Genomic DNA, 57,671 nt, shown 5'->3' with positions numbered 1-57,671 from the left:
TCTAGCAGGGCTAAACGGATTTCCCGCAGCATTTCTGCAGTATTGTTTTCAGTGAGGCGGGCTTGGCCCCGCATTGTTTTAACAACGCGTGATAGGCGGTCGGTGAGGTTTTCTAGCATTTATCGATTAGACTTTCCAGATGGATATTTTAGGTTACTCAAGTTACGGATGGCTCCCTTCTGCACTTTATTTAGTGCTTTTGCTGGTTTTGAGCTTCAAAGCCAAGAGCGGCGTGGAGTCTGGACTCTCTAGCGCTCTGGTACAGGCTGCTATTTTTGTGATTTTGGTGATTCATGGGGTGCAATTGCATGACTCAGTTTTCACTCCCCAAGGCTTTGTATTTGGTTTTGCACAAGATTTATCCTTGATTGCTTGGGTTGGCCTAGCCTTTTATTGGTTTCAATCTTGGTTTTTACCTATCTCAAGCTTACGTTGGATGTCCTTAATGTTTGCGCTCATTTGTGCATTTCTGCCGACTGTTTTTCCAGGAACCTTACTTTCACCTAAAGCGGTTTCAGATCCTTGGTTTAAGGGGCACTTCGTGGTGGCTACTGTTTCAGTGGGCTTACTGAGTCTGGCGGCGATGCATGCCATGCTCATGAGCGTTCAGGATCGCGCGTTGCATCGTCAGTTGGCAATCATTCCGAATAGCCGCCTTGCTCATTGGTTGGAGGATCTACCTCCGCTCATGACGATGGAGAGTCTTTTGTTCAATTTGCTTTATGTTGGTTTTGCACTTTTGAGTTTGACGGTCTTCTCAGGCCTACTCTTTTCGCAAACGCTGTTTGGCAAACCTTTAATGTTTGATCACAAAACCATTTTTGCTTTGGTCTCCTGGTTTTTGTTTGCCGGTCTTTTGATAGCGCGTTGGCGAGTGGGGCTGCGTGGCAGAGCTGCTATTCGATGGGTATTAAGTGCTTATACCGCTTTGTTGCTTGCATATGTCGGCAGTCGTTTTGTAGTTGAAGTCATTCTGCAGAGAGCTTAACCATTGTTTAAGTGGCTTTTATTATTTGCAGGGGCTGGCCTTTTTTATCTTTGGATTAAGGGTAAGAAGCAAGCACAGTTCAACGCAGAAAACTCCCCTAAACCCAATAGAAATAAGCCTGAGAAGGTGACTGTACCGGAGGTGATGGTGCAGTGTCAGTGCTGTAAGGTGCACTTACCTAAGTCAGAAGCATTCACTTGTGAAGACCGTTTTTATTGCTCAAAAGCACATCTTCATGCCCTAGATTCGGATGGTTGGGTTGGCGATGCGCAATGGAGAATTTCACCTAACCAAGACCTTAGACCAGAAAATGTTATTCTTGATCTAGTTGTGATTCATCACATTAGTCTTCCGCCAGGTGAATTCAGAAATCAATCGTCTAGTCAGCATATTGTTGATTTTTTCCAAAATAAGCTGGACCCTAACAAGCATCCTTATTTTGCTGAGATTGCCGATCAAAAGGTATCCAGCCATTTTTTGATTGCCCGCTCTGGAGATTTAATTCAGTTTGTCTCTACGCAGTACAAGGCTTGGCACGCTGGTGTTTCATCATTTTTTGGCAGGGAAAGGTGCAATGACTTTTCGATTGGTATTGAGATGGAGGGGGATGGCGATTCGCCATTTGAAGTTGCTCAGTATCAAGTCTTGGTAAATCTCATTGCGAAATTGGCAGTCACATATCCTCATTTGCAATTTGCGGGACACAGCGACATTGCGCCTGATCGCAAAACCGATCCTGGAATTTATTTTGACTGGAAAAAGTTCCAAAAAGAGACAAGCATTCCTCTTGAACGACTGCCTTTTGGTCTAAGCCCTCGATAGTCTTCCTTTTGTATGTGAGCGTACGCTTACTTTTTTAGCCTTTGTCTAAAACGGGCCAAAAAATTCGCACCAAAATGACCCCAAAATAAGTGGAAAACTTAGTAAAAGTACTAATAAATATTTGTCATAAATGGCTTACCAATTATCAAATATTTCCCTATACTTAGTGCCTAATGCACTTCAAGACACTAGATGTAGTGTTTGAATCCAGCAATACCCCATTGTTTTTTAACGATATTTTGTCCAAATAACTATATATATACGCAGGAGCAACATGACATACGCTAATCCACAGACAGCAGGCCAACCAGCTGGAGCGAATAACCCAGGAATGAGTCCTGCAGGGGCGGTAAACCAAGCTCCTTCTGCCAGCTTTGTGGCTGGTGGTGTTGGTGGCACGCAGGCAACCCAATTGTCTGATTACAAAATTATTCGCCGTAATGGCTCAGTTGTAGCATTTGAGCCATCCAAAATTGCGATTGCAGTAACGAAGGCATTTTTAGCGGTCAATGGTGGACAAGGTGCTGCATCAGCACGTGTTCGCGAACAAGTAGAGCAGTTGACCCACTCTGTTGTGCGCGCGTTGTTGCGTAGTCGCCCAAATGGCGGAACTTTCCATATCGAAGATATTCAAGACCAAGTTGAATTGGCTTTGATGCGTAGTGGTGAGCACAACGTTGCTCGTGCTTACGTTCTCTATCGTGAAAAGCGCAATCAAGAGCGTGCTGCTCAGCAAGAAGTTTCCCAGGAAGCGCAAACTGCGAATCAAGCTGGCGAGTCTGGCATCAAGGTAACTGACAACGGTGTTGAGAAGTGGCTTGATATGGCCGCTTTGCGTACTGTGATTGAGGCGGCCTGCGAAGGTTTGGGTACTCATATTGACGCTACTCCAATCATTACTGAGACTATCAAGAACTTGTACGACGGCGTACCAATGGCGCAGGTGTATGACTCCGCTATTTTGGCTTCCCGTACTTTGATTGAAAAAGATCCGGCATACAGCCAAGTAACAGCACGCATCTTGATGCACGTGATTCGTAAAGAAATCTTTGGCAAGGAAGTATTGCAAGGCGATACACAAGCTGAATACAGCACTTACTTTGCGAAGTACATCAATGAAGGTATCTCTGCTGAGTTGCTGGACCCACGCATGCGTGAGTTTGACTTGCCACGCTTGGCTGCAGCCTTGAATGCCAGCCGTGACTTGCAATTTAACTATCTCGGCTTGCAAACTTTGTATGACCGCTATTTCTTGCATATTGAAGAGCGTCGTATTGAAATGCCACAGGCTTTCTTTATGCGCGTCGCAATGGGTTTGTCTTTGAATGAGATGGATCGCGAACGTCGTGCAATCGAGTTCTATGAAATCCTCTCTACATTTGATTTCATGTCCAGCACACCAACGTTGTTCAACTCAGCAACTACTCGTCCACAGCTTTCTAGCTGCTACTTGACGACTGTAGATGATGATTTGGATGGAATTTACGAAGCATTGAAAGAAAATGCTTTGTTGTCTAAGTTTGCTGGTGGTTTGGGCAATGACTGGACTAACGTTCGTGCGTTGGGAAGCCATATCAAGGGAACTAACGGTAAATCACAGGGTGTTGTGCCATTCTTGAAGGTAGTGAACGACACTGCTGTTGCTGTGAACCAAGGTGGTAAGCGTAAGGGCGCAGTTTGTGCCTACCTGGAAACATGGCACTTAGATATCGAAGAGTTCTTGGAGTTGCGTAAGAACACTGGTGACGACCGTCGTCGCACCCACGATATGAATACCTCAAACTGGATTCCTGATTTGTTCATGAAGCGTGTAATGGAAGGTGGCGATTGGACTTTGTTCTCGCCATCCAACACTCCAGATTTGCATGACAAATTCGGTAGAGCATTTGAAGAGGCTTATGTTGCCTATGAGCAAAAAGCGGATCGTGGTGAATTGAAGCCATTCCGCCGTATTCCAGCGCAACAGTTATGGCGCAAGATGCTCGGTATGTTGTTTGAAACTGGTCACCCATGGATTACTTTCAAAGATCCTTGCAATATTCGTAGCCCACAGCAGCATGTCGGTGTAGTTCACTCATCTAACCTCTGTACTGAGATCACCCTCAATACAAACGAGACTGAGATTGCGGTTTGTAACTTGGGCTCTGTGAACTTAACTGCTCACATGACTACAGATGCCAATGGCAAGATGATTTTGGATCACGAGAAGCTCCAAAGAACTGTTCGTACTGCAATGCGTATGTTGGATAACGTGATTGATATCAACTACTATGCAGTAGCTAAAGCGCGTAACTCCAACTTGAAGCACCGTCCAGTGGGTATGGGCATCATGGGCTTCCAGGATTGCTTGCATATGCAGCGTATTCCTTATGCTAGCGATGAGGCTGTGAAGTTTGCTGACTCTTCAATGGAAGCAGTTTGCTACTACGCATACCAAGCATCCAATGAATTGGCTGAAGAGCGCGGCGTTTACAGCACCTACAAAGGTTCCTTATGGGATCGCGGCATTCTCCCGCAGGATTCAGTAGCCATGTTGGCGGCCGAGCGCGGTGGTTATGTAGAGGTGGATAACTCCTCTACTATGGATTGGAGTGGTTTACGTGCACGTATCAAGCAACACGGTATGCGCAACTCCAATTGCGTGGCAATTGCGCCAACAGCTACGATTTCAAATATTATTGGTGTTTCAGCTTGCATCGAGCCTACATTCCAGAACTTGTTTGTGAAATCCAACCTTTCAGGCGAATTCACAGTGGTAAACGAGTACTTGGTGCGCGATTTGAAAGATCGTGGTCTTTGGGATGAAGTGATGATTGCTGACTTGAAGTACTTTGACGGCACCTTATCCAAAATCGACCGCATTCCACAAGATTTGCGTGATTTGTATGCAACTGCTTTCGAAGTGGAGCCAAGTTGGTTGGTTGAAGCTGCTTCACGTCGTCAGAAATGGATCGACCAAGCTCAATCACTCAACATCTACATGGGTGGCGCTTCCGGTAAGAAATTGGATGACACCTATAAGTTGGCTTGGTTGCGTGGCTTGAAAACCACTTATTACCTCCGCACAATGGCTGCAACTCACGTTGAAAAATCAACCGTTGCTAGTGGTCAGTTGAACTCTGTTTCTAGCGGTGGTGGCGTAAATGGTACGGATGCAGCAGCTGCACAAGAAGCTGATGGCCCAGTTTGCACAATGCGCCCAGGCGATGCTGGTTTCGAAGAATGTGAAGCATGTCAATAAGCGATTTGCTTATTGGTCGGAATAGAAGAATTAGGAGAAAGTTATGTTGAATTGGGAAGAAGAAGTCGCTCCAGCACTAGCGAAAGCTAGTCTTGCACCGCAGCCGGTTGCAGCGGAGCCACAACGCCTACAGGTAGATCAGATTGCTCAGGTAGCCCCTCAAGTTGTTTCTGCTGCCCCAGTGCAAGCTGCTGCGGCTGGTGGCGCTGCCTTGCGTGTCAATGCCGCTGATAAGCGCGTCATTAATGCCAAGACTGACGTTAATCAGTTGGTTCCATTTAAATATAAATGGGCTTGGGAAAAGTATTTAGCTGGCTGTGCAAACCACTGGATGCCACAAGAGATCAATATGAACCGCGATATCGCGCTTTGGAAAGATCCAAATGGCCTGACAGAAGATGAGCGTCGCATTATTAAGCGCAACCTCGGTTTCTTCACAACAGCCGATTCTTTGGCGGCAAACAACATTGTTTTGGGTACTTATCGCCACATTACTGCCCCAGAATGCCGCCAATACCTATTGCGCCAGGCTTTCGAGGAGGCAATTCATACCCACGCTTACCAATATATTGTGGAATCTTTGGGCTTAGATCAGGCTGAAATCTTCAATGCGTATAACGAAATTGAATCGATTCGCGCCAAAGATCAGTTCTTAATTCCGTTTATTGACGTATTAACTGACCCAAATTTTCAGACTGGCACATTAGAAAACGATCAAAAGTTGCTTCGTTCGCTCATCGTTTTTGCTTGCGTGATGGAAGGTTTGTTCTTTTATGTTGGTTTTACGCAAATACTTGCAATGGGTCGTCAAAACAAAATGACGGGTGCTGCTGAGCAGTATCAATACATCCTTCGTGATGAGTCTATGCACTGCAATTTTGGTATCGATTTGATTAACCAAATCAAGCTGGAGAACCCGCAGTTATGGACTTCCGCGTTCAAAGACGAGATCAAATCCATCTTCGAAAAAGCGGTCGAATTAGAGTACCGTTATGCCGAAGATACGATGCCTCGCGGAGTACTTGGATTGAACGCTCCGATGTTCAAAGGGTATCTAAGATACATCTGTAATCGCAGATGTTTGCAAATAGGACTTGACGCGATGTTCCCAAATGAAGAGAATCCATTTCCATGGATGTCAGAAATGATTGATCTTAAGAAAGAAAGAAACTTTTTTGAGACACGCGTTATTGAGTATCAAACTGGCGGTGCGCTAAGTTGGGAGTAGTAAGCAGTAAGTAAGCGCATAGCCGGCTAAATTGGAGATTAGACGGTTGGATAGTTTAAGAAGTCAGCAAAAACAGACTCAAATCCGAAAACCCTTGCTCAAGGGTGCCTGGGCTATTCTCTCCATTTTTTCCAGCACATTTAAGAAGCCGTTGTCCTTTGGGACCACGGCTTTTTTTCCAGGATTCATTAGCGTGCAGCACCTAGCATCAAGCCGCGCGCCGATGAATGGCTCGCTCGTCAGCTCCAAAAGGTTGCAAAACCAGGCGGAATTAGATGGTCGGGTCTTCTTAATGTAGTTTGTACTAATCCTCACGTGAAGGAGTATTAATATGGCAATCGCCAAGAAAAAACCTGCTGCAAAGAAACCAGCTGCTAAGAAAAAAGTAGCTGCTAAGAAGCCTGCTGCTAAAAAAGTAGCTAAAAAGAAGCCTGCTGCTAAAAAAGCTGCTGCTAAAAAGCCAGCTGCTAAAAAAGTAGCTAAGAAGCGTCCTGCTGCTAAAAAAGCTGCTGCTAAAAAGCCAGCTGCTAAAAAAGTAGCTAAAAAAGTTGCAAAGAAGCGCGTAGCAAAAAAAAAGTAAGTAAGCCTGCTGCGAAGAAAGCGGGCTCCGCTGTAAAAAAGCCCGCGGCTAAGAAAGCTGCACCAGCGACTAGTGCGTTGAATCCTGCCGCCGCTTGGCCCTTCCCAACTGGCACACGTCCTTAATCGGACGGGTGTTACTAGAAGGGGTCTCTCACGAGACCCCTTTTTTTATTTCCAGATTGAGAAATTAGTAAACCTAGGCGCCCTAGGCTGTTTTTACTTAGAAACTAAAGCCGAATGCTGCTTTAAATTGCTCTGCGATCTGATCTTTGCTGAGTTGGTGATTTTGTGGCCCTTGATGGGTAATCTTGATTGAGCCCATGAGACTAGCGAGGCGGCCAGTGGTGTCCCAGTCCATGCCATTTTCTAGACCAAACAGCAATCCACCTCGGAAGGCATCCCCGCAACCTGTTGGGTCGACTACTTTTCCAGCCGGCACCGATGGAATAGCGATCACCTTGCCATCAACATAAATATCAGCCCCCTCAGCGCCTTTAGTAACGATCAGCGCCTTAACTCGCTCAGCCACTTTGGCCAAGCTCAAGCCCGTTCTTTGAGAAAGCATTTCTCCCTCGTAGTCATTTACTGCCAAGTAGCTGGCGATATCGACCAATTCCAGAAGCTCGGGGCCATTAAACATTGGTAAACCTTGGCCTGGATCAAAGATAAAGGGAATATTGGCATCGGCTAGTTGATGGCAGTGCTCCCACATTCCTTGGCGACCATCGGGTGCAACGATTCCTAATTTCGCTGGACCCTTAGCGTTCTTGCTACGCTCAGCCACAACTGCCGAGACTTGGTTCAGATGGGATTCACCCATGGCGCCTGGATGAAAGGCGGTGATTTGGTTGTTTGCTTGATCGGTAGTGATCATGGCTTGTGCGGTAAACGCTTGATCGATCTGGCGAATATGGCTTGCATCAATTTTGAGTTGCTCAAGGCGACTCATGTAGGGCGTGGCATCACCACCCACTGTAGCCATGATGATTGGATCGCCGCCCAAAAGATTGAGGTTGTAGGCAATATTGCCAGCGCAACCGCCAAATTCACGGCGCATAGTTGGTACCAAGAAGGCTACATTCAGAATATGAATCTGCTCAGGCAGGATTTGATCGGCAAATTTACCTTCAAAGTTCATGATGGTGTCGTAGGCAATGGAGCCACATATCAAGCTAGCCATAAATTACTTTCTTTAGAAAAATTGGGTGTAAATGTAGTGTTTATGAATTAATTTAGGGGTAGAGTACTCGCACACGATAGCCCGCAGCATTCAGTGGAAGAGAAATAAGCAGCTCAAGCTGCAGCATTTCGCCAGAAGGGATCCCCTTTTTTAAAAAATCAGGATGAGATTCTTGCCAAGCTTTCGGTAGCCACTCTTGTGGAGTGAATTGCAGTGATTTGATTTCAGATTCTTCTGCATCAGTTAAAGAAATTTCTAAATTCGGCGCTAAAACGGCAATAGCTAGACGATTCTGTATCTCCACTTGCAGCAGAGATTGATTTGCAGGGTTTTTAAGGCCTTCTCGCGCGTTTTCTGGCGCAAGTGCGGCTGAAGTTATTTTCCATGCAGAAAAATCGCTCACAGTGCGATCTAGACATCCTAGTGCACGACAAAGTTTTGCATCGATATGTTGTAAAACATGAAACGCACTAACGGAAATGGAATTTGATGTCCCATCAATGCGTGGTGCTAATGCGGGAAGCAATGAATTTCTGGAGAGATGCTCTCCAAAAATAAGGAGTAGCAAAAATAAAGCAGCTAAAAGGACTAACTTAAGACTTTTTTTTTGAGCAGGTGCAGCAAAAGTAGATTCAGAATTGCTTTGCTTGTCCTTGTTTAAGGTGCCGTGCAAGCAAACCCAGCCCTCACTCTCTTTCCAAACAGAGAGCTTGAGCCATTGGCTATAAGTAGTAATCACTTCTTCTGCTTGGCGGGCAAGTACACCAGATAAAACAATGCGTCCGCCTACCTTCATCTTGTTGACTAAGGCTGGCGCAAGAACTTGTAGTGGATTTGCCAAAATATTGGCCATCACAATGTCGTATTTGGTTTCGGCGGCCAGTTCGAGTGCGCCTTCGTTTGGCAAGACAAAGCGAATGATGGTGTTATTGATTTCTGCATTACTACGAGCAGCAACCATCGCTTGCGGATCAATATCGGTACCGATCACTGGTTTACAGCCCAGCTTTGCGGCGGCAATTGCCAATATGCCTGAGCCACAACCGTAATCCAAGAGACTTTGATTTTGCAAATGACTTTGTTGTTCAAGCCAAAGAAGGCATAAATGCGTGGTTGGGTGGCTGCCAGTACCAAATGCGAGACCTGGATCAACCGCAAGGCAGATCGCATTGGGATCAGTTGGTGCATCGTGCCAAGATGGCACTACCCAAATCCGTTCACCAATCTGAATGGGTGCAAATTGACTTTGGGTTAAACGAACCCAGTCTTGTTCTTCGACTGTTTTTTCTTGAGGAGGTGCTAGATGAAAGCCCGCCTCTTTAAGGGATGCAAGTAGTTCGGGAATAAATTCTGCACTGCCTGAAGCATCAATCTCTGGATTAAAGAGAGCGGTTACTGCTGATCTATCCCACGCTTGCACTTCTGGAGAGAGGCCTGGCTCACCGTAAAGTGGGTTTTCGTCATAGCCACCAGCAGCATCATCTTCAACAGTGACGGACAGGGCGCCCAAATCCAAAAGCGCGTCACCCAAAGGCTCGGCGGTTTCAGCGGCTACCGTGAATACCAGTTCACGATAAGACATGAAGCGCTTTCATCATTAGGATTTGCCGCGACTCGCAGCTTGCTCTTCTAAGCGATGCTCTAAGTAGTGAATGCTGGTGCCGCCTTCAATGAAGTTCGGATCTAGCATGAGCTCACGGTGGAGTGGAATGTTGGTTGTAATGCCGTCAATTACCATCTCAGAGAGCGCAATCTGCATGCGGCGAATGGCTTGCTCACGAGTATTACCGTAAGAAATCAATTTACCAATCATGGAGTCATAGTTTGATGGCACTACATAGCCGCTGTAAGCATGCGAATCAACCCGAATGCCAGGGCCTCCAGGCATGTGGAATGAACCAATTTTGCCTGGGCTCGGGGTGAACTTGAATGGATCTTCAGCATTCAGGCGGCACTCAATGGCATGACCACGGAAAACAATGTCTTTTTGGCGATAGCTGAGTTTCAGGCCAGCCGCAATACGAATTTGTTCCTGAACGATATCTACACCAGTAATCATTTCAGTCACTGGATGCTCCACCTGAACACGAGTATTCATCTCAATGAAGAAGAATTCACCATCTTCGTAGAGAAACTCAAAGGTACCTGCGCCACGGTAGCCAATCTTGCGACAGGCTTCTGCGCAACGTTCACCAATTTTGGCGATCAAGCGACGATCAATGCCTGGTGCCGGCGCTTCTTCAATCACTTTTTGGTGGCGACGCTGCATAGAGCAATCGCGCTCACCCAACCAAATCGCATTGCCATGAGTGTCGGCAAGAATCTGAATCTCAACGTGGCGAGGTTTTTCTAAAAACTTCTCCATATAGACTTCTGGGTTGCCAAAGGCACGACCTGCTTCTTCTCGGGTCATATTGACAGCGTTGATCAGCGCAGCTTCAGTGTGAACTACTCGCATGCCACGACCACCACCACCGCCAGCAGCTTTAATGATTACTGGATAGCCCACTTTTTTTGCGGTTGCAATAATTTCTTTTGGATTATCAGGAAGTGCGCCCTCTGATCCAGGTACGCAAGGAACACCAGCTTTAATCATGGCGCGTTTTGCAGAAACCTTGTCACCCATCAGGCGAATAGACGCAGCTGTAGGTCCAATAAAGGCAAAGCCAGATTTCTCAACCCGCTCTGCAAAGTCTGCGTTCTCAGAAAGGAAGCCATAACCAGGATGAATTGCTTCTGCGTCGGTAACTTCCGCTGCAGAAATAATCGCTGGCATATTCAGATAGCTAAGCGGAGATGGCGCCGGCCCAATACAAACCGCTTCATCGGCAAGCTTTACATACTTCGCTTCTTTATCTGCTGTGGAGTACACCACCACAGTTTTAATTCCCAACTCGCGGCATGCGCGTTGGATGCGGAGAGCAATTTCTCCCCGATTGGCAATCAGAATCTTATCGAACATGTCGGCTCTGAGTTAAGTAACAGTGAATTGGAATTGAACTAAAGGTAGTCAATTAAGCAATGATGAAAAGCGGCTGGTCAAATTCAACACCTTGACCGTTTTCACAAAGAATTTCTTTGATCACACCAGCGTGCTCGGATTCGATTTCATTGAGCAACTTCATTGCCTCAATAATGCAAAGTGTTTGACCTACTTTTACCGTGTCGCCAATGTTGACGAAGTTCGGAGACTCTGGATTTGGGGCGCGGTAGAAAGTGCCAACCATTGGTGAGCGTGCAATAGAGCCAGTTTCAGCCGCGGATGCTTCAGCGATAGGAGCTGTTGCAACAGGCGCGCTAGCTGCTGGTGCGGCTTGCATCGCAGGTGCTGGATTAGCGTAAACCATTTGGGCGGCTGGTGCGGGAGAAACTGCGTTAACAATGCGAACGCGATCTTCGCCTTCATTTACCTCTAATTCTGAAATTCCTGATTCAGAAACTAGGTCGATCAAGGTTTTTAGTTTTCTCAGATCCATACGAGTGCTTCCTCTCTTGTCATTCTTTAAATAGTTTTATTTCTGCAAGCGAGCAATAGCTGCTTGCAGGGCTAATTCATAGCCAATCGCGCCAAGACCACAAATCACCCCAGTCGCAATATCGGACAAATAGGAATGTTTACGGAATTCTTCGCGCTGATGAATATTGGATAAATGGACTTCGGTAAAAGGGATAGCTACCCCAGCCAAGACGTCGCGTAATGCAACGCTTGTGTGGGTAAAGGCGCCTGGGTTGATGATGATGAAATCAACCCCATCTTGTTTAGCCTTTTGAATGCGGTCAATTAACTCACCTTCATGGTTGCTTTGAAAGGTATCGAGATCAACGGACTGCGCTTTTGCCAGCTCGCCGAGCCTTTGGTGGATATCTTCTAGGGTAGTTTTTCCGTAAACATCGGGTTCACGGGTGCCTAATAGATTTAGGTTTGGGCCTTGAATTACGAGAATTGAAGCTTTTTTCGACATAGATCCCTGTTTTTAGAGGCAGTTAAGCTTAAATTGCTAAATAACTTCATGCTCGATTGCTTATGAAGGGGAGTATACCTTTTTAAAGCTAGGAAAAGACCAAAAACTCGCTGCAAAAATAGGAATTTTCATCGCTTTAAGGAGCGGATATCAAAATAAATGCTTAATTTTTAGGCAGAAATTAATGGTTCGATAAATCCATGTATAGCTTAAAACTACCTATAAAGCGGATTTAATTTCACTTCTGATGTCATCTTCGCTTATTTTTCCTAATTTGCTATAGCTTGCTTTACCCTTGGCATTGATGATGATGGTGAAAGGAAGGGCGCCTTGGGAATTTCCCAGCTGCTTAGAAAGATTGCTTCCTTCAAGACCCCCAATCACAATCGGATAGCTCACTGGGGTTTTTGAGAGAAATTCACGAATATTAGAGGGCGAATCGATACCAATACCGACAAATAAGACATTTTTCTGCAAGAACTCTTGCTGGAGCTTATCTAAAGCAGGCATTTCTTCGACACATGGTGGGCACCAGGAGGCCCAAAAGTTCACCACCAACACTTTTCCTTGCCAATCTTGGGGATTAACTGTTTTTCCATCTGGCGTTTGCCAAGAATTGGCAAAAAATGCTTTCACAGCGGGATCGCTGGCCAAGCCAGTTTTATAAATCCACTGGGAGGTGAGTACACCCCCAAGGAGTGCCAAAAGACTAATTGCGACGATGATGATCAATTGTCTACGGTTCATTGCAACTCCTTCGCTAAAATTCGCTAATGCATATACATATCTTGGGCATTTGCGGTACTTTCATGGGCGGCATTGCCGCAATCGCGAGGCAGGCTGGGCATCGCGTTACTGGTTGCGATGCCAACGTCTATCCCCCAATGAGTACGCAGCTTGAAGCTCAAGGCATCGAACTAATTGAAGGATTCTCACCCGAGCAATTATCTCAGTTTGAGACCATGCCTGATTTATTCGTGATTGGCAATGTGGTTTCTCGTGGTAATCCATTGATGGAAGCAATTCTCAATCAAGGGCTACCCTATATCTCAGGCCCGCAATGGTTGGGCGAACAAGTTTTGTATGGGCGACATGTTTTAGCTGTAGCGGGTACGCATGGCAAGACAACTACTTCAGCTATGTTGACTTGGATTTTGGAATTCAACGGTTACAAACCGGGTTATCTCATTGGTGGTGTGCCTCTGAATTTCACAGTGTCTGCACGTTTAGGCGAAAGTAAATATTTTGTTATTGAAGCTGATGAATATGACACTGCTTTCTTTGATAAGCGTAGTAAGTTTGTTCACTATCGACCACGTACGGCCCTATTGAATAACTTAGAGTTTGATCACGCCGATATTTTTGCTGATCTTGCGGCAATCGAAACACAATTTCATCATTTAGTGCGCACTGTTCCTGGCGATGGTTTACTGGTTGTAAATGGTGAGGAGCCTGCATTGGCGAGCGTGATCACGCATGGCGCTTGGGCGCCTGTAGAGCGGTTCGGGCAAGAACTCACAAATGAATGGTCTTTAATTGCTCAAGAGGCTGATGGTTTCATCGTGCGCAAGGCAGGTAAAGAGGTAGCCACTGTGAAGTGGGCGCCTGATTCTGGTGTGATGGGTAGACACAATCAACTCAATGCACTTGCAGCGATTGCTTGCGCAAATCATATTGGTATCCCTCCAGCAGATGGTGCACGCGCATTGGCGGAATTTAAGAATGTAAAGCGTCGCTTGGAAACGATTGGTGTTGCAAATGACATCACGATCTATGATGATTTTGCCCACCATCCAACCGCGATCACGACTACAGTTGATGGTCTTCGTCGCCGTGTTGGTAAAGCACGTATCTTGGCGGTACTTGAGCCACGTTCAAATACGATGAAGCTCGGTGTGATGAAAGCTCAACTGCCTGGAAGTCTAGAGGCTGCTGACAAAGTGTTTGCCTATGGCGCTAATGCCGGCAAGGAATCATTGGGCTGGGATTTGGCAGATGTCTTATCTCCACTCAATATGCAAGAACAGGGTAAAGCGCATGCCTTTGATGATCTTGAGGCATTAGTGAAGGCGGTTGCCCATGAGGCTCAGCCTGGCGATCACATTTTGGTAATGAGCAACGGCGGGTTTGGTGGCGTACACCAGAAAATATTAAAAGCCATTTCGGCGCAGTAAAAAAAGAATTGATAACAAAAGCAAAAATAGAAAGCAAATCATGGGCAATAGACTAAAAGACAAAGTAGCCATCATTACCGGCGCGGCAAAGGGTATTGGTTTTGCTACTGCTCAGCGTTTTGCAGAAGAAGGCGCAAAAGTTATCATTACGGATATTGGCCTGGAGGCCGTTAATAGCGCGGCTGAAAAAACGCCTAATGCCGAAGGCTATGTCATGAATGTCACCGATCGCGCTAGCATTCAGTCAGTTGTAGACCAGGTAATGCAAAAGCATGGGCGGATTGATATCTTGATCAATAACGCAGGCATTACTCAAGATGCACGCTTAATTAAGATGACCGAAGCACAGTTCGATACCGTGATTGATGTCAATCTGAAGGGTGTATTTAATTGCACTCAGTTAATCGTGCCGCACATGCTGGAAGCTGGCTCTGGCGCAGTGGTCAATGCATCAAGCGTTGTGGGTCTCTACGGTAATTTTGGCCAAACCAATTACTCAGCTACTAAATTTGGTGTGATTGGTTTTACAAAAACATGGGCGCGTGAATTAGGGCCTAAAGGCATTCGAGTCAATGCGGTGTGCCCTGGTTTTATCGCCACTGAAATGGTTATGGCTATGCCAGCAAATATTGTGCAAGACATTGAAAAACGCAGTTGGCTTGGTCGTCTGGGTACCCCCGCTGAAATGGCAAATGTGTATTTATTCTTAGCAAGCGATGAGGCAAGCTATGTTAATGGAGTGGCATTAGAGGCCAGCGGCGGGATCTCGCTCTAAGCATGAATCTTTTATACGAAGAAGGTGGCGATATTAAGATCGCCACAGTCCAGTCTGCTTCAGGCGCTGGCGATGCAGAGTCTTGGCAAGCAACTAGTCTTTCTGGAAAAAAGATCAAACTCAAAGCCAAGGAAGTGTGGCTGCGTTTTGAAAAGCCTGAAGCTCAAATGGCTATGGATGAAGCCAGCACACTCACTGCCGATATTGATTTGCAGTTCCTTTGGGACTGTGCGCCTGATGAAGAGTTTGGCTTGGTTGATGTAGCGCATGAGTACTTTGGCTCACAAGCGAGCATTCCACAACAAGTTGCGCTGGCTATTGCCTTGCAAGGGGCGCCAGTATTTTTCCGTCGCAAGGGGCGCGGACGGTTTCAGAGGGCTCCACTAGAGCAGTTACAGGCTGGTTTGGCTGCATTAGATCGCAAACAAAAAGAGCTCGAACAGCAATCCATTTGGCAGCAAGAGTTGGTTGCTGGTACTTTCCCTGAGGCACTGAAGTCTTCAGCCAAGCAATTACTTTTCTCGCCCGATAAAAATACCTCTGCCTATAAGGCATTGATCGCAGCCTGCACTGAAACCGGGGAGTCTCCGGCGCAGCTGATGATTCGTTGTGGTGCAATCGACTCTCCTTTGGCGTATCACCAGGGCTTGTTCCTGAAGGCGCATTTTCCGAATGGAGCGGATCACAACCTTGCTATCGGAGTTGATCAAGCAGCATATGCAGCTGCTATTGCTGAGCTGCCGCTTGCTCAGGTACAAGCATTCTCCATTGATGATTCGGGCACTACAGAGATTGATGATGCTCTATCCGTTACGGTAATCGAGGGCGGGCATCGAGTAGGTATTCACATCGCTGCTCCTGGATTGGCCATTACAAAAGATGATCCACTAGATCTAGTCGCTCGCAATCGCATGTCCACGGTGTACTTTCCGGGTGACAAAATTACAATGCTGCCCGATTCAGTAATTGAGCAATTTTCATTAGATGAGGGTATGCCTAGACCAGCCTTATCAATCTATGTGGATATTGATGCTGAGGGCATTGCCAATCGAGCGAGCTTGCAGATGCGTGCTGAGATGGTGCCGATGGCTGCCAATTTGCGCCTGGAAAATATTGAGCATCTCGTGAGTGAAGAGAGTCTGCTGGATGAGGGTTCTAACTACCCCTATCGCAAAGAGCTGGCGACTCTATGGCAAGCTGCTAAACATCTGCATGCAGGGCGTCAAGAGAAGCGTCTAGCAAATGGTTTGCGTGCTGAGCAGTTAGGTGTCATAGATCCAAATGCCCTGGCAAGAGACTTTCATTTTCAGATTCAAGATGTTGATGGGGTTCAGCGCGTAGAAATCGTGCCACGTCAACGCGGTTCTATTTTGGATACGATTGTTGCGGAGTGGATGATTTTCTGTAATAGCGCCTCAGGACAGCTTCTAGCAGATCATGGTCTTCCTGGATTATTCAGAACTCAAAAGGGTTGGGGTCCATTGCGTACTCGGATGCAAACAACCCCTGGACCTCATGAGGGTCTTGGCTTGGACTATTACGCCTGGTGTACATCTCCTTTACGTCGATATTCTGATTTGGTGAATCAGTGGCAATTAATTGCGCTAGCAAAGCATGGTGTTACTGCCAAGATGGTTGCCCCATTCCCGCCGAGAGACGCTACCTTGATGGGTATGGCTGCTGACTTTGAATCTTGCTATCAAGCTTATGGCGAGTTCCAAGATCGCTTGGAAAAGTATTGGTGTTTACGTTGGATCACTCAAGACGGTGATTCGAAAACAGTGCATGTGCGCCATTTAAAAGAGGGTATGTCCAGAGTGGAGTTAGTACCTCTACATCTACCTATCCCTGAATTGGCAACCCATCCGCGCATGACCCGTGCGGAAGTGGTGATCGCAGATGTAGATTTTCTGCAGCTAAGTGCTGGCGTTCGTGTGTTGGAGATCGAGGCAAAAATTGAATCCCCCGAAAAGCCTTCGGCCGATCAGGTTGCCGAGCAGACTCCAGAGCAAGTAGTTTCGGATAACCCTGAAGAAGATGCTGGCCCAGATTAAATCGTTAGAGTTTCCATGTCCTGAGAGGCTTGGTAAGGCTTTGCATTATCTGCGAGGCGCTTGGAATCGTCACCCTTTTCGATTTGCCTTGTGCGCTTCAATACTGATCCACATTGTTTTCTTATCTTTCCGTTGGGGTGTTGGAGAGATTCAGAACCGCAGACTAAATACGCCATTGAGCGTGGTTTTAGTAAACGCCAGCAATAAAACGCCACCTCAAAAAGCAAATAAGTTGGCGCAGGCTGATTTGCAGGGTGGCGGTAAAACAGAAACTCAAGATGCCACAGCAATGCACCGTGCCAGATTGGGTGCTGAGGCTAGGCTTGAGGTTTTAGAAAAACAGCAAAAACAAATGCTCGCTAAGCTAGATGAGCAGCGCAGTCGTTCAGGTGGTCGCAAGAGTGGCGACGAGCAAAAAATTACTCCCCAATTAAATTCTTTAGAGGCTGAGTTAGCTAAACGCTTACAAGCTGATGGTAAAGAGCCTAGACGTAAGGTATTGACTGGAGCTAATACCAAGGCAGTCACGTTTGCGCATTATTACGATGCGATGCGTCAGAAGATTGAGGCTTACGGTAGTGCTTTTTTCCCAAGGGCGAATGGACGCCCTTTGTACGGTAGTCTAGTGATTGTTGTCAGCGTTGATAACCAAGGCAGAATCACTACAAATGCTCAAGGCAAGGATGGGCTCTCGATTGGCCGTAGTTCTGGCAATCCCGAGCTAGACCGCCAAGCGCTGGCAATTGTGAGAGCCTCTGCGCCATTTGGTCCTTTTCCTTCAGAAATGCGTAATCAAATCGATGTCTTAGATTGGATCTCTACTTTTGAGTTCACGCGCGATGGCGTGGATCGCCTAGAGCTACGCCATTAATATTATTTAAAAAGTTTACTAACTCAATTTGCAAATTCGCTTATTCTGTAGTCATCATGAGCTCTACTGATACCGCCTCCCTACACACCGATCCAAGCCTTTTTGCTGGCGTGGATGTCTATGCGGTTGCGGGTAATCCGATTTCTCACAGCAAGTCTCCCTCAATTCATCAACGGTTTGCAGAGCAAGCAAAGCAACGGATGCACTATGGCCGTCTTCAGCCTGAAATAGGTTCATTTGCTCAAGCAGCTAAAGCATTTTTTACTGCAGGCGGCAAAGGCATGAATGTAACGGTACCTTTCAAGTTAGATGCTCAAAATTTGGCTGATGTATTAACACCGCGTGCTCAATTGGCGGGTGCCGTTAACACTTTGTGGAAGACGGAAGGCAAAATTTTTGGTGACAATACCGACGGTGCTGGTCTAGTGCGCGATTTACTGGCTCAAGGTATTGCACTGCATAGTGCTCGTATTTTATTGATCGGTGCTGGTGGGGCTGCACGGGGTGTAATAGGTCCTTTGCTTGAGCAATCTCCTAAGTCCCTCATCATTGCCAATCGTTCCAGCGCAAAAGCGGATGAGTTGGTTAAGCTATTTGCAGATTTAGCCGGCTCTAAGGAGGTAGCGCTGGAGTCGCGTACTTTGGCTGATTTGGAGGATGTTGCAAAAACTCAGCATCCATTTGATTTGGTCATTAACGCTACTGCTGCTGGTTTAACCGACGAGTCTCCATTGACGCCCGAAGCGGTAGCTAATATTTTTGTGCCCAGCTCTTTCGCTTATGACATGGTCTACGGTAAAACTACTGCCTTCATGCAGCAGGCCTTACAACGAGGTGCTCGCGTAAGTGATGGCCTTGGAATGTTGGTTGAGCAAGCGGCTGATGCATTCTTGCTATGGCGGGGTGCGCAATTAGCGAGTGCAATTTACCCCCGCGCAGTCTTAGCAGAGTTACGCAGTTAATTTGCCCTGATGCGCTGGCTTCTATATCCAGTGAAGTGTTTGCTCGCAGGGTTTATTGCCATGCAAATCTTTTTTGCTCTGCAAATTGCTTTATGGATGAGCTTAGATCCCAGTAGCACTGCGTTTCAGAGGGCTGAGCGTTGGCGCTTATGTACTTGGCATTGGACCTGTCCAGTGCAATCTCATTGGGTGCCTTATGACAAGATCTCGAACAATCTCAAGCGCGCTGTTTTAGTCAGTGAAGACGATATCTTCTTTCAACACAAGGGTGTGCGAGTTGAGGATATGCAAAAAGCCTGGCAGAAAAATCAACAGCAGAATCAGCAAAAAACCCAAACAGGCAATAAATCCAAAATAGCGTTACGGGGTGGATCTACTATTACCCAGCAATTAGCAAAAAATTTATTTCTTTGTTCAGAGCAACATTATTTGCGCAAGGGCCAGGAGCTCATCATTACCGGGCTTTTGGAATTAATACTTTCTAAGCAGAGATTGTTTGAGATTTATCTCAATTCGGTAGAGTGGGGTGAAGGCATTTTTGGAGTTGGTGCCGCCTCTCAGCATTATTTTGCTACAAGTCCAGCAGCCCTAGATCGGGACCAAGCTGCTGCTCTAGCTTCAGCGCTGCCAGCGCCAAAGTGTTTTGACAAGCAGCAGTATTGCCGTCGAGGAAGTATTAATTATTCCGCTCGCCAAGAATTTGTCTTAGAAAATATGGATAGAGTTGCCTTGGCGCCTTATCCAAAGAGCGGTGCGGGTAAATAATTTCTTGTTTTATTTAACTATTTGTTTGCAGCTGCTCGAAGTGCATCCCGAGTACTCATGGCAACGACTCTAGCCGCTTCAGCAAAATCAGCGCCTGAGCTGGCATACAGAATCGCTCGGGAAGAATTGATGATCATCCCTGCTCCTGGTTTGCCGGTTATTTTTCCCGCGCTGACAGTGGCATCAATATCACCACCTTGAGCACCTATCCCTGGAATCAATAAGGGCATATCACCAACAATGGCGCGTACCTTGGCAATTTCTTCTGGGAAAGTAGCGCCGACTACCAGGCTGATCTGATCAGAACTATTCCACTGTTGTGCAGCCAGCTTAGCCACATGCAGATAAAGAGGCTCGCCATTGGGTGCCACATTCAGGAACTGCAAATCTGACCCGCCAGGGTTGGATGTGCGGCAGAGGACAATAACTCCTTTGCCTGCGTGCTTTAGGTAGGGCTCGATCGTGTCAAAGCCCATGTATGGGTTCACGGTTACAGCATCAGCGCCGTATCGATCAAAGGCCTCCAGAGCGTAATGGTCAGCAGTGCTGCCGATATCTCCACGTTTGGAATCCAGGATGACTGGGATGTGGGGGTATTTATCTTTGAGGTGCTTGATTAGTTTTTCTAGTTGAGCCTCTGCTCTTTGGGAGGCAAAGTAAGCAAATTGAGGTTTGAAGGCGCAGACCAAATCCGCGGTCGCATCTGCGATTTCTCGGCAGAACTCATAGATGCCCTCGGCATTCCCTTGTATGGGGAGGGGCAAGCGCTTTGGATCCGGGTCAAAACCAACACACAGCATGCTGCCTTGGGAAGCCCATGCGGATTGGAGTTGCTGGTTAAAGGTATTTAAGCGAGAGTTCATTGGATTTGGCTTATTTTAGTGAAACTGTCATGTTCGATAGGATAAACTAGCGCACATTCCTTAGGAGTTCACCATGATCAACTTGTTCGTCCTGCAAAATGGCCGCCTCTCCCAAGAGCAAGTCGAAGATCGCAATGAATTATTGCAATATGCCAATCCTATCTGGATTGACGTGGTTGATCCAGAAGAAGAGGAATTAATTTGGATTAAAGAGGCATTTGGCGTACTTTTGCCTGAGTTGGATGACTTGGGTGACTTAGAAGCGTCTGCGCGTTATTTTGAAGCAGATGATGGCCACCTCCACATCCGTACTGATTTCTTATTGGATGAAGAAGAAACCTCTCGCAACGTTAGAGTAGCGTTTGTTCTGACCAAGCAAGTGCTGTTCTCAATTCATGACGAAGATTTGCCAGTGTTCCGTTTAGTTCGCTTGCGTGCCCGTTTGCGTCCTGGTTCAGTGAGCAATGCAAAAGATGTGTTGCTAGATTTGTATTCAACCGATGCTGAGTATTCTGCTGATGCCTTGGAAGAGGTTTATGAAAACCTGGAGCAAGCTGGTAAACGAGTCTTGCAAGATGATATTAATGATGCGGATGCCGAGCAAGTCCTCGAAACCATTGCCAAAGAGGAAGATACCAACGGACGCATTCGTCGTAACGTGATGGATACCCGCAGAGCCTTGTCCTTCCTTATGCGCAGCAAGTTACTTTCTGATGAGCAGCAGGAGGAAGCGCGTCAAATTTTGCGCGATATCGACTCTCTGGAAAACCATACTGCTTTCTTATTCGATAAGATTAACTTCTTGATGGATGCTACCGTAGGTTTTATTAACTTGAACCAATCCAAGATCATCAAGATCTTCTCGGTGGTATCGGTAGCCTTAATGCCACCAACCTTGCTTGCCAGTATTTGGGGTATGAACTACAAGCACATGCCTGAGTTAGATGCGACTTGGGGTTATCCAATGGCGATTGTTGCAATGGTAATTTCAGCAATCATTCCACTCTGGTATTTCCACAGCAAAGGCTGGATGAAGTAATTAGCAGTCTGTATTTGCGCTTAACTTCTGAGTAGTGCGATTAACTCAGTCAGTGCAAATTCGGTTGCTTGCTGCCTTACTGCTTGACGATCACCGTCAAAATGCATGGTTTTAGTGAGGGTTTGATTTTCAGTCGCCCAGCCAAAACAGACTGTGCCTACGGGCTTCTCAGCGGTCCCGCCTGACGGGCCGGCAATCCCAGTGACAGAAATAGCTACATCACTTCCTGAATTGATCCGCGCACCTTCGGCCATGGCCTTAGCCACTGGCTCGCTGACAGCCCCATAGGACTCAATTAGCTGAGCTGGGACCGCCAGGCACTCCGTTTTTGCTTCATTGCTGTAAGTGATATAGCCACGTTCAAACCACTCGCTTGAGCCTGCAAGTTCAGTCAGGGTGGCAGATACAAGACCACCAGTACAAGATTCTGCGAGCGACACCATCCAATTTCTAGAAAGCAAAATCTCGGCTAATGTTTTGGTGAGATCAATTGAGTTCATTATCTAGTGAGAAACTGTATCAAGGCTACTGCGAGCAGTGTACAAAATGCAGCAGCAAGATCATCCACCACAATTCCAAACCCTCGCCAAATGATTTGCAAGAAGCTTGATCGCTGAGTGCTATTACTTGCTGTATTTTTAAAGTGACGATCAATCATGCCAATAGGTCCTGGTTTGATGGCATCAAAAAATCGGAATAGCGCAAAAGCAATAAACTGCATCCAAGCATTAGCTGGCATGATGAAGATAAGCACCAGCCAGAACGCGACGATCTCATCCCAAACAATACCGCCAAAATCTTTTTTACCAAGCTCTTCGCTGACATGGCCGCAGATCCAGCAGCCGAGCAAAATGCCGCCACCAATGATCCAGAGAAAGTCTGCCGTACTGAAAAAGTATTCACCTATTAGAAATGCAGCCCAGGCCCAGAGCGTGCCGGCAGTGCCTGGAGCTACAGGGCTTAATCCGCTACCAAAGCCAAAGGCAATAGTGCGACTGGCAGTTTGAAAAACCCATTTGAAGTTTGGTATCACTTCTGCGGAATGCTCAACATTGGTCATCGTGCGAAGTGGTCAAATGAGTTGAGGAAAGGAGCTGCTTGTGAATCACTCAGGAGAGCTCCTGATGCATCTAGTAAATATACTCTTGCCTGATCATCTTTTTTCGGAAGTATTTTTCCAATCAGTGTTAGTGGCAAGTGAAGTGACTTACCAATCTCCTGTATTTTTTTCTGCTGGCTTGATGGTGCAGTAAAGCAAAGCTCATAATCATCACCACCACATGCAGCAAATAAATTTTGAATAGAAGATTCTTGTTTTTTCAAGATGTTCGATTTTGGTAGTTGGCCCAGATGAATTTGCGCATCCACTTGCGATTGCTTCAAGATATGGCGTAAATCACCTAACAAGCCATCAGAGATATCTAAAGCTGCGCTCGCCACATTTCTTAATTGAATGCCTAATTCAATGCGCGGCTTTGGTTGATGCATATGGTTTTCGATTCGTTGTAAATCTTCGCTAGATAGATTTATTTCATGACGCAGTGCAGCAAGAGTAAGTCTGGCATCTCCAACCGAACCCGAGACCCAAACGTCATCACCCGTCTTTGCTCCAGATCTGCGAATAGCATTGCCGGCAGGGATGCTGCCAAAGGCGGTGATCGAGATGGTTAGGGGGCCTGCAGTGGTATCGCCGCCGATAAGGGGGCAGGAATACTCCTTAGCAATGGCAAAAAGCCCTTTAGAGAAAGCTTCTAGCCAGACTTCATCTACTTTTGGTAGGGCGATTGCCAAAGTAAACCCCAGCGGACTTGCCCCCATGGCTGCGAGGTCTGAAAGGTTAACTGCTAGGGCTTTGCGGGCCAATAGGGCGGCATCGGCGCCAGCAAAAAAGTGCCTGCCCTCCACCAACATATCGCTGGTAATGGCTATTTCTTCATTTTCTGGTGGTTTGATCAGGGCGCAGTCATCACCAATACCCAAGGTAACACTTTGATCTGCTTTAGAGCGCGTTGAATCCGCGCCCGTTTTGAAAAAACGTTCAATCAGGTCAAATTCACCGAGGGGGGTGGAGCGAGAAGACATGCCCCATTTTATGGCGGTTATGAGGTGAATGTCCGAGAGGAATAGAATTGAAGTCTTATAAGTCTTAACTAAATGAAGATAAGACAGAACTTAGCGAGTTAGTGGATGAGCAAAGAAAATAATAAAGAGCAACAAATTGCAGCCTTAAGAGAGGCAGCGCTTCAGTACCACGAGTTTCCGACTCCGGGAAAAATTGAAATTGCACCAACAAAGCAATTAACCAATCAACGAGACTTAGCCCTTGCATACACGCCTGGCGTTGCAGCTCCTTGCGAAGAGATTGTTAAAGATCCGGCAAATGCATTCAAGTACACCGCCCGTGGAAATTTAGTTGGCGTTATTACCAACGGTACTGCTGTTTTAGGTTTGGGAAATATTGGACCGCTGGCAAGTAAGCCGGTGATGGAAGGTAAAGCGGTTCTTTTTAAGAAGTTTGCTGGCATTGACGTTTTCGATATCGAAGTTAATGAAAGCGATCCCGATAAGTTAGTAGAAATTATTGCGGCACTAGAGCCAACGTTTGGCGGCATTAATTTAGAAGATATTAAAGCGCCTGATTGTTTTGTCGTTGAGCGTAAGTTGCAAGCACGCATGAAGATCCCAGTCTTTCATGATGACCAACACGGTACAGCGATTGTGGTTGCAGCCGCCATCATCAATGGTTTGAAGGTGGTTGGTAAAAAAGTAGAAGAAGTTAAGTTGGTTACCTCAGGGGCGGGTGCTGCTGCGCTAGCTTGCTTAGACCTATTGGTTGATTTAGGTATTCAGCGTAAAAATATTTGGGTTACTGACTTGGCTGGTGTTGCATACAAAGGCCGTAAAGAGTTGATGGACCCTGAAAAGGAGCCGTTCTGCCAAGATACGGATTTGCGCACGCTTGATCAAGCGATTGAAGGTGCAGATATTTTCTTAGGTCTTTCTGCTGGCGGTGTGCTTAAGCAAGACATGGTGAAGAAGATGGCGCCGAAGCCATTGGTTTATGCCTTGGCAAATCCAACCCCAGAAATCTTGCCTGAAGAAGTAAAAGCGGTTCGTCCAGATGCAGTGATGGCAACGGGCCGTACTGATTATCCGAACCAAGTGAATAACGTTTTGTGTTTCCCGTTCATCTTCCGCGGCGCATTGGATGTGGGTGCAACAACGATTACCCGTGGCATGGAAGTCGCAGCTGTAAAGGCAGTAGCGGAATTGGCTCAAGCAGAACAGAGCGAAGTGGTTGCTTCTGTTTACGGTCTCGATAACTTATCCTTTGGCCCGGAGTATTTAATTCCAAAACCATTTGATCCACGTCTCATTACAGTCATTGCTCCTGCGGTTGCTAAGGCGGCAATGGATGATGGCGTGGCTTCACGTCCGATTAAAGATTTCGATGCCTATCGCAATCAGTTGCAGCAATTCGTGTACCACTCAGGTACTTTGATGAAGCCACTCTTTAGCATTGCTAAACGTGTACCAGCAAATCAAAAACGTATTGTGTTCGCTGAGGGTGAAGATGAGCGTGTATTGCGTGCAGTGCAGATCATCATTGATGAGCATCTTGCTACCCCAATTCTGATTGGTCGCCCAGCAGTGATCGAGCATCGTATCGAGAAGTTTGGCCTGCGTATGAAGGCGGGAGATGACTTTGAGATTGTGAATCCAGAGAATGATTCACGCTTCCGTGATTTCTGGCAAACCTACCTTGCACTCACAGAGCGTAAGGGTGTAACTCAGTCGTTTGCTAAGTTGGAAGTGCGTCGCCGCAATAGCTTGATTGGAAGTCTGTTGATTCAAAAAGGCTTTGCCGATGGCATGATTTCTGGCACAGTCGGCAATATCGCTACGCACTTGAAATATATTGATGAAGTGATTGGGCATGAGCCTGGTGCAAATGTATATGGTGCGATGTCAGGTTTGATTCTTCCCGGTCGCCAAGTATTTTTAGTGGATACTCATATCAATCTTGATCCTACTGCTGAACAGTTAGCAGACCTCACTCTCATGGCTGCAAGTGAAATGAGAAAGCTAGGACTAGCTCCTAAAGTTGCATTACTTTCCCATTCCAATTTTGGTTCTAGCAACGCCCCTTCTGCAGTCAAGATGCGTGAAGTGTTGGCATTGCTCCAAAAGGCAGATCCAACTTTAGAGGTTGACGGAGAAATGCATGGCGATAGCGCTTTAGATGCAAGCATTCGTGAAGGTGCAGTATCTTCATCTTCACTGAAGGGCGATGCCAACCTATTGGTCCTGCCAAATATCGATGCTGCCAATATTTCTTATAACTTGCTAAAAACAGCAGCAGGCAATGGCATTGCAATCGGCCCCTTGTTGCTAGGCGTTGCTAAGCCAATTCACATTCTCACTCCAGCCGCAACTGTGCGCCGTATTGTGAATGTGACAACTTTGGCGGTTGTAGAGGCAGCGAGCAACGCCAGAGGCATTACGTAAGAATCGGTAACATATGTAAGTTAGCAATAACTTACATATGTTATTTCTATATAAATCAGTGCTTTACATAAAATGCACTGTATTTGGGCTTGATTTGATGGCGTGTTACGGGTAACCTAGCACCCATCATGAATAATCGCTCTGAAAACAGCAATACAGCCAGCTTCGATGAACATAGCCGTGCTGAAAGTTGGGATAGCAATGATCGACTGGAAACCGAATCATCCGCTGCCAACATTTATGCTGAAGGCGGTTTATCTCGTTTACAAACCTATGCAGCAAATCAAGTTTCGGGGAAAAAAGTGACAGCTTCTTGGCGTGCCGCTTTGGCCGTTCGCGATGCCGGACCGCCGGCAATGTTGCGCAGTGTGCGCCCTAATATCGTTCAATCCATTCGCGCTTTCCGCACTCCTGATTTGCAGGAAGCGGCAACTGAATTGGGTCAACACTTTATTTATGCCAATTGCGCCAATGCTATGACTAAAGGTGAAGTATTGGAGTCAATTGCGATTGCCTACAAATTTACTAAGCAGCAGGCAAAAAATTACGATCCTTTGTTAGATGCCTTGACGACTACCGTAGACAAGTCTGGCCCACAGCCTGGATTTGTAGTGGTGCTCGAAGGACTGCCTTGCACTCAGAAGTTTGACAAAGAAGCTCGTGAAACATTGTTGGATGTTTTCCGCGATGCCGTTGATTTCTGGGCCGAGCGCCGCACTCCATACCGCGTCTTCTATTCTTTTGCTTAATCGCTAAAGTCTTGTAAGCCCTATAAATCGCCTCTATTTGAGGCGATTTTGCATTTCAGGATTCCATATGCTGTGTACGGCTGTAATAGCCACTACACCCGCTGTTTCTGTTCTGAGTACCCGCTCCCCCAGTGAAACCAATTGATAGCCTGCTGCTTGCGCTTGTGCCTCCTCTTCAGGGGTATGACCTCCTTCGGGGCCGATCATTAAGACGATATCTTGGGGATCATTTTGTATTAGCACTGAATACAGGCTTTTGGTGGCATCTGGACTGAGTAATAACTTAAGTGCGGGTTTGGGGCTCGCCTTCAAATACGCTTCAAACGTTTGAATGGGTTCCAGGCTTGCAAAGACGGTGCGGTCGCATTGTTCGCATGCAGCTTGAATGATCCCTTCCCAGTGGGCTAGACGCTTTTGGGCGCGTTCCTGGTCGCTAGAGCGGGTGAGCTTGAGGATTGAGCGCTCACATTGCATTGGGGCAATATTTTGGGCGCCAGTCTCTACTGCTTTTTCAACAATCCAGTCCATTTTGTCGCCACCAGCTAAGCCTTGAGCCAAAGTAATGGCATATGGGGTCTCGCGGTGGGTATCTGTGCGGATATCCGTCAACTGAACTTGACCCGTTTTTCCGTTCAAAGAGAGTAGTTCCCCCTTGGCTACCTGGCCTTTTCCATCAAATGCAGGGAAAAATTCCCCTGCTTGGACACGTCTCACGCGCAAATGGTGGGCAACCTCTGGGGGGAGGGCGGTTGGCTTTTGGGATTCCCATGGTCCGGGAAGATAAAATTGAGGCATTACTGAAATATAGCCAATTAATTTTCCAGAGACCACTTTTACGATGTCAAATCTTCAAATTCGTATGGCAAATGCCATTCGCGCCTTATCCATGGATGCAGTACAGCAGGCAAATTCAGGTCACCCTGGCATGCCAATGGGTATGGCAGATATTGCTGTTGGTCTTTGGAATGAACATTTAAAACATAATCCAACAGATCCACATTGGATTGATCGTGATCGTTTCGTTTTATCCAATGGCCATGGATCAATGTTGCTGTACTCACTCTTGCATCTTTCTGGTTACGACTTGCCGATTGAGGAGTTGAAAAATTTCCGTCAATTGCATAGCAAAACTCCGGGACATCCTGAGTATGGAATTACTCCCGGCGTAGAAACAACTACGGGTCCATTGGGTCAAGGAATTTCGAATGCAGTAGGAATGGCGCTTGCTGAAAAATTATTGGCAGAAGAATTTAATCGTCCTGGCTTTAATATTGTTGATCACTTCACCTATGTTTTTTTAGGTGATGGTTGTTTGATGGAGGGCATTAGCCATGAAGTATGTTCTTTGGCTGGCACACTCAAACTCAATAAGTTAATTGCATTGTGGGATGACAATGGCATCTCGATTGATGGCAAAGTCGTTTCTTGGTTTAACGAAGATACGCCAAAGCGTTTTGAGGCTTATGGCTGGAACGTCATTCGCGCTGTTGATGGGCATGATGCAGAGGCTGTATCAGCTGCGATTGCAAAGGCTAAAAAGAGCGATAAGCCAACCCTGATTTGCTGCAAGACCGCGATTGGTCAAGGCTCGCCAAATATGGCTGGCAGCGATAAAGTGCATGGCTCGCCACTGGGCGCGACTGAAATTGCTGAAACTCGTGTTGCATTGAATTGGCCATACGCGCCATTTGAAATTCCAAAAGATATTTATGCGGCATGGGATTTTAAAAAGCGCGGTCAAGCTGCCGAATACGAGTGGAATAAAGAATTTCAGAAATACAAAAACAAATTTCCAGAACTTGCTGCTGAATTGCAACGTCGTATGGCGGGTGATTTATCTCAAGATTTTTCATCTACATTAAATGCGTACTTAAAAACTTGCCAAACTAAAGCAGAAACCATTGCGACTCGTAAAGCAAGCCAGAACGCGATCGAAGCTTTGGCACCTGCCTTGCCAGAATTCATGGGAGGCTCTGCCGACTTAACAGGATCCAACCTAACTAATTGGCCTTCATGCAAACCTGTGCGCGCTGATCAATGGGGTAATCACATCAACTATGGCGTGCGTGAATTTGGCATGAGCGCCATCATGAACGGTATTGCCTTGCATGGTGGATATATCCCATTTGGCGGCACATTCTTAACTTTCTCCGATTACAGTCGTAACGCTTTGCGTATGGCTGCATTGATGAAGTTGCGCAGTATTTTTGTCTTCACCCACGACTCAATTGGCCTGGGTGAAGATGGTCCAACCCATCAGTCTGTAGAGCATGTTGCTAGCTTGCGCCTTATTCCAAACCTCATGGTTTGGCGTCCTTGTGACACCACAGAGAGTGCTGTAGCCTGGGGCTCAGCCATTGAACGTAAGAATGGACCTAGCGCCCTAATCTTTAGTCGTCAGAATTGCCCATTTGTATCTCGTACCCCTGCACAAATTAAAGAAATCGCTCGTGGCGGTTACGTTTTGCGTGATCCTTCTGGCAAGATTGATGCAGTCATTATTGCGACTGGTTCTGAAATTGCGCTTGCATTACAAACTGTGCAGCAGTTGGAAAAAGAAGGTTTAGGTATTCGCGTGGTTTCGATACCTTCAACCACTGTTTTTGATCAACAGGATGCTGCCTACAAAGCAAAAGTATTGCCTGCGAATATTCCGCGCATTGCAGTTGAAGCGGGCGTGAGTGATTTCTGGTGGAAGTATGGCTGCGCAGCAGTTCATGGCGTAGATACCTTTGGCGAATCAGCGCCAGCACCAGTGTTGTATGAATATTTTGGATTAACGGCTGACCGGATTGCAAAGACAGTTAAACAATGCATTGCAAAGAAATAATAAAAATACGAAATAAATTCAATATTAGTAAGGGGAAATAAATGACAATTCGTGTCGCAATTAATGGTTATGGGCGTATTGGCCGCATGGTATTACGTGCTCTTTATGAAGATCAAGTAAACGGCAAGCCACGTCGTGATATCCAGATCGTCGCAATTAATGCGATGGGTGATATTGCTATTAACGCGCACCTTACAAAATATGACTCTGCGCATGGCCGCTTCCCAGCAGATGTGTCTGTTGATGGTGATTACATGGTGGTTAATGGCGATCGCATCAAAATGTTCTGCACTCGTAATCCTGCGGAAACTCCATGGGGTGAATTAGGCGTTGATTTGGTTTTGGAATGTACTGGTAAGTTCACTTCAAAAGAAAAGGCCATGATTCATATTGAGCAGGGCGCAAAGAAAGTATTGATTTCTGCTCCTGGTGAAAAAGATGTAGACGCAACTATTGTGTACGGCGTAAATCAAAATGTGCTGAAGCCAAACGATGTGGTTGTATCTAATGCCAGTTGCACAACAAACTGTTTGGCTCCATTAGTTAAACCGCTCTTAGAAAAGATCGGCATTGAATCTGGTTTGATGACTACTATTCATGCATTTACTAATGACCAAGTGTTAACAGATGTGTATCACAAGGATATGCGTCGTGCGCGTTCTGCTGTTACCAGCATGATCCCAACGAAGACAGGTGCTGCTAAGGCAGTTGGTTTAGTTTTGCCGGCATTGGCAGGTCGCTTTGATGGCTTCGCAATGCGTGTACCAGTCATTAATGTTTCTGTTGTCGACCTCACTTTTGCTGCTAGTCGCGCCACCAGCGTTGACGAAGTGAATGCCATTCTCAAGACTGCTAGCGAAGGGGAGCTCAAAGGTATTTTGGGCTTCAATACATTGCCCTTGGTATCCATTGACTTTAACCACGATCCACGCCCAAGTATTTATGATGCCTCCCAAACTCGCGTCTCTGCAGATGGCAAGTTGGTCAAAGTACTAGCTTGGTATGACAACGAATGGGGTTATTCAGTGCAGATGCTCAATGCTGCTGAAGCGTTAATGGCTGTCAAGTAAGAAAAAATAGATAAGAGTAGTTAAGAGTACTTAAAAGTTGTTAAAAAATACTTAAATCTTCTTTTTAGGCTTAATTTTGTAAAAAAGACCTCAATTTGGGGTCTTTTTTGCTTCTGCAGTGATGAAAACTGCTTATTTTGGCAATTTTATTTAGCTTGTTTGTTGCGGCAATTTTTCTTCAGGCAGTGGCCATACATGGCCAAAGAATGCTCTTGGAGCTTAAAACCCAGGTTTTTAGCAATATCGCGCTGCCTTTTTTCAATGGCTTCGTCTACAAATTCCTCTACATGGCCACAATCGATACAAACCAGATGGTCATGGTGCTGACCCTCATTCAATTCATAAATCGCCCTGCTATCACCTTTGCTAGATTCAAAATGGCTACGCAGTAGAAGGCCAGCCCGTTCAAATTGGGTAAGTACCCGGTAAACCGTTGCCAGACCGATCTCTTTGTCTTCTTTGGCTAGGGCCATGAAGACATCTTCGGCGCTAAAGTGGGTTCCGCCGTTTTGATGAAAAAAATCGAGGATTTTCATCCTTGGGCCGGTAGCTTTTAGGCCAATATCGCGTAAATCTTCAGGACTAGGGTTTTGGGTCATATTTATGGCATTGGGAGCTAAAATCAATGTCTTAATGATACGGCCAGCCATGCAAAATTGCCTTGAACTTTTTACCCGCTTTTTGAACCCGTTTTTGAAGGGTGTTTATTCCCCTGCTCGATTGGGGCTGGTGTCCCTGGCTCTATTGGGATTGATGGGAGTGGTTGGATGTACTTCTGCCGTTGATGAAACTCAACGCGCTTGGATGAATAAGGTTTTTAGACCTTATGTTCCAGATGTTGTGCAGGGCAACTTCATTTCTAGCGAGCAGTACGCTAAGTTGCAATTAGGTATGACTCGTGAGCAGGTGCGTCAAATTTTAGGCACTCCGTTATTGGCAAGTTACTTCCATGCGAATCGCTGGGATTATATTTTTGAATTCAAGCGTGCTGGTCAGGTCATGGGCAAAGATCGTCATGTCACAGTGTTCTTTGATGGCGACAAAGTAGTGAAGTTTGACGGTGATGCTTTGCCTACAGAAGTTGAGATGGTTGCCGAGATCGATAACTACTCTAAAACCAAACGTTCATTCTGGGATGTCATTACGGGATCCAATAAGCCACCTGTTACCCCGCCATTGCAGCAACCAGAACTGATGGTGCCAAGTAAAACGGATAATTTGGCAGCGGGTGCGGCCATACCACCAGCTACTACTGGTAGTTCATTCTGGGACTTTTTTAGTTTTTCTAAAAACGATCCAAATGTTCAGCCTGAGCCATTGGGGTCTGGCGCTCTTAATGTTCCGCAGGCTAGTGAAGCCAAGTAAAAATTACTTATGTGTTGATGCTGAAGTGAGTTCCTTCAGCAACTTTTAACCAGAAGCGAAGAAAAATGATGAAGATTGCAATTGCAGGCGCAACAGGCCGTATGGGTAAGATGTTGATTGAGACCGTTCTCAATACAACTGATGCGCAGTTGGTTGGTGCGCTTGAGCATAATGCTTGCCCACAGTTGGGTGAAGATGCTGGCGCCTTCTTGGGTAAAAAAACTGGCGTACTCATTTCTTCTGATGTCCCCCAGGTTTTAGCTAATGCACAATTTTTAATCGACTTCACTAGGCCTGAAGGCACGATGGCCCATTTGGCTGTTGCTGAGAAGACGGGCACCAAAATGATTATTGGTACTACGGGTCTGACTGCCGATCAAATTACGAGCTTGAAAAATGCATCAGCAAAGCTAGCAATTGTTTTTGCGCCAAACATGAGCGTGGGTGTGAATGCCACTTTTAAGTTGCTAGAGATCGCGGCAAAGATGCTCAATCAAGGTTATGACATTGAGATTATTGAAGCGCATCATAAGCATAAGGTGGATGCTCCATCTGGTACTGCACTCAAGATGGGTGAGGTGATTGCGGATGCTTTAGGTGAAAAGCTCGATAACGTTGCCGTGTATGCACGCGAAGGTCATACCGGTGAACGTAAAGAAGGCTCTATTGGTTTTGCAACGATTCGTGGTGGCGATATTGTTGGTGACCATACTGTCTTATTTGCAGGTGATGGCGAACGTATTGAAATCAGTCATAAATCTTCAAGCCGTCAGTCCTATGCGCAAGGTTCGTTGCGTGCAGCCCGTTTCTTGCAAAACCAAAATTCTGGTTTATTCGATATGCAAGATGTTCTCGGCTTACGTAAATAATTAGTCAATCAATTAAAAATAGAAGAAAAGAGTTGTCGAAGAATGAGTAAGGATTACGACTACCGCAGTATTGAAGCGGCAGCGCAAGCTGATTGGGAAAGTGCGCGAGTCTATCAAGTAGCCGAGAACGCAGTGGATGCGCAGGGTAAACAGAAGCCAAAGTACTACGCCTGCTCAATGTTGCCTTATCCATCTGGCAAGCTCCACATGGGGCACGTACGCAACTACACCATTAACGATGTGATGGCGCGTCAGCTCCGTATGCAGGGCTATAACGTCCTCATGCCTATGGGTTGGGATGCCTTTGGCATGCCTGCAGAAAATGCAGCCATTCAGAATAAAGTTCCTCCCGCTAAATGGACCTACGACAACATTGCTTATATGAAAAAGCAAATGGCTGCGATGGGTTTAGCGATTGATTGGTCACGTGAAGTTGCTACCTGTAGTCCTGACTACTATCGTTGGAACCAGTGGCTCTTTTTAAAGATGCTCGAAAAAGGTATCGCGTATCGCAAAACGCAAGTGGTGAATTGGGATCCAATTGATCAAACGGTTTTGGCGAACGAGCAGGTGATTGATGGTCGTGGTTGGCGCTCTGGCGCTTTAGTAGAGAAGCGCGAGATCCCTGGTTATTACTTCAATATCACTGCGTATGCAGAACCATTGCTTTCTGGTTTAGATAGCTTGGGCTGGCCTGAGCGCGTCAAGATCATGCAGCAAAACTGGATCGGCAAAAGCCGTGGTGTACGTTTTGCTTTTAAGCACGATATTGCTGATGATCACGGTAACTTTATTCAAGATGGCCTTTTGTATGTGTTCACTACCCGTGCAGACACCATCATGGGTGTTACGTTCTGCGCTGTAGCAGCTGAGCATCCATTGGCTGCCAAGGCAGCCACTAACAATCCCGAGCTCGCCGCATTTATTGAGAAATGCAAGACCGGTAGCGTGATCGAGGCTGATTTAGCTACTCAAGAAAAAGAGGGGATGTTTACTGGCTTATACGTCACACATCCTTTGACTCATGAGCCAGTGCCTGTTTGGGTTGGTAATTACGTATTAATGTCTTATGGCGATGGCGCAGTTATGGGCGTGCCGGCTCACGATGAGCGCGACTTTGCTTTTGCGCTGAAGTATGACTTACCAATTAAGCAAGTGATTGCGCTCAAAGGCGAGTCGCCAATGTTTAATGCCACTCGTTGGGAAGATTGGTATGCCCAAAAAGAAGGGGTAGTTTGTTTTAACAGTGCTCAGTTTGATGGCTTGTCGCATGAAGAGGCGGTGAGCGCTGTTGCGAAAGAATTTGAAAAGCTCGGCATTGGCGAAATCAAGACTACCTATCGATTGCGTGATTGGGGAATTTCTCGTCAGCGCTATTGGGGTACGCCGATTCCGATTATTCATTGTGGCGATGAGAGCAATTCAGGTTGTGGTGCTGTGCCCGTGCCGGAGGCAGACCTGCCAGTAGTATTGCCGGAAGATTGTGTACCCGATGGCAGTGGTAATCCACTCAATAAGCGCGCTGACTTCTTGAATGTGAAGTGTCCGAAGTGTGGTAAGCCTGCGCGTCGTGAAACTGACACTATGGATACCTTTGTGGATTCCTCTTGGTATTTCATGCGCTATACCGGACCTAATGCTAAGACCATGGTCGATGAGCGCAATGAATATTGGATGCCGATGGACCAGTACATTGGCGGCATTGAGCATGCGATTTTACATTTACTCTATGCGCGTTTCTGGACTAAGGTCATGCGCGATCTCAATCTCATCACGTTTGACGAGCCCTTCCAGAATTTGCTGACCCAAGGAATGGTCCTCAATGAGACCTATTACTCTGAAGATGCTTCGGGTAAAAAGACTTGGCTTAATCCCTTGGATGTGGAATTAGATCTTGATGAGAAGGGTCGTCCGCAAGGCGCCAAGTTGATAGGTGACGCTTCAAATACACCAGTCATCATTGGTGGTGTTGAGAAGATGTCTAAGAGCAAGAACAATGGCGTTGATCCTCAATCATTAATTGATCAATATGGCGCAGATACTGCGCGTTTATTTGTGATGTTTGCCGCCCCTCCTGAGCAACAGTTAGAGTGGTCTGGCGCTGGTGTGGATGGCGCCTCTCGTTTCTTGCGTCGTGTCTGGATGTATTCCAGCGCTCAAGCAGGCGCATTGCGTGACGCTTCTGATAGCTTGCCTAGCAACTTGAGCGATGCTGAAAAAGAACTGCGCCGTGAAGTGCATACGATTTTGAAGCAAGCTAATTTTGACTATCAACGTCGTCAATACAACACGGTGGTTTCTGCTGCGATGAAGATGCTCAATATTCTTGAGCCTATCAAGTTGGAGCAGAATGCTGCCATTAGTGCGCCAGTCTTGCGTGAATGTCTGAGCATCTTATTGCGCGTTCTCTATCCTGTAGTTCCGCACATGACTCATGTGTTGTGGAAAGATCTTGCTTATACAAAGACTTATGGGCCTTTGCTCGATGCTCCATGGCCTTCGGTAGATGAAGCGGCATTGGTGCAGACTGAACTGACTTTGATGTTGCAGATTAATGGCAAGTTGCGTGGTGACATTAAGGTGCCAGCAGATGCAAGTAAAGAGCAAGTTGAGTCATTGGCTTTACAAAGTGAGCCCGCACAAAAAGCTTTGAATGGAAATTCACCGAAAAAGGTCATTGTGGTGCCTGGACGTTTGGTCAATATTGTTGCTTAAATAGAAAAAGAGACATGAGCGTAAATTCCCTTCGTCGTGCAATGCTAGGCTTAATTGCTACTGCCCCATTCAGTGGATTGATCGCTTGCGGCTTTCGTCTGCGCGGTATGGTGGATTTACCATTCAAGGTCATTGCAATTACTGGTAACCCATCCCCACCACTCAGGGCAGACTTACAGACGGCGATTCTGACGGGTACGGATGCGAAAGTTGCTATCAATCCTAAAGATGCAGATCTCATCTTGGAAATTACTAACGATATCAATGGTCGCGAGATTTTGGCTTACAACTCCAACGGTCAAGTCTCTGCATATCGCCTCAATATTCGTGTTGGCTTTAGAGCCTACGACTTGGCTGGAGCAGAAATCGTGCCTGAGGCAGAGATTTACATGACTCGCGATATGGACTTCACGGTTTCCACTGTTTTGGCTACCGATGTTCAAATTCAGCAATTCTTAACCCTCATGCGTAAGGATTTGGCTATTCAAATCTTACGTCGCGTTGCTGCTGCAAGAGCGCAGCAATCAAGAGCTTTCTAGAGGTCAATTAAGGCATGGTTAAAGTTGATGCCTTGCAAGTGCACCTCAAGTCTTTGAGTTCTGGTGGCGCTATGTTGCCGCTGTATGTTTTTAGCGGTGATGAGCCGCTATTGATGATGGAAGCGATGGATCAATTGCGGTCCGCTGCCAAGAAACAAAACTTCACCGAACGCGAAGTGCTATTACAAGAGCGTGGATTTGATTGGAGCGCTCTTCTGAGTGCTGGTCAGACCATGTCTTTATTTGGCGATAAGCGTTGGGTTGAACTACGCATTCCAACTGGTAAGCCTGGACGCGATGGAGCTGACGCTCTTAAGCAGTTCGCATCTCAAATTGCTGCGCAGCCTATCGGGTTAGATGGTCCAGATACAGTTGTCTGTATTGTGTTGCCTCGCTTGGATGGCAAGACCAAGACTTCTGCTTGGTTCAGTGCTTTAGATGATGCTGGTATGGCAATCCAGATTGATTCCTTGGATCGCAGTCATTTGCCACAGTGGATCGCTGGACGACTTAAGCGCCAAGATCAAGAGGTAGGGCCGGGTCCAGAGGGTCAGCGTGCACTTGAATTTATTGCTGAGCAGGTAGAGGGCAATCTCATTGCTGCTCATCAAGAAATTTTGAAGTTGGGTTTGTTATATCCCGTCGGAAAACTAAGCGAGGAGCAAATTCGCTCATCCATTCTGAAGGTAGCGCGCTACAACGTGTTCGAATTGACTGAAGCAATGCTGGCTGGAGATCTGGCTAGGCTCAATCGCATGCTAGATGGCCTCAAAGGCGAGGGTGAGCCGCTGGTATTGATTCTGTGGAGCGTAACTGAAGAGCTTCGAATACTATCTAAATTGAAGGCTGCAAGCGATGCGGGCGAATCAGTGCAGAACTTGATGCGGGCCAACCGGATTTGGGGAAATAAAGAACGTTTATACCCAGCAGCCTTGAGAAGGGTTCAGCCCCTCAAGCTGCGAAGAGCAATGCAGTTAGCTGCAGGACTAGATCGCCAAGTAAAGGGTTTGCATGCGGCTGAATTGCCTGCCGACCCATGGGATGGCTTACGTTTAGTTGGTAATTTACTTCGTTAAGAAATAAGAGATTAAGAAATGAGTTCATCCATTCAAGAAATGATGCAAGACATTGGGATGCGAGCACGCGCTGCATCGCGTGCAATGGCGCGCGCATCTAGCGAGCAAAAGAATCAGGCTTTATTACATATTGCTAAAGTAGTTCGTCAGAAGGCTGCCGAGATTCAGAAGATTAATCAAGTGGATGTAGAGCGTGCGAAAGCAAATGGGCAAGATGCCGCTTTTATTGATCGCTTAACTATGACTCCCAAGACTATTGAAACCATGGCTTTGGGTTTAGAACAAATTGTTTCTTTGGATGATCCGATTGGCAAAATTTCTGCTTTGCAAAAGCAGGCTTCCGGCATTGAGTTGGGTCAGATGCGCGTACCTTTGGGTGTTATTGGCATCATTTATGAGTCTCGCCCAAACGTCACTATCGATGCAGCTGCATTGTGCTTAAAGTCTGGCAATGCCGTGATTTTGCGTGGTGGTTCCGAAGCAATTGATTCCAATACTTTATTAGCCCAGATTATTCAAGAGGGTCTGGCTGCTGCTGGCTTGCCTAAAGATGCTGTGCAAGTAGTGACTACTACCGATCGCAGTGCAGTAGGTGAAATGATCACAATGACCCAATACATTGATGTGATCGTACCCCGCGGTGGTAAGAGTTTGATTGCCCGCCTCATGGCTGAAGCGCGTGTACCGATGATTAAGCACTTAGATGGAATTTGTCATACTTATATTGATGCTGATGCGGACATAGCAATGGCAGTGAAGGTATGTGATAACGCCAAGACTCAACGCTACGCCCCTTGCAATGCGATGGAGACCTTGTTAGTCAATCAAGATATTGCACAGAAAGTCTTACCAACGCTTTGCAAGATTTATCAAGATAAAGGTGTGGAGTTACGAGTTGATAGTTTGACTCGCAAAACCCTTGAGGCAAATGGCTTTCAGAATCTGGTCGATGCCAAAGAAGAAGATTGGCAAACTGAGTACTTGGCTCCCATCTTATCTATTAAGACAGTGGCTAATATTGATGAAGCCATGAATCATATTGAGCAATATGGCAGCAAACATACGGATGCCATTATTACTAATAATAAAGCGCAGGCCGATCGCTTCTTGCGTGAAGTGGATAGCGCCAGTGTGATGGTCAATACCAGCACTCGCTTTGCGGATGGCTTTGAATATGGCTTAGGGGCTGAAATCGGCATCTCTAATGATAAATTGCATGCCCGTGGCCCTGTTGGCCTGGATGGCTTGACCTCATTGAAGTATGTGGTCATGGGTCATGGTGAGATTCGGACCTAAAGTAAAAAGATAAATAGAGCAAACTACATATGAACAACGCCTACCTCTGGGTAAAAACCTTTCACATCGTATTCATCACATCCTGGTTTGCCGGTTTGTTTTACCTGCCCAGAATTTTTGTGAACTTGGCCGAAGAAAAAAACTCTGACGCTTATGCCCGTTTATTGGGTATGGCGGACCGCCTCTTCCGCTTTATGACTATCTTGGCCGTGCCAGCGGTACTACTAGGTCTGACGCTATGGCTTTACTTTGGCATTGGTGCTGGCGGTATCTGGATGTATGCCAAATTGTTCTTTGTGATTTTAGTTATCGGCTATCACCATGCCTGTTTAAGTTTGCTCAAAAAGTTTCGTGCAGGCGTAAATAATCGATCTGGCGTTTGGTTTCGTTGGTTTAATGAAGTCCCAGTGATCTTGCTGGTCATTATTGTTGTCTTAGTGTTGTTTAAGCCTTAAGACCAGTTTTTTAATACCGCTTATTACTATTTTATTTTTTAATCCCCCCATTTAACGACTGTTAGCATCATGAGATTTTTCGTTGTTTGTCCAGGCGGTTTGGAAGTACCGCTTGCCCAGGAGCTAGCAGAGATTGCTGGACGCCCAGAATGTAAGGCCTTGGGGGCATGGGTAATTGATCCTACGCCAACTAGCCCTACGGGTGGCGTTGGTCTTGCTGCACCGATTTCTGCTGCAATGGCGCTGAACTTGCATTCCCGTATTGCGAGTCGGGTGTTATTGCAAATGGCCCAGGCGCCTTATAGGCAAGAAGAAGACTTATATAAATTAGCGAGCGGTTTGGCATGGGAGGAATGGTTTAGTTCAAAGCAAACTTTGCGAGTTGATGTGACGGCACATCGCTCACCATTAAAGAGCTTAAATTTTGCAACGCTCAAAATTAAAGATGCCATCGTTGATCGTTTACGTGACGTGACTGGCGATCGTCCTAGTATCGATACTGCTTTTCCGGACGTACGAATGCAGGCCCATTTAACAGCTACTCAAATCACGATTTATTTGGATACTTCGGGTGAAGCATTGTTTAAGCGAGGTTGGCGCGATGAAAAGGGTGATGCACCTCTAAAGGAAAATTTAGCCGCTGGCATCTTATCGATTACTGCTTGGAAACCAGGCCAAACCCTATTTGATCCTATGTGCGGTAGTGGCACCTTCTTAATTGAGGCTGCGCAGATAGCACTAGGCGTTCCACCGGGCGCTATTCGTGCGGGCATGTATGGCGATGATGCCAAACCAAGTCGATTAGCTTATCGCCCTTTAGTGACATCAGCCCACGGTTTTGGGTTTCAAAGGCTCAAGCCGTTTAATGAAGCTGCTGAGCAAAAGCGCTGGGTAGATTTGAAAGAGGCGGCACTTGCTTTGATGCTGGAAAAGCGTAAGCAATATCCAAATGTCGATGCTCTGAAAATATCCGGTGGCGATATTAACGAGAAATTAGTATCGATGTTCAAAGGTAATTGGCAAAGAGCCCAATTGCCCGATCAGCCAGTGGTACGTCAGGTGGACGCCTTGGCTGCAAAAGCACCGGGCAATCTTAGCGAGGGTGTAATGTTATTAAACCCTCCTTATGGCGAGCGTCTGGTAATTAAGGGTGGACGTGGTCAGGATCGTGCTTCTAGTGAAGATTCTGATTACGATGATGAACCTGATAATCGTTTTGAATTGAACTTAGAGACTGGTCGTCAAAGTGCTAAACGTTCAAGTCGTGAATCCCTGAAGAAGCTTCAAGCCCAAGAAGAGCAGGATCCAAAGTTTGTCGAGTTTTTGCGTCAATTTGGACAGCATCTCAAAGATGATTTTGGTGGCTGGAATATCTTTGTTTTGACTGCGGATATGGCTCTGCCAGGTCAGCTACGCATCAAAGAATCTAAGCGCACCCCTTTATTTAATGGTCCTTTGGAGTGCCGTTTATTCAAGTTCGAGATGCATGCTAAGCGACCAGCTTAAAGTAACTAAAAATATGTGGAGAGCAAGGTAATGGAATTTAAAACGTATATGTGTTTGATCTGCGGTTGGGTTTATGACGAAGCCGCTGGTTTGCCTGATGAAGGTATTGCACCCGGAACCCTTTGGAAAGATGTTCCGATGAACTGGACTTGTCCAGAGTGCGGTGCCCGTAAAGAAGATTTTGAAATGATGGCAATTTAATTCGGAAGCAATGATGGCAAAAGTAGATCAAAACGAAGTTTTATTTGAGCGTGCACAAAAGACAATTCCTGGGGGCGTCAATTCTCCAGTGCGAGCATTTCGTCAGGTGGGCGGAACTCCCCGTTTTGTTACAAGAGCCCAAGGCCCTTATTTCTGGGATGCCAATGATCAGCGTTATATCGACTTAATTATGTCTTGGGGCCCAATGATTGTGGGTCATGCCAATCCTGAGGTGGTGGCTGCGGTTCAGAAAGCTGCTGAAACTAGCTTTAGTTATGGTGCCCCCACTGAAGGCGAGATTGAATTGGCTGAGCGTATCTGTGCACTTATGCCGAGTGTCGAACAAGTGCGTATGGTTTCTAGTGGCACTGAAGCAACGATGAGTGCTTTGCGTCTGGCTCGTGGTTACACTGGCCGTGACTTGATTATCAAGTTTGAGGGTTGCTATCACGGCCATGCCGATAGTCTCTTGGTTAAAGCAGGTTCAGGCTTACTTACCTTTGCCGACTCTACCCAAAATGCGCCTTCTTCTGGTGGTGTTCCACAGGATTTGGTGAAGCACACTTTAGTTCTGCCGTATAACGATGTGGCAGCAATTGAGGAAGTCTTTAAAAAGCAGGGAGATCAGATCGCTGCTGTGATCTTGGAGCCGATTGCCGGCAATATGAATCTCATTCAGCCTTCAAAAGAATTTTTAGCGGCTATTCGAAGTTTGACTAGTAAGCATGGTAGCGTCTTAATCTACGATGAAGTGATGACTGGCTTTAGAGTCGCCTTAGGTGGCGCTCAGTTCTTGCAGGGCATAACCCCTGATCTCACTTGCCTTGGCAAGGTCATGGGCGGCGGCATGCCTATGGCGGCGTTTGGTGGCAAGAAAGAGATCATGAATAAGCTTGCCCCTTTGGGTAATGTTTATCAGGCAGGCACTTTATCCGGTAATCCAGTAGCGGTTGCTGCAGGATTAAAAACTTTGGAGATTATTTCTCGCGAAGGTTTCTACGAATGCTTGACTGGCCAAACAGAAAAGTTAATGGCAGGCTTAAAACAATCTGCAGATAAGGCCGGCGTTCCTTTTGCTGTGGATAGCGTTGGCGGTATGTTTGGCTTTTACTTCGCTGATCAAGTGCCAACTACCTATGAAGCAGTTACTAAAACCAATATTGAGGCGTTTAAGAAGTTCTTCCACTTCATGCTGGATGAAGGTGTGTATTTGGCGCCATCTGCCTACGAAGCCGGATTTACTTCCATAGCACATGACAATGCGGTAATCGATGCGATCATTGCTGCTGCTGAGAAATCCTTTAAAAAGCTTTGAGCTTTAAGGATTAAATAATCAATATTTCTGATTGTTTACATTCTGAGTGGGTGGTCGTAACCACTTACCTGAATGAGCTCTAGATTTTTAGAGTCTTTATTTGAGCTGGAGATTTCTAGGGCAGAGAGCTTGCCGCCCCATACGCAGCCAGTGTCTAAGCCAATCACATTGTGTTGACGTAGCAAGCCCAATGTTGACCAGTGACCGAAATAGGTAAGAACGTCTTGAGTCTTTCTGCCTGGGACTGTGAACCAAGGGATATAGCCTTTGGGACCTTGCTCCAAGCCTTCTTTGCTCTCAAATTCCATTTTTCCAGTTGGTGTGCAGAAACGCATTCTGGTTAAGGTGTTGGTAATCACGCGTAGGCGCTCATAACCTTTCAGAGACTTGCTCCACTGATTTGGTGTATTGCCATACATATTAGCTAGAAAATCTTTATACGATTTATCGCGTAAAGTTTTTTCCACTTCTTGCGCGCATTCAATGGTTTGCTGCAGATCCCATTGCGGCAAGACTCCTGCATGAACTGTTAATACTTTGCCATTGCTCAAAGCCATGGGTCGATTACGAATCCAATGAATCAGCTCTTTGCGATCTGGTGCCGACAGTATGGGTTCAATAGTGTCCAAGCCCTTAGATTTGCGAAGCCCTGCGTCAATCGCTAAGAGATGTAGATCATGATTGCCTAGGATGCATTCAGCACGACCTGATTCTTGTAAGGCTTTGAGTTGGCGTAATGCACCAAGCGAGTCTGGTCCACGATTGACGAGATCCCCCAAAAAAATCATCTTCGATTTTTTTGGAAGTTTCTTGACTAGGGCTTTGAGAGAGGGTGCACAACCCTGTACATCGCCTACGGCGTAGATCTTGCTCATACGCTATCTTAAATCGGAACTGTGAATAGGGCGCTAATGATTCTGTGTATTAGGCGACTTTTTTAACCACGCTGTAACGAACCAAGGTATTTTTGCGCGCTTCATCGTGATCTACTACTGGTAGAGGGTAGTCTCGTCCGATTATGATCCCGGCAGCCTCGAGCTCAATATGGCCAGCTTTCCAGGGGGCATGGATAGATTTCTTAGAGAGCTTTTCTAATTTTGGCAGGTAGCGTTTAATAAATTTACCTTCTGGATCAAATTTTTCTGACTGGGTAATGGGGTTAAAGATACGGAAGTAGGGTTGCGCATCACATCCTGATGAAGAACCCCACTGCCATCCACCGTTATTGGAGGAAAGCTCAAAGTCATTGAGATGTTCTGCAAAGTAGGCTTCGCCCCAGCGCCAATCTATTCCCAGATCTTTAGTCAGAAAGCTCGCTACCACCATGCGTAGGCGGTTATGCATATAGCCACTTTGGTTGAGTTGATGCATGGCTGCATCCACAAGTGGGTATCCTGTTTTACCCTCACACCAAGCAGCAAATAGCTTCTTTGCTTTAGAGCCAGATTCCCAAACGATGTTGTCATAATCTGGTTTAAAAGATGCGCCTGTGGCTAAGCGAGGATGATTAGCCAGAATCATGAAATAAAAATCACGCCAAATCAGTTCACTTAACCAAATGGTTGCACCCATGCTACCGGCTAACATACGACGATGGGCTTCGCGCACCAAGCCTCTGATAGAGAGCATGCCAAAGCGTAAATGCGTAGAGAGATAACTTACGCCTTTAATTGCCGGAAAGTCCCTGCCAATCTGATATTGATCAATGCGTGGCAGGAAGTCTTCTAAAAAGGCTTGACCACCCTCGGAGCCAGGCGGTAGATAGCTTTCGATGCCGGTGGGGCAAAAGCCCATCGACTCAAGCGAAGGAAATTCTTGATCCAATTTTTTAGGGACAGCTGAAACCTGTCCAGGTTTTGGATTGCACTCATATGCAGCGAGATCTTTTTCTTGGAGAGTTTTGAGCCAGTTATTTTTATAAGGCGTAAAGATCGAAAAGACAGTATTTGAGTTTGTAAGAATTTCTTTCTTCTCAAAAATGACTTGGTCTTTAAAGCTCTTAAAATCAATCCCTAATTTTTCTAGAGATGCTTGAACAGCTTCATCTCTCTCAATTGCTGAGGGTTCATAGTCGTGATTGGTGAAAACGGTTTCAACGCCCAACTCTTTTGCAATTTGAGGAACACATTCGGTAGGGTTGCCAAAGCGAACGATCAGTCCACCGCCTTGCTTTTGAAGTTCATCATCGATTTGCTTTACGCCCTGCCAGATGAAATCTACACGGCGATCATGCTTGAGCCCATTGGCATCTAAATCACCCTTCAATAAGGGTTTGAGAATGTCTGTATCAAAAATGAACGTAAGCCAAACTTGACCACTTTCTTTTAGGGCGTGGTGAAGCGCAGCATTGTCATAGAGGCGGAGGTCACGGCGGAGCCAAACGAGAGCTTTTTGCATAGCCCCTATATTAGGGCTTATTCAGAGTAAATGCAGGCGGGTAGTCAGGGTAGGCAGGTTAAGATCTTAAGGAATTATGGATACGATCTTTTTTATTCTCTCGAAGGTAGTGCAATTTTGCATTGAGCCGCTCAATTGGGTGCCTATTTTCGTATTGCTGGCACTTCTCTTTTTATCCTTGCGAAAACCGCAACTCTGCAAGAGGTTTTTGGTGCTGGCTTTGATAGACCTTGCATTGGTGGGTTGGCTTCCTGCATCTGAGGTGTTTCTCAGAGCGCTTGAAAATACCGTGCCCAAAACTGAGATTACAAAATTATCGAATAATGAAGTGGGCGGCATCATTATTCTGGGCGGCACCATTGAAGGGGGAGAGATTGCCGTTGATCGTGGCGAGATTTCAATCTACTCATCCGCTGAAAGGGTGACCAAAGCGTTCGAGTTAATACGTAAGAAGCCCAATGTGCCATTCATATTCAGTGGTTATTCAGGGCGCATAACACCTAAGGGGGTTACAGAGGCGGATGCATTTAAGCAGTTGATTCAAGAGCAGGGCTTAAGCGAGCAGAACGCGCATTACGAAAATCAGTCTCGTAACACTTACGAAAATGTGCTGTATATGAAGCCCATCATTCAAGAATTTGGGTCCAAGAATGAGTCTGGACAATTAAAACCCTGGCTTTTAATTACCTCTGCCAGCCACATGTATCGATCTGTAAGGATCTTTCAAAAACAAGACTTGCCAGTATTACCTCTGCCGGTAGATTATCAGACCGCCAATCACCTTCAGTGGACTGAATTTGATTTGGTGGATGGGGCGCAAAACTGGCATGATGTTGTTCATGAGCTTGTTGGCCTTTTTGCTTACTGGATTACCGGAAAAATCTAGATATTCTGTAAAATAAGCCCTATGACTTCGGCTAAAAAAGCACCCCCTGCTTCAGAACGAGCTTCTGTATCAGAGTCATCAATTTCCTTTTCCGCAGACCATCTCGCCAATCAGTTTTTAATTGCTATGCCGGGCATGGTGGACCCTAATTTTGCTGGTTCTGTGATTTACCTGTTTGAGCATACCGAGAGGGGTGCGATGGGTTTGGTCATCAATCGGCCTACTGAGGTCGATTTGGAAACGCTCTTTGACAAGATTGAGTTGAAATTGGAGATTGCCCCTTTATTAAAGCAGCCGGTATATTTTGGTGGCCCAGTTCAAATAGAGCGCGGCTTTGTTTTGCATGAGTCTGATGCACTCTCGCCTTATAGTTCTTCATTAATTATTCCGGGCGGCTTGACGATGACTACATCCAAGGACGTCCTTGAAGCTGTAGCTGCCGGCAAAGGTCCGCAACATTTTTTGATGACCTTAGGTTATGCCGGCTGGGGCGCTGGTCAGCTTGAGGAAGAGATTACGCTGAATGGCTGGATGAATGTGCCGCTAGCACGTGAACAAATGATTGAGATCATTTTCAATACCCCATCAAGCCAGCGTTATGAAAAATCTGTGAGTCACTTAGGTTTTGATTTGTCTCATCTGTCTGGAGAGGCTGGGCATGCCTGACGCATTGACGCTGATGGCATTTGATTATGGAACTCGTAGAGTGGGTGTGGCAGTCGGAAACTCTGTGACAAAAGCAGGCCAAGCTTTGAAGACCATTGCAGCGCCAAGTAGTGACGTTCTTTTTCAGGTGATTGAGAAACTCTTGAAAGAGTGGCAGCCAGACCAATTGGTGGTTGGCCGACCAGTCCACCCAGACGGCACCCCCCATGAAATGACTGGAAAGGCGGTCCGCTTCGGCAATCAGTTGCATGGCCGCTTTCAGTTGCCGGTTTTCTGGGTAGATGAGCGCTATACCTCTGCAGTTTTGGAGGGGGACTCCAAGATGCACGACAATCTAGATGCGCACTCTGCAGCCCTCATTTTGGAGCAGTATTTTGCAGAACATAACGTGAAGCCCTGAAGTTAGATTAATTTAATCGCTAGAAAAAGAAATAGATCTTATATAGAGTCCGGACCAGAGAATGAATGCTGAACAGTTATACGGAAAATTACTAGAGAACTTGCGCAAGAGAGCGCAAGAGGGCTCTTTTGAGCTTGCTGGCCTTGCTATGGGTGGTGCATGGATTGCCGAGCGGCTCGCCCATGATTTAGGGCTTCCACACTTTGGAATAATTAATGTCGCTTTTCATCGGGATGACTACGCAGAAAAAGGCATGACTGCTTTACGTACTGCTAGCACTATGACTACGCATTTACCTTTTGATGTAAACGGTGCCAATGTCATTTTGATTGATGATGTGTTGCTTACTGGTAGAACTGTTCGAGCAGCTCTCAATGAGTTATTTGATTTTGGAAGGCCTGCGCAAGTCGAGCTCATGGTCCTTGCTGATCGAGGAAATCGTGAATTACCAATAACCGCTAATTTTGTAGGTGAGCAGGTACAGGTTCCGGAAAACCAAATTTTGGTTTTAGAAAAAGATACTGCTGGCAAGTTCAGCTTTCAGCTAGAGGAGCGTGAGTAATGAGTCAGCTAGTGAATCAATTTAATGCGGCTGGAGAACTAACGCATCTTCTCACTCTAGAGGGCTTGCCTAAGGAGCAGATTCTGCATATTTTAGATACTGCGCAACAGTTTGTGAGCGTGACAGATCCTGCCCGCGAGGTGAAGAAGGTCCCGTTACTGCGCGGCAAAAGCGTATTTAATCTGTTCTTTGAAAACTCTACTCGTACTAGAACCACTTTTGAAATCGCTGCTAAGCGTTTATCAGCAGATGTGATTAATTTAGATATTTCAACCTCGTCTACAGCCAAGGGTGAGAGCTTGCTCGACACCATTGATAATCTAGTGGCAATGCAGGCTGATATTTTTGTGGTGCGTCATAGCGTATCTAAAGCCCCCATTGAAATCGCGAATCACGTACCAGCACATGTTCACGTTGTGAATGCAGGTGATGGTAGCCATCAACATCCAACGCAAGGATTGTTGGATATGTATACGATGCGTCACTTTAAGCAAAACTTTAAAGGTTTGAAAGTGGCGATTGTGGGCGATATTGTTCATAGCCGCGTTGCTAAATCGAATATCCATGCCCTTACGACTTTGGGTTGCGAAGACATTCGTGCGATTGGTCCAGAAAGCCTGCTTCCAAGCGATCTAAATATGTTGGGTGTCAAAGTGTTCCATAGCATGGAAGAAGGCTTAAAGGATGTGGATGTCGTGATGACACTGCGCATTCAAAAAGAGCGTATGGAGGCTGGTCAGGTTCCCGAGGGTGATGCTTTCTTTAAGCAGTATGGCTTAAACCCTACTCGCCTTGCCTTAGCCAAAGCCGATGCCATCGTGATGCATCCTGGCCCCATGAATCGCGGCGTTGAGATTGATTCAATCGTCGCCGATGGTCCTCAATCCGTCATCTTGAATCAAGTAACCTTTGGTATTGCGGTGCGTATGGCTGTCATGTCCATTGTTGCTGGCAACTAGTCGAGCCATTTGAGTGACTATTTCTTTGCCTGCTGTGACTGAAAAAAAGCGTTGGTTGATTTTGACTCATGCATTCAATATGGATGGTCGTGCAGCTAGCTTAACCATTACCGACAAAATACCTTATTTATTAGAAGCGGGTGTTGAGCCGATTGTGTTCAGTGCCATCACTGGTATCAAAGATCAGCGCTTTCCGCATTACCAATTTATTGCTTGGGGTCCTTCAGGCTTTCGTTTTGACTTTCGTCATTGGGTGGCTAATAAATATGGCCGTGGATTCATCTACAAGATCACTACTAGAACGGTTTCGATCCTATTGGCGCCACTCATTGCAATTGAGAAGCTTTGCCTTGGCTACTCCAGTCAATGGTCATGGGCGTTGCCAGCCTTTTTACATGGCTGGAGGCTCATTCGTGCAGGTAAAGTTGATGTGGTGATGTCTGTTGGGAGCGCTTGGTCTGCTCACTTAGCTGGCGTATGGCTCAAGAAAGCAACCGGTATTGAATTGATTTCCGAAGTACATGACCCATTAGTCATTCGTAAGAATCCCAGTGATCCAGGATTTGAGAAACCTAAAAACCGCGATGCTCGATTTAGGCATTATTTAGAAAACCAACTCACTCGTTTTTCTGACAAGGTCTGGTGGTTTACTGAAGGAGCTTTGCATTATGCAAAGGTGCGTAATCCCAATCTCAATACACCTCACAATGCTCATGGCTTTGTAGTCACCCCTGGTGCTGAGCCTCCTGGCAGTCTTAATGCCAATAGGGCGCATTCTTACACCTCCCAATTCAATCTTTGTCATTTTGGTTCGCTAGCCAATGACCGATCACTTTCAACCGTATTGAATGGCCTGGTTCCTCTGTTTAAGAAATATCCAGAAGCTAGAAATTTAATTCGTGTCCATGCGTATGGTGCTCCTCTAGACTCTCTATCGCTTGAGGCAATCAATCAATTGGAATTTTCTGATGTATTGCTAGCGCATGGTCGTTTAGAAAAAGATCCTGTCAGCGGTAAGTCTGGGCGCGAGCGAGTTGTCGAGAAGATGCAAGAGGCAGATGTTTTGATATTGCTGCATGGTAATGATGAGTGGTGTGCCGAGTACATTCCATCCAAGTTCTACGATTACCTCTGGGCCGGTCGTCCTATCTGGGGTATTACCCACCGCAATCCACAGCTGGATCAAATGTTGCTTGATAGAGGGGCATATTTAAGTGCTGAAGGCGATTCTGAGGGTATTGCCATGGCCTTGGAAAGAATTTGGTTAGACTGGCAGGGAAAACATTTAATTGAGCCAGTATGGAAGCCGATTGGCGTTGATCAGGCTGTTAATACAATATTGACGAATGTACAAAGCCACTCTCAATAACAACAGGAATATCGTTTGAAAGATTTTGTTCTTTACTGCAAATCCTATTCAAGGGATCTTCTGCGTCTAAAACGCCTGTTGGACTCTATCAATAAGTTCAATGTTGATCGCCTTCCTTTTTATATTTCTACTCCAAAAACAGATCAAGCACTTCTCATAGAAGTTTTGGGGCAAGAGGGTTATACCTGGGTGGCTGATGAAGATATTGTGACTGCTAATCCTAAGGCTAGTTTTGAAAAGTATCGGGCTATGCCGGGCGGCTTGTCACAGCAGATTGTGAAATCTGAGTTTTGGCGCTTAGGCTTATCTGAAAACTATTTATGCCTAGATTCCGATAGTTTATTTATTCGAGATTTTCATCAATCTGATTTCTTATCTGCAGATGGTATGCCTTATACGGTCTTGCATCAAAACAAAGAGCTTTTTCAGATTGCGTCTAATCGCGGTCAGGATAAGGTTGAAAGAGAACTTAAGGCGGAAGCGGACCGCGTGCAAAAATTATTTGGCCGTGTAGGGCCTAATTTTTATTGCGCGCCAGCCCCGTTTATTTGGTCTGCCAAGGTATGGCAATCATTGGATACGCAATTTCTGCAACCTCAGGGTATGAGCATTTGGGATTTGATCACCCCGGAACATCCTGAGACTTTGATTTATGGAGAAACCCTCCTAAAGTTCCACGCTATTCCGCTGATTGCGATTGAGCCCTTGTTTCGGATCTATCACTACGATTGGCAGTATTTCTTAATGAGGCGCCTAGGTGAAACTGAAGCTAAGGTTGCAAAGCATTACATGGGGATTATTTATCAGTCCGCTTGGGAATCTGAGTTAAATTTCGGTGCTTCACAAAAATCACTTTCTTCTCGCTCGTTGAAGCGCCTAAAGCGTTTTGGGCGATATTTACAAAGCTATCTATAGCTTATGGCCGCACACCCACTAGTTAGCATTTCTATGCCAGCGTTTAATGCGGCAAAGTACATCGCATCCTCTATCCAGAGCGTGCTCGATCAAACCTACCAAAATTTTGAGTTGATTATTTACGATGACGGTTCAAGTGACCAAACTCGAGAAATCATTCAGAGCTTCTCTGATCCCCGCATTAAAACTATTCTTACCGACCAAAACCAGGGACTCATTGTTGCCAGAAACGCGATAGCAAAAAAGGCTCAGGGCAAGTACATCGCTTTATTAGATTGTGATGATATTGCAGAGCCCACTAGGCTTGAGGAGCAGGTGGCCTATTTAGAGGGTGATCAATGTGATATGTGTGGCTCAGCATATTGGACAATCAATGAGCAATCTGGCGTTAGAAAAAAATCCAAACAAAAATACTCCAATGCGGATCTAAAAGCTTTACTGACTATTGGCAGTCCATTTTGCAATCCTACGGTAATGGGTAAGGCAGAAATTTTTAAGGAATTGCCTTACTTGCAGCAGCATAAGCATGCTGAAGACTATGCATTTTTTGTTGAGGCCGCATTAAAAGGCTGGCGCTTTACTAATCTTAAAAGTAGATTGCTGACTTACCGCTTGCATGAGAATCAGATCAGCGTAGTGCAGGGTGAACCTGCTCGAGAAGTCTTAAAAAAAATGCAATTGCATTATTTAGAAGGCATGAATATAGGATCTGCTTATTGCCCCCGTCCAATGTCATTTATGGACAGGCTGCGTTATGCAATGCCGATGATCAAAATGCTGAATCAACATATTCGCGGCATTTCAATGATGGCGAACTATGAGATCTATGCACGCTTTCAATTCCGGGGTAATGGCATTTTGACGCCATTTACCAGGTTGGAGCGCCTTATGGTTTCTACTGTTGCTAGCCTCTATGGGCGACTAGCTTAGGCCAATTAAATACGCTTCCAATCAGTGGGGAGCAGATCATTCAAATCCAGGCTGGTGTCATTCATCCATTTTTTTGGACAGTAAATGGTGCCGTTTGGATTCTTGCCAAGCCATGCCGCCCACCAACTGAGAGAGCTATTGGCAATCAAATGATTCTGGCAATGAGTCATGAGTTCAAGTTCTTGAATAACAGCATCACTGCTCTTGAGTGACTGCACAAATGTAGCTCTTTCTGGGTATGGAAGATTTTCTTTTGCCCATGTAATGTCATCTGAGAAAACAAAAAAATGGGTTTCTGGACTTTGCTCCAGCAATAGCTTCATGCCCGTATGATAGTAATCAAGGCCAACGAAGCCATGTACTTTTGCAGCGCTAGCTAGATTCACATAATCACCGCGGCGCACGTGCACCATGGCTGAATTAGTCGCTTGAATTTGCTGAAGATAGTTTTGGTAATGGCTGTCGAGAGACTTTTTTGGACTAATTTCACTTTGAATAATCGACTTAATACTCTCAAAGTATTTATAAGACTGCCAATAGCCCATGAGATAGAGGTTCTGCTGTTTAAAAGCAGGTGACTTACTTAGTCGAGGATCAAATCGATAAGGAGCTTGCTCTGTAAAGATAAACGGAGTGATTGGCCAGAATTTTTGCGCAATGCGTTGTATGCGTTTGGGGCGCTTAATCTTTGGCTGAAAGGAAATTAATGAACCTTTGGTATTTAATTCACTCAGCATTAGCTCTCGAGGAGTCACATCATCATAGGTTTGGGTATACCAGCTATGGTCAAGCAGCAATGGAACTTGTTTTTGCAGGGCAAGGGCCCTTCCGGTGGCATATTGAAAGAGTTGATTGCCAAGTCCACCCTGTAGCTGTGCGATGATATTCATAACTTTATAATTAAAACATTAGATGGGGCTTTTGGTGTATTTGCTAAAAACGTAGAGCCTCCATTCTTTATATATTCCATATAAATAGGTCTTTTATGCTTATTGGCAGTATTTACGGTTGGGAAAACGGGGAAGATGACATTTTCAACCCTCAAAGCCTACGTAATCGAGACAATTGTCTCGAGCCAATGCGTGTTTTGCAGGAAGTGGCACTGAGTCAAGATGTCGAGTTACATACTGCAGACGTCAATGAGAAGAATGGTGTAAGTCCAGATTTCGGACTCTATGTTGAGTCTATCGACTTTGTTTCCCCATCCATTAAGAAAAATTATTTAATTTTGTATGAGACACCGCTGACCGTCCCCAGAAATGCTGAATATCAATATCTCAATCATTTCGATGGCATTTTTACTTGGAATAAGGATTTACTTGAAAAAGGCTTTTCGGATGATCAAGGAAGAACTATTTCTGCCGAACGCTTCATTGAAATATTCCACCCCAATCCCATCCCGTCAGAGTGCGGACAAGACTTTGTCAGCTTGCCATTTGCTCAGCGACCAGATTTGGTCTGTTTGATTGGCAGCAACCGGCATGCTAATGCGCATGATGACCGAGAGCTCTATTCAGAAAGGGTGCGAGCGGTTCGTTGGTTTGAAAAGCACGCGTCAGGAGAATTAAAACTTTATGGCAACGGTTGGAAGGTGCCACAAAAGCGATTGGGTAAACTAGGCAAGCTGCGTTACCGCATGGAAAAAATTTATCCCTGGATTACCTCAAAGCCAGTATTTCCTAGTTACCAAGGGCCCGCAACAACTAAGCATGAAGTTTTGAGTAAAACCAAGTTTTGCATTTGTTTTGAGAATGCGAGAGATATTCCGGGTTATTTAACCGAAAAGATCTTTGACTGTTTATTTGCTGGCTGCATTCCTATTTATTGGGGAGAAGCTAATGTAGCTCATGCGATTCCATCTGACTGTTTTATTGATTTCCGAAAATTCGCTGATTACAGTGAGCTAAATCAATTTATTAGCACTATGACTGCGCAAACCTTTGCCTCTTATCAAGAGGCTGCTATTCAGTTCTTGAAGGGCTCAGGCTTTACCTCGTATACCTCTGAGAGCTTTGCTAACTGCATTGTGGCTGGTCTTAAGCGCTAGTAGCCGTGCAATAATTCGTTATGACTTTAATAAACTTAAGCTCACGATCTAGGAAGCCTATCGCTGAATCGGAGATATTGTTGGCTGGCCCCGTCAGAAATGCCTCTAACCATATTGCTAATGATATTGAAAAGGTTCTGACGAGCCTTGGTCAATTTAAAGCAGTCTATTGTTTTATTGTTGAGAGTGATTCTAGTGACGATACCCTGCAAAGACTGGAGGAGATGTCTAAGAAATTCAAGAATTTCTCATTCATCACCGCTGGTCAACTCAGCAAAAAACTTCCAAAAAGAACGGATCGGATTGCATACGCTAGAAATTTAATTATTGATGCAGTAGCGAGTGATCCAAAATACCAAAATATAGATTACGTCGCGATGGCCGATTTGGATGGTATGAACGGTCTAGTTACTCAAGAAAAAATTACTCAATGCTGGGAGGTGGATGAACCGTGGGATGTTATTACGGCCAACCAGCTTGGTGGTTACTATGATATTTGGGCTTTAAGCCATCCCCATTGGAACCCCATGGATTGCTGGGAGCAAAAGCATCGCTTAGAAGTCATCCTGGGCGACAAGGCAGCCACTGAGATTGCGCTTGGTTGCAAGCAAGTGGTGATTGATCCTCGCGCAGACCTCATTGAAGTGGATTCTGCATTTGGTGGTCTGGGAATCTACAAGCGCGAAGCATTTCTGGCGGGTAGATATGCCGGCACCGATTCAGAGGCTGGAGGCATAGATGTTGCTGACCATACTCCGTTTCATCGGGAGTTGCGACAAAAGGGTTTCCGGATCTTTATTAATCCTGCTTTGATTAACTGTAATAAGGCATCTGGATCTGATGAGCCTGTAGTGCTTCCTAAGCCTAGGGGCGCAGTAAAGCTCATTAAAAAATTAGGCATTTTGATATTTGGTAAGAAACGCTTTAACAAGTATCTACAATTGATGCATACCCCTTAAATTAGAGGCAATCAAATGATTTTGGTAACAGGCGGCGCAGGTTTTATTGGTGGCAATTTTGTCTTGGATTGGCTGAAAGTTCCAGGTAATGAAGGCATTATTAATTTAGATAAATTAACGTATGCCGGCAACTTGGCCACACTTGACTCTTTAAAAAATGATCCACGCCATGTCTTTGTTCATGGCGGTATTGGTGATAAAGAGTTGGTTGCTAAGTTGCTGAAAGAACATAAGCCACGCGCCATCGTCAACTTTGCTGCCGAGAGCCATGTGGATCGCTCAATTCATGGGCCGGCTGAATTTGTAACCACGAATATTGTCGGTACATTTAATTTATTAGAGTGCGCACGCGAGTATTGGAATTCTCTTGAAGGAAAAGAGAAAGAGGGATTCCGCTTTCATCATGTATCCACCGATGAAGTGTATGGCTCTTTATCGTTGACTGATGCTGCTTTCACGGAAACTAATCCTTACGAGCCAAACAGTCCTTATTCAGCGTCCAAAGCAGCTTCAGATCATTTGGTACGGGCTTGGTTCCATACCTATGGGTTCCCAGTAGTCACTACCAATTGCTCCAATAACTATGGCCCTTATCACTTCCCAGAGAAGTTGATTCCCTTAGTGATATTGAATGCACTTAATAGCAAGCCTTTGCCCATTTATGGCGATGGCCAACAAATTCGAGATTGGCTATACGTTGGCGATCACTGTTCGGCAATTCGTGAAGTATTGGCTAAAGGTAAATTGGGCGAGACCTATAACATTGGCGGCTGGAATGAAAAAGCCAATATCGATGTTGTGAAAACGATTTGTCGTATTTTGGATGAGCTCAAGCCACGTGCTGACGGCAAGCCATATGCAGAGCAAATTACTTTTGTAAAAGATCGCCCTGGCCATGATCGCCGTTATGCGATTGATGCTAGCAAGGTGGAGCGTGAGCTTGGCTGGCGCCCTGCAGAAACCTTTGATACCGGTATTCGTAAAACCGTTCAGTGGTATTTGGATAATCCAGTTTGGATTGAGGGCGTAGTAAGTGGCTCTTATCGCGACTGGGTCCAAAAGCAATACAACTAAGTTTCCAATGAATATTCTGGTATTTGGTAAGGATGGTCAACTAGGTAAAGCCTTCCGAGTGCTTTTTGATGCTGTAGCACTTCCGGATGAAGTGAATATTCAGTATGTTGGTCGCACTGAATGCGATCTCAGTAACGGCGAGGCTCTTAATGCTTTGCTTGCTGTAGAAAAGCCAAGCCTCATCATCAATGCTTCTGCTTATACGGCCGTTGATAAAGCTGAGACTGAGATTGATATGGCATACGCCATTAATGCGCGAGCGCCAGAATCCATGGCGCAATATGCTTCTCAACATGGCGCCACTTTTTTGCACTATTCCACTGATTATGTTTTTGATGGCAATAAAGATGGCTGGTACGCAGAGGATGATGAACGCAATCCCTTAGGTATTTACGGAAAAAGTAAAGCAGCTGGCGAGCTTGCTATAGAAAAGGCTTTTGCAAATTCAGCACTAGGGCAGTTTGCAATTTTCAGAACAAGCTGGGTTTATGGCGATGGCGGTAATTTCATCAGAACAATGTTGCGTTTAGCAAAGGATCCTAAAGAGCTCAAAGTCATTCATGATCAGCATGGTGTTCCAACTAGCGCAAATTGGCTTGCTCAGGTGAGTCTAGACTTGGTGTTAAATCAAGAGTTCCAAATCAAGCAATTTACTTCCGGTATCTATCATGCAGTTCCTTCGGGGGAAACCACCTGGCATGGATTAGCCTGTTTGGCGATTCAGGCTGCCCTTGATGCGGGAATCACACTGAAAGCAAGGCCTGAGGCTATTAAGCCCATTCCGGCTACCGAATACCCCTTGCCAGCCCCACGACCAATGAATTCCCGTATGGATAGCACTAAATTGCGTCGCGCCCTAGAAGGCGGTCTTTTGAAAGCTTCAAACTCTTATAATGAACTTCAAAATGTGCCAAATTTCCCAGTTTGGGATGGCATGGTTCAAGAATACGTATCCAAGCTTGCTGCGGACGGTTTGATCTAAAAAACCCCTCTTGCTGCCTGAGTTACTAAATAGGGGTAATTTGCATGAGTGTAAATCGTAAGGGCATTATTTTGGCTGGCGGGTCTGGAACTCGTCTGTACCCAGTTACTCAGGCTGTCTCTAAGCAACTAATGCCGGTTTATGACAAGCCGATGGTTTATTACCCTTTAAGCACTTTAATGTTGGCTGGTATTCGTGACATTTTGCTTATTTCTACCCCGCATGACACACCTCGCTTCTCGGAGTTATTGGGCGATGGTTCACAGTGGGGTCTCAATATTGAATATTGTGTGCAGCCTTCACCAGATGGTTTGGCACAAGCATTTACTTTGGGTAAGAATTTCGTAGGAAATAATCCTAGCGCCTTAGTTCTTGGCGACAATATTTTTTATGGTCATGAATTGGTTGACCAATTGGATAGTGCAAACGATCGCGGTACTGGCGCAACAGTGTTTGCTTATCACGTGAATGATCCTGAGCGCTATGGCGTAGTTGAGTTTGATAAAGATTACAAAGCACTCTCGATTGAAGAGAAGCCTCTAAAGCCAAGAAGTAGTTATGCAGTTACTGGCCTGTATTTCTATGACAACCAAGTGTGCGACATTGCAGCCTCGATTAAGCCTAGCGCTCGTGGGGAGCTTGAGATTACCGATGTAAATCGTGTTTACCTAGAAAAGAATGAATTAAGCGTAGAAATCATGGGCCGTGGCTTTGCCTGGTTGGATACGGGAACTCACGACTCATTGCTCGATGCTGCTGGCTTTATCGCCACGCTGCAGAAGCGCCAGGGACTAATGGTTGCCTGCCCCGAAGAGATTGCTTATCGTCAAGGCTGGATCACTGCAGAAGCAGTTCAAAAAGTGGCAGCACAGCTAAGTAAAAATAGTTATGGACAGTATCTTGGCAAGATTTTGAATGAGCTCAACACTTCTGCACAACCTATCTCTCTATCCGCCAAGAAGACTAGCAAATGAGCACCCCTTCTAAGTTACAAATAACGCCCACTGCCATTCATGATGTTTTCATCCTAGAGCCAAAAGTATTTGGTGACGAGCGCGGTTGGTTTACTGAATCGTTTAATGCAGAAGACTTTGCTAAAGCAACCGGACTTGATATTGAATTTGTTCAGGACAACCATTCCTTTTCTCGTCAATGGACTTTGCGTGGTTTGCACTATCAGCTAGAGCAGACTCAGGGTAAATTAGTGCGAGTCGTCGCTGGTAGCGTCTTTGATGTTGCAGTAGATATCCGAAAAGATTCTCCAACTTATGGAAAATGGGTTGGTGTTGAGCTCAGCGCGCAGAATCATAAGCAGCTATGGATTCCAGCAAAACTTGCACACGGCTTTTTAGTGCTTTCAGAAACGGCAGAATTTTTATATAAAACCACCGATTACTACCACCCGCAAAGTGAGGCCTGTCTTGCCTGGAATGATCCAACGGTTGCTATTGAATGGCCTTTGCCTGCTGGCGTTCAGCCCAATATGAATGCTAAAGATGCAGCTGGTCATTCATGGGACGCAGC

56 protein-coding genes and 1 pseudogene (2 of these 57 only partly in view) are annotated in these 57,671 nt (G+C 45.8%); 40 read left to right on the top strand and 17 right to left on the bottom strand.

Translation table 11 applies throughout. From position 1 onward, the window contains the following. Positions 1-119, bottom strand: the 5' portion of a protein-coding gene (gene ffh / locus AOC28_RS07600) for a signal recognition particle protein (protein ID WP_072583364.1). It extends 1,264 nt beyond the left edge of the window; 119 of the gene's 1,383 nt are visible here — the first part of the coding sequence; it begins with the start codon at positions 117-119; the stop codon falls past the left edge of the window. Between the two features lie 20 nt (positions 120-139). On the opposite strand from ffh, the gene ccsA reads away from it, so the two are divergent. The 5 genes from ccsA (at position 140) to AOC28_RS07570 (ending at position 6,859) form a co-directional block, all read left to right on the top strand. After that, a complete protein-coding gene (gene ccsA / locus AOC28_RS07595; protein WP_072583363.1) occupies positions 140-988 on the top strand; it encodes a cytochrome c biogenesis protein CcsA in 849 nt (282 codons plus the stop codon). A gap of 3 nt (positions 989-991) precedes the next feature. Then, positions 992-1,810, top strand: coding sequence for a 1,6-anhydro-N-acetylmuramyl-L-alanine amidase AmpD (ampD, locus tag AOC28_RS07590; protein WP_255407138.1), 819 nt, complete (start codon positions 992-994; stop codon positions 1,808-1,810). A 274-nt stretch (positions 1,811-2,084) separates the two neighbouring features. Continuing rightward, the gene (locus tag AOC28_RS07585; RefSeq protein ID WP_072583362.1) at positions 2,085-5,051 is read left to right on the top strand and encodes a ribonucleoside-diphosphate reductase subunit alpha; all 2,967 of its coding nucleotides are present in this window, start codon (positions 2,085-2,087) and stop codon (positions 5,049-5,051) included. A 43-nt stretch (positions 5,052-5,094) separates the two neighbouring features. Next, a complete protein-coding gene (locus AOC28_RS07580; RefSeq protein WP_072583361.1) occupies positions 5,095-6,279 on the top strand; it encodes a ribonucleotide-diphosphate reductase subunit beta in 1,185 nt (394 codons plus the stop codon). Between the two features lie 331 nt (positions 6,280-6,610). Continuing rightward, positions 6,611-6,859, top strand: coding sequence for a histone H1 (locus AOC28_RS07570; RefSeq protein ID WP_143143907.1), 249 nt, complete (start codon positions 6,611-6,613; stop codon positions 6,857-6,859). Between the two features lie 222 nt (positions 6,860-7,081). Here AOC28_RS07570 and AOC28_RS07565 read toward each other — a convergent pair whose 3' ends face one another. The 7 genes and pseudogenes from AOC28_RS07565 to AOC28_RS07540 all read right to left on the bottom strand — a co-directional run bounded on the left by AOC28_RS07565 (position 7,082) and on the right by AOC28_RS07540 (position 12,750). Next, on the bottom strand, positions 7,082-8,041 hold the full coding sequence (locus AOC28_RS07565; RefSeq protein WP_072583359.1) for a carbohydrate kinase family protein: 960 nt from the start codon (positions 8,039-8,041) through the stop codon (positions 7,082-7,084). Between the two features lie 52 nt (positions 8,042-8,093). Next, positions 8,094-8,714, bottom strand: a complete 621-nt coding sequence (locus AOC28_RS11525) for a DUF3426 domain-containing protein (RefSeq protein WP_255407147.1) — start codon at positions 8,712-8,714, stop codon at positions 8,094-8,096. Then, a pseudogene (gene prmA, locus AOC28_RS11520) lies at positions 8,703-9,623 on the bottom strand (50S ribosomal protein L11 methyltransferase); the annotation flags it as partial. The pseudogene prmA and the gene AOC28_RS11525, both read right to left, overlap by 12 nt. 15 nt (positions 9,624-9,638) lie before the next feature. Further along, the gene (gene accC / locus AOC28_RS07555) at positions 9,639-11,003 is read right to left on the bottom strand and encodes an acetyl-CoA carboxylase biotin carboxylase subunit (RefSeq protein WP_072583357.1); all 1,365 of its coding nucleotides are present in this window, start codon (positions 11,001-11,003) and stop codon (positions 9,639-9,641) included. A gap of 52 nt (positions 11,004-11,055) precedes the next feature. Continuing rightward, positions 11,056-11,517 carry an acetyl-CoA carboxylase biotin carboxyl carrier protein gene (gene accB, locus AOC28_RS07550; protein WP_072583356.1) on the bottom strand — a complete coding sequence of 154 codons (462 nt, stop codon included), beginning with the start codon at positions 11,515-11,517 and terminating at the stop codon, positions 11,056-11,058. Positions 11,518-11,553: 36 nt separating this feature from the next. Beyond that, positions 11,554-12,003: a type II 3-dehydroquinate dehydratase gene (gene aroQ, locus AOC28_RS07545; protein WP_083564265.1), complete on the bottom strand. Its 450-nt coding sequence runs from the start codon at positions 12,001-12,003 to the stop codon at positions 11,554-11,556. Positions 12,004-12,222: 219 nt separating this feature from the next. Beyond that, positions 12,223-12,750, bottom strand: coding sequence for a TlpA disulfide reductase family protein (locus AOC28_RS07540; protein ID WP_072583355.1), 528 nt, complete (start codon positions 12,748-12,750; stop codon positions 12,223-12,225). Between the two features lie 26 nt (positions 12,751-12,776). Here AOC28_RS07540 and mpl point away from each other — a divergent pair, with 26 nt between their 5' ends. The 6 genes from mpl to mtgA are packed head-to-tail and all read left to right on the top strand — an operon-like array spanning position 12,777 to position 19,604. Further along, positions 12,777-14,177 (top strand): UDP-N-acetylmuramate:L-alanyl-gamma-D-glutamyl-meso-diaminopimelate ligase, encoded by a 1,401-nt coding sequence (mpl, locus tag AOC28_RS07535; protein WP_072583354.1) that lies wholly within the window; start codon positions 12,777-12,779, stop codon positions 14,175-14,177. A 40-nt stretch (positions 14,178-14,217) separates the two neighbouring features. Then, positions 14,218-14,952 carry a beta-ketoacyl-ACP reductase gene (locus AOC28_RS07530; RefSeq protein WP_072583353.1) on the top strand — a complete coding sequence of 245 codons (735 nt, stop codon included), beginning with the start codon at positions 14,218-14,220 and terminating at the stop codon, positions 14,950-14,952. 2 nt (positions 14,953-14,954) lie between these two features. Beyond that, positions 14,955-17,006 carry an RNB domain-containing ribonuclease gene (locus AOC28_RS07525; RefSeq protein ID WP_072583352.1) on the top strand — a complete coding sequence of 684 codons (2,052 nt, stop codon included), beginning with the start codon at positions 14,955-14,957 and terminating at the stop codon, positions 17,004-17,006. Then, positions 16,990-17,877 (top strand): TonB family protein, encoded by an 888-nt coding sequence (locus tag AOC28_RS07520; RefSeq protein ID WP_083564264.1) that lies wholly within the window; start codon positions 16,990-16,992, stop codon positions 17,875-17,877. Before AOC28_RS07525 ends, AOC28_RS07520 begins: the two co-directional genes overlap by 17 nt. 56 nt (positions 17,878-17,933) lie before the next feature. Beyond that, a complete protein-coding gene (gene aroE / locus AOC28_RS07515; protein ID WP_072583351.1) occupies positions 17,934-18,839 on the top strand; it encodes a shikimate dehydrogenase in 906 nt (301 codons plus the stop codon). Positions 18,840-18,848: 9 nt separating this feature from the next. Next, entirely contained in the window at positions 18,849-19,604 is a 756-nt protein-coding gene (gene mtgA, locus AOC28_RS07510) for a monofunctional biosynthetic peptidoglycan transglycosylase (RefSeq protein ID WP_072583350.1), read from the top strand. Between the two features lie 17 nt (positions 19,605-19,621). On the opposite strand, the gene pyrF is transcribed toward mtgA, so the two are convergent. After that, entirely contained in the window at positions 19,622-20,467 is an 846-nt protein-coding gene (pyrF, locus tag AOC28_RS07505) for an orotidine-5'-phosphate decarboxylase (protein ID WP_072583349.1), read from the bottom strand. Positions 20,468-20,540: 73 nt separating this feature from the next. Here pyrF and corA point away from each other — a divergent pair, with 73 nt between their 5' ends. Beyond that, a complete protein-coding gene (gene corA / locus AOC28_RS07500; protein WP_072583348.1) occupies positions 20,541-21,506 on the top strand; it encodes a magnesium/cobalt transporter CorA in 966 nt (321 codons plus the stop codon). Positions 21,507-21,526: 20 nt separating this feature from the next. Here corA and AOC28_RS07495 read toward each other — a convergent pair whose 3' ends face one another. From AOC28_RS07495 to thiL, 3 genes are read right to left on the bottom strand one after another with little or no spacing between them, the layout of a single operon-like run. Then, positions 21,527-22,006, bottom strand: a complete 480-nt coding sequence (locus AOC28_RS07495; RefSeq protein WP_072583347.1) for a CinA family protein — start codon at positions 22,004-22,006, stop codon at positions 21,527-21,529. After that, positions 22,006-22,566, bottom strand: coding sequence for a phosphatidylglycerophosphatase A (locus tag AOC28_RS07490; RefSeq protein WP_072583346.1), 561 nt, complete (start codon positions 22,564-22,566; stop codon positions 22,006-22,008). Before AOC28_RS07490 ends, AOC28_RS07495 begins: the two co-directional genes overlap by 1 nt. Next, positions 22,563-23,588, bottom strand: coding sequence for a thiamine-phosphate kinase (thiL, locus tag AOC28_RS07485; protein WP_072583345.1), 1,026 nt, complete (start codon positions 23,586-23,588; stop codon positions 22,563-22,565). Before thiL ends, AOC28_RS07490 begins: the two co-directional genes overlap by 4 nt. Before the next feature lie 105 nt (positions 23,589-23,693). Here thiL and AOC28_RS07480 point away from each other — a divergent pair, with 105 nt between their 5' ends. Both AOC28_RS07480 and AOC28_RS07475 read left to right on the top strand, forming a co-directional pair. Next, positions 23,694-26,015: an NADP-dependent malic enzyme gene (locus AOC28_RS07480; protein WP_072583344.1), complete on the top strand. Its 2,322-nt coding sequence runs from the start codon at positions 23,694-23,696 to the stop codon at positions 26,013-26,015. A 128-nt stretch (positions 26,016-26,143) separates the two neighbouring features. Continuing rightward, on the top strand, positions 26,144-26,764 hold the full coding sequence (locus AOC28_RS07475; RefSeq protein WP_072583343.1) for a barstar family protein: 621 nt from the start codon (positions 26,144-26,146) through the stop codon (positions 26,762-26,764). A gap of 33 nt (positions 26,765-26,797) precedes the next feature. On the opposite strand, the gene AOC28_RS07470 is transcribed toward AOC28_RS07475, so the two are convergent. Beyond that, on the bottom strand, positions 26,798-27,559 hold the full coding sequence (locus tag AOC28_RS07470; RefSeq protein ID WP_072583440.1) for a 16S rRNA (uracil(1498)-N(3))-methyltransferase: 762 nt from the start codon (positions 27,557-27,559) through the stop codon (positions 26,798-26,800). A gap of 43 nt (positions 27,560-27,602) precedes the next feature. On the opposite strand from AOC28_RS07470, the gene tkt reads away from it, so the two are divergent. Both tkt and gap read left to right on the top strand, forming a co-directional pair. After that, complete coding sequence (gene tkt, locus AOC28_RS07465) at positions 27,603-29,594, top strand: transketolase (protein ID WP_072583342.1); 1,992 nt, start codon at positions 27,603-27,605, stop codon at positions 29,592-29,594. 41 nt (positions 29,595-29,635) lie between these two features. Beyond that, positions 29,636-30,664 (top strand): type I glyceraldehyde-3-phosphate dehydrogenase, encoded by a 1,029-nt coding sequence (gene gap / locus AOC28_RS07460; RefSeq protein WP_072583341.1) that lies wholly within the window; start codon positions 29,636-29,638, stop codon positions 30,662-30,664. A gap of 146 nt (positions 30,665-30,810) precedes the next feature. On the opposite strand, the gene fur is transcribed toward gap, so the two are convergent. Beyond that, positions 30,811-31,263 (bottom strand): ferric iron uptake transcriptional regulator, encoded by a 453-nt coding sequence (fur, locus tag AOC28_RS07455; RefSeq protein WP_072583439.1) that lies wholly within the window; start codon positions 31,261-31,263, stop codon positions 30,811-30,813. A gap of 82 nt (positions 31,264-31,345) precedes the next feature. On the opposite strand from fur, the gene AOC28_RS07450 reads away from it, so the two are divergent. From AOC28_RS07450 to hemL, 10 genes are all read left to right on the top strand, one after another. After that, the gene (locus tag AOC28_RS07450; protein WP_237767768.1) at positions 31,346-32,029 is read left to right on the top strand and encodes an outer membrane protein assembly factor BamE; all 684 of its coding nucleotides are present in this window, start codon (positions 31,346-31,348) and stop codon (positions 32,027-32,029) included. Between the two features lie 68 nt (positions 32,030-32,097). Further along, on the top strand, positions 32,098-32,898 hold the full coding sequence (gene dapB / locus AOC28_RS07445) for a 4-hydroxy-tetrahydrodipicolinate reductase (RefSeq protein ID WP_072583339.1): 801 nt from the start codon (positions 32,098-32,100) through the stop codon (positions 32,896-32,898). 42 nt (positions 32,899-32,940) lie between these two features. Continuing rightward, positions 32,941-35,613: a leucine--tRNA ligase gene (gene leuS, locus AOC28_RS07440; protein ID WP_072583338.1), complete on the top strand. Its 2,673-nt coding sequence runs from the start codon at positions 32,941-32,943 to the stop codon at positions 35,611-35,613. Between the two features lie 14 nt (positions 35,614-35,627). Then, on the top strand, positions 35,628-36,152 hold the full coding sequence (lptE, locus tag AOC28_RS07435) for an LPS assembly lipoprotein LptE (protein ID WP_072583337.1): 525 nt from the start codon (positions 35,628-35,630) through the stop codon (positions 36,150-36,152). 14 nt (positions 36,153-36,166) lie between these two features. Continuing rightward, entirely contained in the window at positions 36,167-37,228 is a 1,062-nt protein-coding gene (gene holA, locus AOC28_RS07430; protein WP_072583336.1) for a DNA polymerase III subunit delta, read from the top strand. An 18-nt stretch (positions 37,229-37,246) separates the two neighbouring features. After that, the gene (locus tag AOC28_RS07425; protein WP_072583335.1) at positions 37,247-38,524 is read left to right on the top strand and encodes a glutamate-5-semialdehyde dehydrogenase; all 1,278 of its coding nucleotides are present in this window, start codon (positions 37,247-37,249) and stop codon (positions 38,522-38,524) included. Positions 38,525-38,553: 29 nt separating this feature from the next. After that, positions 38,554-38,979 (top strand): CopD family protein, encoded by a 426-nt coding sequence (locus AOC28_RS07420; protein ID WP_072583334.1) that lies wholly within the window; start codon positions 38,554-38,556, stop codon positions 38,977-38,979. A gap of 69 nt (positions 38,980-39,048) precedes the next feature. Further along, positions 39,049-40,485, top strand: a complete 1,437-nt coding sequence (locus tag AOC28_RS07415) for a THUMP domain-containing protein (RefSeq protein ID WP_072583333.1) — start codon at positions 39,049-39,051, stop codon at positions 40,483-40,485. Positions 40,486-40,515: 30 nt separating this feature from the next. Further along, positions 40,516-40,686, top strand: coding sequence for a rubredoxin (locus AOC28_RS07410; protein ID WP_071464595.1), 171 nt, complete (start codon positions 40,516-40,518; stop codon positions 40,684-40,686). 13 nt (positions 40,687-40,699) lie between these two features. Continuing rightward, a complete protein-coding gene (gene hemL, locus AOC28_RS07405) occupies positions 40,700-42,001 on the top strand; it encodes a glutamate-1-semialdehyde 2,1-aminomutase (RefSeq protein WP_072583438.1) in 1,302 nt (433 codons plus the stop codon). 35 nt (positions 42,002-42,036) lie between these two features. On the opposite strand, the gene AOC28_RS07400 is transcribed toward hemL, so the two are convergent. Both AOC28_RS07400 and AOC28_RS07395 read right to left on the bottom strand, forming a co-directional pair. Then, complete coding sequence (locus tag AOC28_RS07400; RefSeq protein WP_072583332.1) at positions 42,037-42,876, bottom strand: symmetrical bis(5'-nucleosyl)-tetraphosphatase; 840 nt, start codon at positions 42,874-42,876, stop codon at positions 42,037-42,039. Positions 42,877-42,925: 49 nt separating this feature from the next. After that, a complete protein-coding gene (locus tag AOC28_RS07395; RefSeq protein ID WP_072583331.1) occupies positions 42,926-44,398 on the bottom strand; it encodes a deoxyribodipyrimidine photo-lyase in 1,473 nt (490 codons plus the stop codon). 76 nt (positions 44,399-44,474) lie between these two features. Between AOC28_RS07395 and AOC28_RS07390 the strand changes: the two genes are divergently transcribed. The 8 genes from AOC28_RS07390 to AOC28_RS07355 all read left to right on the top strand — a co-directional run bounded on the left by AOC28_RS07390 (position 44,475) and on the right by AOC28_RS07355 (position 51,085). Continuing rightward, on the top strand, positions 44,475-45,284 hold the full coding sequence (locus AOC28_RS07390) for a YdcF family protein (protein ID WP_072583330.1): 810 nt from the start codon (positions 44,475-44,477) through the stop codon (positions 45,282-45,284). A 126-nt stretch (positions 45,285-45,410) separates the two neighbouring features. Next, positions 45,411-45,950 (top strand): YqgE/AlgH family protein, encoded by a 540-nt coding sequence (locus AOC28_RS07385; RefSeq protein WP_237767771.1) that lies wholly within the window; start codon positions 45,411-45,413, stop codon positions 45,948-45,950. Beyond that, positions 45,943-46,350 (top strand): Holliday junction resolvase RuvX, encoded by a 408-nt coding sequence (gene ruvX / locus AOC28_RS07380; protein ID WP_072583329.1) that lies wholly within the window; start codon positions 45,943-45,945, stop codon positions 46,348-46,350. The genes AOC28_RS07385 and ruvX overlap by 8 nt, the downstream gene beginning before the upstream one ends. A 61-nt stretch (positions 46,351-46,411) precedes the next feature. Next, a complete protein-coding gene (gene pyrR, locus AOC28_RS07375; RefSeq protein ID WP_072583328.1) occupies positions 46,412-46,912 on the top strand; it encodes a bifunctional pyr operon transcriptional regulator/uracil phosphoribosyltransferase PyrR in 501 nt (166 codons plus the stop codon). Continuing rightward, positions 46,912-47,871, top strand: a complete 960-nt coding sequence (locus tag AOC28_RS07370) for an aspartate carbamoyltransferase catalytic subunit (protein ID WP_072583327.1) — start codon at positions 46,912-46,914, stop codon at positions 47,869-47,871. Before pyrR ends, AOC28_RS07370 begins: the two co-directional genes overlap by 1 nt. 13 nt (positions 47,872-47,884) lie before the next feature. Next, positions 47,885-49,240, top strand: coding sequence for a hypothetical protein (locus AOC28_RS07365; protein ID WP_237767767.1), 1,356 nt, complete (start codon positions 47,885-47,887; stop codon positions 49,238-49,240). Between the two features lie 15 nt (positions 49,241-49,255). Beyond that, positions 49,256-50,155 (top strand): DUF6492 family protein, encoded by a 900-nt coding sequence (locus AOC28_RS07360; RefSeq protein ID WP_072583326.1) that lies wholly within the window; start codon positions 49,256-49,258, stop codon positions 50,153-50,155. Between the two features lie 3 nt (positions 50,156-50,158). Next, positions 50,159-51,085 carry a glycosyltransferase family 2 protein gene (locus AOC28_RS07355; RefSeq protein ID WP_072583325.1) on the top strand — a complete coding sequence of 309 codons (927 nt, stop codon included), beginning with the start codon at positions 50,159-50,161 and terminating at the stop codon, positions 51,083-51,085. Between the two features lie 5 nt (positions 51,086-51,090). Here AOC28_RS07355 and AOC28_RS07350 read toward each other — a convergent pair whose 3' ends face one another. Beyond that, positions 51,091-51,975: an alpha-1,2-fucosyltransferase gene (locus AOC28_RS07350; RefSeq protein ID WP_072583324.1), complete on the bottom strand. Its 885-nt coding sequence runs from the start codon at positions 51,973-51,975 to the stop codon at positions 51,091-51,093. A gap of 95 nt (positions 51,976-52,070) precedes the next feature. Between AOC28_RS07350 and AOC28_RS07345 the strand changes: the two genes are divergently transcribed. The 6 genes in view from AOC28_RS07345 to rfbC are tightly spaced (at most 44 nt apart) and all read left to right on the top strand, a layout consistent with a single transcriptional unit that may run on beyond the window. Beyond that, a complete protein-coding gene (locus tag AOC28_RS07345; RefSeq protein ID WP_072583323.1) occupies positions 52,071-53,132 on the top strand; it encodes a glycosyltransferase family 10 in 1,062 nt (353 codons plus the stop codon). A 20-nt stretch (positions 53,133-53,152) separates the two neighbouring features. Next, positions 53,153-54,091, top strand: coding sequence for a glycosyltransferase family 2 protein (locus AOC28_RS07340; protein ID WP_143143905.1), 939 nt, complete (start codon positions 53,153-53,155; stop codon positions 54,089-54,091). A gap of 15 nt (positions 54,092-54,106) precedes the next feature. Further along, on the top strand, positions 54,107-55,165 hold the full coding sequence (gene rfbB / locus AOC28_RS07335) for a dTDP-glucose 4,6-dehydratase (protein ID WP_072583321.1): 1,059 nt from the start codon (positions 54,107-54,109) through the stop codon (positions 55,163-55,165). After that, positions 55,125-56,147 carry a dTDP-4-dehydrorhamnose reductase gene (gene rfbD / locus AOC28_RS07330; RefSeq protein WP_237767766.1) on the top strand — a complete coding sequence of 341 codons (1,023 nt, stop codon included), beginning with the start codon at positions 55,125-55,127 and terminating at the stop codon, positions 56,145-56,147. The genes rfbB and rfbD overlap by 41 nt, the downstream gene beginning before the upstream one ends. A gap of 44 nt (positions 56,148-56,191) precedes the next feature. Beyond that, positions 56,192-57,121, top strand: a complete 930-nt coding sequence (gene rfbA, locus AOC28_RS07325; RefSeq protein ID WP_072583319.1) for a glucose-1-phosphate thymidylyltransferase RfbA — start codon at positions 56,192-56,194, stop codon at positions 57,119-57,121. Continuing rightward, a protein-coding gene (gene rfbC, locus AOC28_RS07320) for a dTDP-4-dehydrorhamnose 3,5-epimerase (RefSeq protein WP_072583318.1) crosses the window boundary here: on the top strand, positions 57,118-57,671 show its 5' portion. The gene runs 13 nt beyond the window's last position; 554 of the gene's 567 nt are visible here — the first part of the coding sequence; the start codon lies at positions 57,118-57,120; its stop codon lies beyond the right edge, outside the window. The genes rfbA and rfbC overlap by 4 nt, the downstream gene beginning before the upstream one ends.

It is taken from the genome of Polynucleobacter sp. MWH-Adler-W8 (assembly GCF_001889925.1).
Taxonomy (GTDB): domain Bacteria; phylum Pseudomonadota; class Gammaproteobacteria; order Burkholderiales; family Burkholderiaceae; genus Polynucleobacter.
This window is presented reverse-complemented; position numbering and strand designations above follow the sequence as displayed.

Coding starts and splice junctions, on each gene's coding strand:
- ccsA (WP_072583363.1), top strand. CDS start 140: ATGGATATTTTAGGTTACTCAAGTTACGGATGGCTCCCTTCTGCACTT.
- AOC28_RS07585 (WP_072583362.1), top strand. CDS start 2,085: ATGACATACGCTAATCCACAGACAGCAGGCCAACCAGCTGGAGCGAAT.
- AOC28_RS07580 (WP_072583361.1), top strand. CDS start 5,095: ATGTTGAATTGGGAAGAAGAAGTCGCTCCAGCACTAGCGAAAGCTAGT.
- AOC28_RS07570 (WP_143143907.1), top strand. CDS start 6,611: ATGGCAATCGCCAAGAAAAAACCTGCTGCAAAGAAACCAGCTGCTAAG.
- AOC28_RS07565 (WP_072583359.1), bottom strand. CDS start 8,041: ATGGCTAGCTTGATATGTGGCTCCATTGCCTACGACACCATCATGAAC.
- accC (WP_072583357.1), bottom strand. CDS start 11,003: ATGTTCGATAAGATTCTGATTGCCAATCGGGGAGAAATTGCTCTCCGC.
- accB (WP_072583356.1), bottom strand. CDS start 11,517: ATGGATCTGAGAAAACTAAAAACCTTGATCGACCTAGTTTCTGAATCA.
- aroQ (WP_083564265.1), bottom strand. CDS start 12,003: ATGTCGAAAAAAGCTTCAATTCTCGTAATTCAAGGCCCAAACCTAAAT.
- AOC28_RS07540 (WP_072583355.1), bottom strand. CDS start 12,750: ATGAACCGTAGACAATTGATCATCATCGTCGCAATTAGTCTTTTGGCA.
- mpl (WP_072583354.1), top strand. CDS start 12,777: ATGCATATACATATCTTGGGCATTTGCGGTACTTTCATGGGCGGCATT.
- AOC28_RS07530 (WP_072583353.1), top strand. CDS start 14,218: ATGGGCAATAGACTAAAAGACAAAGTAGCCATCATTACCGGCGCGGCA.
- AOC28_RS07525 (WP_072583352.1), top strand. CDS start 14,955: ATGAATCTTTTATACGAAGAAGGTGGCGATATTAAGATCGCCACAGTC.
- AOC28_RS07520 (WP_083564264.1), top strand. CDS start 16,990: ATGCTGGCCCAGATTAAATCGTTAGAGTTTCCATGTCCTGAGAGGCTT.
- aroE (WP_072583351.1), top strand. CDS start 17,934: ATGAGCTCTACTGATACCGCCTCCCTACACACCGATCCAAGCCTTTTT.
- mtgA (WP_072583350.1), top strand. CDS start 18,849: ATGCGCTGGCTTCTATATCCAGTGAAGTGTTTGCTCGCAGGGTTTATT.
- pyrF (WP_072583349.1), bottom strand. CDS start 20,467: ATGAACTCTCGCTTAAATACCTTTAACCAGCAACTCCAATCCGCATGG.
- corA (WP_072583348.1), top strand. CDS start 20,541: ATGATCAACTTGTTCGTCCTGCAAAATGGCCGCCTCTCCCAAGAGCAA.
- AOC28_RS07495 (WP_072583347.1), bottom strand. CDS start 22,006: ATGAACTCAATTGATCTCACCAAAACATTAGCCGAGATTTTGCTTTCT.
- AOC28_RS07490 (WP_072583346.1), bottom strand. CDS start 22,566: ATGACCAATGTTGAGCATTCCGCAGAAGTGATACCAAACTTCAAATGG.
- thiL (WP_072583345.1), bottom strand. CDS start 23,588: ATGTCTTCTCGCTCCACCCCCCTCGGTGAATTTGACCTGATTGAACGT.
- AOC28_RS07480 (WP_072583344.1), top strand. CDS start 23,694: ATGAGCAAAGAAAATAATAAAGAGCAACAAATTGCAGCCTTAAGAGAG.
- AOC28_RS07475 (WP_072583343.1), top strand. CDS start 26,144: ATGAATAATCGCTCTGAAAACAGCAATACAGCCAGCTTCGATGAACAT.
- AOC28_RS07470 (WP_072583440.1), bottom strand. CDS start 27,559: ATGCCTCAATTTTATCTTCCCGGACCATGGGAATCCCAAAAGCCAACC.
- tkt (WP_072583342.1), top strand. CDS start 27,603: ATGTCAAATCTTCAAATTCGTATGGCAAATGCCATTCGCGCCTTATCC.
- gap (WP_072583341.1), top strand. CDS start 29,636: ATGACAATTCGTGTCGCAATTAATGGTTATGGGCGTATTGGCCGCATG.
- fur (WP_072583439.1), bottom strand. CDS start 31,263: ATGACCCAAAACCCTAGTCCTGAAGATTTACGCGATATTGGCCTAAAA.
- dapB (WP_072583339.1), top strand. CDS start 32,098: ATGAAGATTGCAATTGCAGGCGCAACAGGCCGTATGGGTAAGATGTTG.
- leuS (WP_072583338.1), top strand. CDS start 32,941: ATGAGTAAGGATTACGACTACCGCAGTATTGAAGCGGCAGCGCAAGCT.
- lptE (WP_072583337.1), top strand. CDS start 35,628: ATGAGCGTAAATTCCCTTCGTCGTGCAATGCTAGGCTTAATTGCTACT.
- holA (WP_072583336.1), top strand. CDS start 36,167: ATGGTTAAAGTTGATGCCTTGCAAGTGCACCTCAAGTCTTTGAGTTCT.
- AOC28_RS07425 (WP_072583335.1), top strand. CDS start 37,247: ATGAGTTCATCCATTCAAGAAATGATGCAAGACATTGGGATGCGAGCA.
- AOC28_RS07420 (WP_072583334.1), top strand. CDS start 38,554: ATGAACAACGCCTACCTCTGGGTAAAAACCTTTCACATCGTATTCATC.
- AOC28_RS07415 (WP_072583333.1), top strand. CDS start 39,049: ATGAGATTTTTCGTTGTTTGTCCAGGCGGTTTGGAAGTACCGCTTGCC.
- AOC28_RS07410 (WP_071464595.1), top strand. CDS start 40,516: ATGGAATTTAAAACGTATATGTGTTTGATCTGCGGTTGGGTTTATGAC.
- hemL (WP_072583438.1), top strand. CDS start 40,700: ATGGCAAAAGTAGATCAAAACGAAGTTTTATTTGAGCGTGCACAAAAG.
- AOC28_RS07400 (WP_072583332.1), bottom strand. CDS start 42,876: ATGAGCAAGATCTACGCCGTAGGCGATGTACAGGGTTGTGCACCCTCT.
- AOC28_RS07395 (WP_072583331.1), bottom strand. CDS start 44,398: ATGCAAAAAGCTCTCGTTTGGCTCCGCCGTGACCTCCGCCTCTATGAC.
- AOC28_RS07390 (WP_072583330.1), top strand. CDS start 44,475: ATGGATACGATCTTTTTTATTCTCTCGAAGGTAGTGCAATTTTGCATT.
- AOC28_RS07385 (WP_237767771.1), top strand. CDS start 45,411: ATGCCGGGCATGGTGGACCCTAATTTTGCTGGTTCTGTGATTTACCTG.
- ruvX (WP_072583329.1), top strand. CDS start 45,943: ATGCCTGACGCATTGACGCTGATGGCATTTGATTATGGAACTCGTAGA.
- pyrR (WP_072583328.1), top strand. CDS start 46,412: ATGAATGCTGAACAGTTATACGGAAAATTACTAGAGAACTTGCGCAAG.
- AOC28_RS07370 (WP_072583327.1), top strand. CDS start 46,912: ATGAGTCAGCTAGTGAATCAATTTAATGCGGCTGGAGAACTAACGCAT.
- AOC28_RS07355 (WP_072583325.1), top strand. CDS start 50,159: ATGGCCGCACACCCACTAGTTAGCATTTCTATGCCAGCGTTTAATGCG.
- AOC28_RS07350 (WP_072583324.1), bottom strand. CDS start 51,975: ATGAATATCATCGCACAGCTACAGGGTGGACTTGGCAATCAACTCTTT.
- AOC28_RS07345 (WP_072583323.1), top strand. CDS start 52,071: ATGCTTATTGGCAGTATTTACGGTTGGGAAAACGGGGAAGATGACATT.
- AOC28_RS07340 (WP_143143905.1), top strand. CDS start 53,153: ATGACTTTAATAAACTTAAGCTCACGATCTAGGAAGCCTATCGCTGAA.
- rfbB (WP_072583321.1), top strand. CDS start 54,107: ATGATTTTGGTAACAGGCGGCGCAGGTTTTATTGGTGGCAATTTTGTC.
- rfbA (WP_072583319.1), top strand. CDS start 56,192: ATGAGTGTAAATCGTAAGGGCATTATTTTGGCTGGCGGGTCTGGAACT.